The sequence below is a fragment of the Streptomyces colwelliae genome (assembly GCF_048158785.1).
In the GTDB taxonomy this organism is placed as follows: Bacteria; Actinomycetota; Actinomycetes; order Streptomycetales; family Streptomycetaceae; genus Streptomyces.
The window spans coordinates 1-47,225 of the sequence record NZ_JBLTJC010000035.1; the positions used below are offsets into that span (position 1 = coordinate 1).

The 47,225-nt window shown below is 70.1% G+C and carries 41 protein-coding genes and 1 pseudogene; 24 read left to right on the forward strand and 18 right to left on the reverse strand.

Features of this window, described 5'->3' with window-relative positions; all coding sequences use genetic code 11:
* Positions 1-427 precede the first annotated feature (427 nt).
* The gene (locus ACNFOC_RS10375; RefSeq protein WP_416958830.1) at positions 428-1,654 is read left to right on the forward strand and encodes a cysteine desulfurase-like protein; all 1,227 of its coding nucleotides are present in this window, start codon (positions 428-430) and stop codon (positions 1,652-1,654) included.
* 57 nt (positions 1,655-1,711) lie between these two features.
* Here ACNFOC_RS10375 and ACNFOC_RS10380 read toward each other — a convergent pair whose 3' ends face one another.
* Entirely contained in the window at positions 1,712-2,278 is a 567-nt protein-coding gene (locus ACNFOC_RS10380) for an O-methyltransferase (protein WP_416958791.1), read from the reverse strand.
* Positions 2,279-2,703: 425 nt separating this feature from the next.
* On the opposite strand from ACNFOC_RS10380, the gene ACNFOC_RS10385 reads away from it, so the two are divergent.
* From ACNFOC_RS10385 to ACNFOC_RS10405, 5 genes are all read left to right on the forward strand, one after another.
* Positions 2,704-3,591 carry a sugar phosphate isomerase/epimerase family protein gene (locus ACNFOC_RS10385; RefSeq protein WP_416958792.1) on the forward strand — a complete coding sequence of 296 codons (888 nt, stop codon included), beginning with the start codon at positions 2,704-2,706 and terminating at the stop codon, positions 3,589-3,591.
* A 139-nt stretch (positions 3,592-3,730) separates the two neighbouring features.
* Positions 3,731-4,579, forward strand: coding sequence for a sugar phosphate isomerase/epimerase family protein (locus ACNFOC_RS10390; RefSeq protein ID WP_416958793.1), 849 nt, complete (start codon positions 3,731-3,733; stop codon positions 4,577-4,579).
* A gap of 307 nt (positions 4,580-4,886) precedes the next feature.
* Positions 4,887-5,906 carry a sugar ABC transporter substrate-binding protein gene (locus tag ACNFOC_RS10395; RefSeq protein ID WP_416958794.1) on the forward strand — a complete coding sequence of 340 codons (1,020 nt, stop codon included), beginning with the start codon at positions 4,887-4,889 and terminating at the stop codon, positions 5,904-5,906.
* A 5-nt stretch (positions 5,907-5,911) separates the two neighbouring features.
* Positions 5,912-6,985: an ABC transporter permease gene (locus tag ACNFOC_RS10400; protein WP_416958795.1), complete on the forward strand. Its 1,074-nt coding sequence runs from the start codon at positions 5,912-5,914 to the stop codon at positions 6,983-6,985.
* Between the two features lie 5 nt (positions 6,986-6,990).
* Positions 6,991-7,878 (forward strand): ATP-binding cassette domain-containing protein, encoded by an 888-nt coding sequence (locus tag ACNFOC_RS10405; protein WP_416958796.1) that lies wholly within the window; start codon positions 6,991-6,993, stop codon positions 7,876-7,878.
* A gap of 66 nt (positions 7,879-7,944) precedes the next feature.
* Here ACNFOC_RS10405 and ACNFOC_RS10410 read toward each other — a convergent pair whose 3' ends face one another.
* Genes ACNFOC_RS10410 through ACNFOC_RS10425 form a run of 4 tightly spaced genes read right to left on the reverse strand, consistent with a single transcriptional unit; the run spans position 7,945 to position 11,952 of the window.
* On the reverse strand, positions 7,945-8,964 hold the full coding sequence (locus ACNFOC_RS10410; RefSeq protein ID WP_416958797.1) for a Gfo/Idh/MocA family protein: 1,020 nt from the start codon (positions 8,962-8,964) through the stop codon (positions 7,945-7,947).
* Positions 8,961-9,962, reverse strand: coding sequence for a Gfo/Idh/MocA family protein (locus ACNFOC_RS10415; protein ID WP_416958798.1), 1,002 nt, complete (start codon positions 9,960-9,962; stop codon positions 8,961-8,963). Before ACNFOC_RS10415 ends, ACNFOC_RS10410 begins: the two co-directional genes overlap by 4 nt.
* 31 nt (positions 9,963-9,993) lie before the next feature.
* Positions 9,994-10,755 (reverse strand): SDR family oxidoreductase, encoded by a 762-nt coding sequence (locus tag ACNFOC_RS10420; RefSeq protein ID WP_416958799.1) that lies wholly within the window; start codon positions 10,753-10,755, stop codon positions 9,994-9,996.
* An 18-nt stretch (positions 10,756-10,773) separates the two neighbouring features.
* Entirely contained in the window at positions 10,774-11,952 is a 1,179-nt protein-coding gene (locus tag ACNFOC_RS10425; RefSeq protein ID WP_416958800.1) for a phytanoyl-CoA dioxygenase family protein, read from the reverse strand.
* 109 nt (positions 11,953-12,061) lie between these two features.
* Here ACNFOC_RS10425 and ACNFOC_RS10430 point away from each other — a divergent pair, with 109 nt between their 5' ends.
* A complete protein-coding gene (locus ACNFOC_RS10430) occupies positions 12,062-13,108 on the forward strand; it encodes a LacI family DNA-binding transcriptional regulator (protein WP_416958801.1) in 1,047 nt (348 codons plus the stop codon).
* Between the two features lie 28 nt (positions 13,109-13,136).
* Here the strand turns inward: ACNFOC_RS10430 and ACNFOC_RS10435 are convergent, their stop codons facing one another.
* From ACNFOC_RS10435 to ACNFOC_RS10450, 4 genes are all read right to left on the reverse strand, one after another.
* The gene (locus tag ACNFOC_RS10435; RefSeq protein ID WP_416958802.1) at positions 13,137-13,709 is read right to left on the reverse strand and encodes a YbhB/YbcL family Raf kinase inhibitor-like protein; all 573 of its coding nucleotides are present in this window, start codon (positions 13,707-13,709) and stop codon (positions 13,137-13,139) included.
* Complete coding sequence (locus ACNFOC_RS10440; protein ID WP_416958803.1) at positions 13,706-14,314, reverse strand: cysteine hydrolase family protein; 609 nt, start codon at positions 14,312-14,314, stop codon at positions 13,706-13,708. Before ACNFOC_RS10440 ends, ACNFOC_RS10435 begins: the two co-directional genes overlap by 4 nt.
* Before the next feature lie 73 nt (positions 14,315-14,387).
* The gene (locus tag ACNFOC_RS10445; protein ID WP_416958804.1) at positions 14,388-16,145 is read right to left on the reverse strand and encodes an MFS transporter; all 1,758 of its coding nucleotides are present in this window, start codon (positions 16,143-16,145) and stop codon (positions 14,388-14,390) included.
* Between the two features lie 29 nt (positions 16,146-16,174).
* Complete coding sequence (locus ACNFOC_RS10450) at positions 16,175-16,615, reverse strand: MarR family winged helix-turn-helix transcriptional regulator (RefSeq protein WP_416958805.1); 441 nt, start codon at positions 16,613-16,615, stop codon at positions 16,175-16,177.
* 399 nt (positions 16,616-17,014) lie between these two features.
* On the opposite strand from ACNFOC_RS10450, the gene ACNFOC_RS10455 reads away from it, so the two are divergent.
* Together ACNFOC_RS10455 and ACNFOC_RS10460 are read left to right on the forward strand one after the other, a co-directional pair.
* The gene (locus tag ACNFOC_RS10455) at positions 17,015-18,274 is read left to right on the forward strand and encodes an MFS transporter (RefSeq protein WP_416958806.1); all 1,260 of its coding nucleotides are present in this window, start codon (positions 17,015-17,017) and stop codon (positions 18,272-18,274) included.
* A gap of 9 nt (positions 18,275-18,283) precedes the next feature.
* A complete protein-coding gene (locus tag ACNFOC_RS10460; RefSeq protein ID WP_416958807.1) occupies positions 18,284-21,457 on the forward strand; it encodes an ATP-binding protein in 3,174 nt (1,057 codons plus the stop codon).
* Here the strand turns inward: ACNFOC_RS10460 and ACNFOC_RS10465 are convergent.
* The 3 genes from ACNFOC_RS10465 to ACNFOC_RS10475 all read right to left on the reverse strand — a co-directional run bounded on the left by ACNFOC_RS10465 (position 21,438) and on the right by ACNFOC_RS10475 (position 24,147).
* A complete protein-coding gene (locus tag ACNFOC_RS10465; protein WP_416958808.1) occupies positions 21,438-22,223 on the reverse strand; it encodes an ABC transporter permease in 786 nt (261 codons plus the stop codon). The two genes, ACNFOC_RS10460 and ACNFOC_RS10465, sit on opposite strands and share 20 nt — an antisense overlap.
* Positions 22,220-23,206 carry an ATP-binding cassette domain-containing protein gene (locus ACNFOC_RS10470; RefSeq protein WP_416958809.1) on the reverse strand — a complete coding sequence of 329 codons (987 nt, stop codon included), beginning with the start codon at positions 23,204-23,206 and terminating at the stop codon, positions 22,220-22,222. Before ACNFOC_RS10470 ends, ACNFOC_RS10465 begins: the two co-directional genes overlap by 4 nt.
* Before the next feature lie 95 nt (positions 23,207-23,301).
* On the reverse strand, positions 23,302-24,147 hold the full coding sequence (locus ACNFOC_RS10475) for a helix-turn-helix transcriptional regulator (protein ID WP_416958810.1): 846 nt from the start codon (positions 24,145-24,147) through the stop codon (positions 23,302-23,304).
* 196 nt (positions 24,148-24,343) lie between these two features.
* Between ACNFOC_RS10475 and ACNFOC_RS10480 the strand changes: the two genes are divergently transcribed.
* Positions 24,344-25,354 carry a CE1 family esterase gene (locus tag ACNFOC_RS10480; protein WP_416958811.1) on the forward strand — a complete coding sequence of 337 codons (1,011 nt, stop codon included), beginning with the start codon at positions 24,344-24,346 and terminating at the stop codon, positions 25,352-25,354.
* Positions 25,355-25,434: 80 nt separating this feature from the next.
* Here the strand turns inward: ACNFOC_RS10480 and ACNFOC_RS10485 are convergent, their stop codons facing one another.
* On the reverse strand, positions 25,435-26,310 hold the full coding sequence (locus ACNFOC_RS10485; protein ID WP_416958812.1) for a Rossmann-fold NAD(P)-binding domain-containing protein: 876 nt from the start codon (positions 26,308-26,310) through the stop codon (positions 25,435-25,437).
* 205 nt (positions 26,311-26,515) lie between these two features.
* Between ACNFOC_RS10485 and ACNFOC_RS10490 the strand changes: the two genes are divergently transcribed.
* The 3 genes from ACNFOC_RS10490 to ACNFOC_RS10500 all read left to right on the forward strand — a co-directional run bounded on the left by ACNFOC_RS10490 (position 26,516) and on the right by ACNFOC_RS10500 (position 28,466).
* Positions 26,516-27,130 (forward strand): TetR/AcrR family transcriptional regulator, encoded by a 615-nt coding sequence (locus tag ACNFOC_RS10490; protein ID WP_416958813.1) that lies wholly within the window; start codon positions 26,516-26,518, stop codon positions 27,128-27,130.
* 112 nt (positions 27,131-27,242) lie between these two features.
* A complete protein-coding gene (locus tag ACNFOC_RS10495) occupies positions 27,243-27,689 on the forward strand; it encodes an SRPBCC family protein (RefSeq protein WP_416958814.1) in 447 nt (148 codons plus the stop codon).
* A 33-nt stretch (positions 27,690-27,722) separates the two neighbouring features.
* Complete coding sequence (locus tag ACNFOC_RS10500; RefSeq protein ID WP_416958815.1) at positions 27,723-28,466, forward strand: MBL fold metallo-hydrolase; 744 nt, start codon at positions 27,723-27,725, stop codon at positions 28,464-28,466.
* On the opposite strand, the gene ACNFOC_RS10505 is transcribed toward ACNFOC_RS10500, so the two are convergent.
* Positions 28,450-32,511 carry a discoidin domain-containing protein gene (locus ACNFOC_RS10505; RefSeq protein WP_416958816.1) on the reverse strand — a complete coding sequence of 1,354 codons (4,062 nt, stop codon included), beginning with the start codon at positions 32,509-32,511 and terminating at the stop codon, positions 28,450-28,452. The genes ACNFOC_RS10500 and ACNFOC_RS10505 overlap by 17 nt on opposite strands.
* Positions 32,512-32,735: 224 nt before the next feature.
* Here ACNFOC_RS10505 and ACNFOC_RS10510 point away from each other — a divergent pair, with 224 nt between their 5' ends.
* The 11 genes from ACNFOC_RS10510 (at position 32,736) to ACNFOC_RS10560 (ending at position 45,415) form a co-directional block, all read left to right on the forward strand.
* Positions 32,736-34,865 carry a DUF8189 domain-containing protein gene (locus ACNFOC_RS10510; protein WP_416958817.1) on the forward strand — a complete coding sequence of 710 codons (2,130 nt, stop codon included), beginning with the start codon at positions 32,736-32,738 and terminating at the stop codon, positions 34,863-34,865.
* Positions 34,866-34,971: 106 nt separating this feature from the next.
* Positions 34,972-36,264 (forward strand): ABC transporter substrate-binding protein, encoded by a 1,293-nt coding sequence (locus ACNFOC_RS10515; protein WP_416958818.1) that lies wholly within the window; start codon positions 34,972-34,974, stop codon positions 36,262-36,264.
* 1 nt (position 36,265) lies between these two features.
* Positions 36,266-37,201, forward strand: coding sequence for a carbohydrate ABC transporter permease (locus ACNFOC_RS10520; RefSeq protein ID WP_416958819.1), 936 nt, complete (start codon positions 36,266-36,268; stop codon positions 37,199-37,201).
* Positions 37,201-38,049 carry a carbohydrate ABC transporter permease gene (locus tag ACNFOC_RS10525; RefSeq protein WP_416958820.1) on the forward strand — a complete coding sequence of 283 codons (849 nt, stop codon included), beginning with the start codon at positions 37,201-37,203 and terminating at the stop codon, positions 38,047-38,049. The genes ACNFOC_RS10520 and ACNFOC_RS10525 overlap by 1 nt, the downstream gene beginning before the upstream one ends.
* A complete protein-coding gene (locus ACNFOC_RS10530; protein WP_416958821.1) occupies positions 38,049-40,109 on the forward strand; it encodes an alpha-galactosidase in 2,061 nt (686 codons plus the stop codon). Before ACNFOC_RS10525 ends, ACNFOC_RS10530 begins: the two co-directional genes overlap by 1 nt.
* 88 nt (positions 40,110-40,197) lie before the next feature.
* Positions 40,198-40,971 carry an SDR family NAD(P)-dependent oxidoreductase gene (locus ACNFOC_RS10535; protein WP_416958822.1) on the forward strand — a complete coding sequence of 258 codons (774 nt, stop codon included), beginning with the start codon at positions 40,198-40,200 and terminating at the stop codon, positions 40,969-40,971.
* A gap of 34 nt (positions 40,972-41,005) precedes the next feature.
* Entirely contained in the window at positions 41,006-41,785 is a 780-nt protein-coding gene (locus ACNFOC_RS10540) for a FadR/GntR family transcriptional regulator (protein ID WP_416958823.1), read from the forward strand.
* Positions 41,782-42,927, forward strand: coding sequence for a galactonate dehydratase (gene dgoD, locus ACNFOC_RS10545; RefSeq protein WP_416958824.1), 1,146 nt, complete (start codon positions 41,782-41,784; stop codon positions 42,925-42,927). Before ACNFOC_RS10540 ends, dgoD begins: the two co-directional genes overlap by 4 nt.
* Positions 42,924-43,745 (forward strand): hypothetical protein, encoded by an 822-nt coding sequence (locus tag ACNFOC_RS10550; RefSeq protein ID WP_416958825.1) that lies wholly within the window; start codon positions 42,924-42,926, stop codon positions 43,743-43,745. The genes dgoD and ACNFOC_RS10550 overlap by 4 nt, the downstream gene beginning before the upstream one ends.
* 30 nt (positions 43,746-43,775) lie before the next feature.
* Complete coding sequence (locus ACNFOC_RS10555) at positions 43,776-44,423, forward strand: bifunctional 4-hydroxy-2-oxoglutarate aldolase/2-dehydro-3-deoxy-phosphogluconate aldolase (RefSeq protein WP_416958826.1); 648 nt, start codon at positions 43,776-43,778, stop codon at positions 44,421-44,423.
* On the forward strand, positions 44,420-45,415 hold the full coding sequence (locus tag ACNFOC_RS10560) for a sugar kinase (protein ID WP_416958827.1): 996 nt from the start codon (positions 44,420-44,422) through the stop codon (positions 45,413-45,415). Before ACNFOC_RS10555 ends, ACNFOC_RS10560 begins: the two co-directional genes overlap by 4 nt.
* A gap of 32 nt (positions 45,416-45,447) precedes the next feature.
* Here ACNFOC_RS10560 and ACNFOC_RS10565 read toward each other — a convergent pair whose 3' ends face one another.
* From ACNFOC_RS10565 to pspAB, 4 genes and pseudogenes are all read right to left on the reverse strand, one after another.
* Positions 45,448-45,807, reverse strand: a complete 360-nt coding sequence (locus tag ACNFOC_RS10565; RefSeq protein WP_416958828.1) for a hypothetical protein — start codon at positions 45,805-45,807, stop codon at positions 45,448-45,450.
* 28 nt (positions 45,808-45,835) lie between these two features.
* Complete coding sequence (locus ACNFOC_RS10570) at positions 45,836-46,507, reverse strand: SigE family RNA polymerase sigma factor (RefSeq protein ID WP_416958829.1); 672 nt, start codon at positions 46,505-46,507, stop codon at positions 45,836-45,838.
* Between the two features lie 154 nt (positions 46,508-46,661).
* The gene (locus ACNFOC_RS10575) at positions 46,662-47,054 is read right to left on the reverse strand and encodes a hypothetical protein (RefSeq protein ID WP_416958831.1); all 393 of its coding nucleotides are present in this window, start codon (positions 47,052-47,054) and stop codon (positions 46,662-46,664) included.
* Between the two features lie 43 nt (positions 47,055-47,097).
* A pseudogene (pspAB, locus tag ACNFOC_RS10580) lies at positions 47,098-47,225 on the reverse strand (PspA-associated protein PspAB); the annotation flags it as partial.

A 47,225-nucleotide genomic window follows, 5' to 3' on the forward strand; every position in this document is an offset into this window, starting at 1 on the left:
GGCTTTGGGTCGTCTAGTGGGTGCGGGTCGGTGGGGGCTGGTCGCGCAGTTCCCCGCGCCCCTGAAAGACCGGGCTTCGCCGGTCTTCGAGGGGGCGCTCGCGCGGGGGAGCCGGACCTGGCTGCGCCGGTCCCCGTGGGGGAACCGCATGTTGGCACAGCCCCGCGCCTCTGTGGGAGCCGGCCGTGCCGGTCCCTGTGAGGTGCGCTCGCGCGGCGGGGCCGTAAGGTGACGCAGCTCCGCCCCCCTGCGGAGTGCTGGGACGTGTTGTGGGACACCGATCCTGACGTGTGCGGCCCGTCGGTATCCGTGCTGAGCGGGGCACCGAGCCCTCGCCCACTGCCCCGAACCGCCTCGATGTCCGATGATCGTCGTGGACACCCGGGGCCCCGAGGCCCGCACACGGTATCGACAGGAGCTCACCTCCGTGGTCTACGACATCACCGCCCTGCGCGCGCTGTTTCCCGCCCTGAGGGGTGGGCCCGCCCACTTCGACGGTCCCGGTGGTACACAGACGCCCCGACCGGTCATCGAGGCCATCACGCAGGTGTTGGCGAACCCCCTCTCGAACCGCGGGCAGGTGACCGCGGGGGAGCGCAACGCCGACGCCATCGTCATCGGGGCCCGCTCGGCCATGGCCGATCTCCTCGGGGCGCAGGCCTCGGGGATCGTCTTCGGTCGTAGCGCCACCCAGCTCACCTACGACTTCTCCCGCACCCTCGCCGCGACCTGGTCGCCCGGCGACGAGGTCGTGGTCACCCGGCTCGACCACGACGCCAACGTCCGCCCCTGGATCCAGGCCGCCGAGCGGGCCGGGGCCACCATCCGCTGGGCGGACTTCGACCCCGCGACCGGCGAACTCACCCTCGACCACCTCCGCGCCGCCCTGTCCGACCGCACCCGGCTGGTCGCCGTCACCGCCGCCTCCAACCTGATCGGCACCCGACCCGCGGTTGCCGACATCTCCCGGCTGGCTCATGAGGCGGGTGCCCTGGTCTATGTCGACGGCGTCCACTACACCGCGCACGCCCTGGTCGACATCGGCGGACTCGGCGCGGACTTCTTCGTGTGCTCGCCGTACAAGTTCCTCGGCCCGCACCACGGCGTCCTCGCCGCCCGGCCCGAGCTGCTGGAGACCCTGCGGCCGGACAAGCTCCTGCCGTCCTCCGACGCGGTTCCGGAACGGTTCGAACTCGGCACCCTGCCCTACGAGTTGCTCGCCGGGACGAGTACCGCCGTCGACGTCCTCGCGGGCCTCGACACGGACGCCGGCGGCAGTCGCCGCGAGCGCCTGACCGCGAGTCTCGCCGCGCTTCACCAGCACGAGGAAACCCTGCGTACGCGCATCGACCAGGGACTCGCCACTCTGGACGGGATCACCGTCCACTCGAAGGCGGCCGACCGGACGCCCACTGTGCTCCTGACGCTGGACGAAGCCTTCGGCGCACTGGGCACGCAGGACGCCTCCCGCTTCCTGGCGGAACGCGACGTGTACGCGCCCTCCGGTTCCTTCTACGCCATCGAGGCCTCCCGCCGGCTCGGCCTGGGCGACTCCGGCGGTCTGCGTATCGGGCTCGCGCCCTATACCAGCACCGACGACGTGGAACGGCTCCTGACCGGACTGGAGCTGTTCCTGAAGCGCGCGCCTCACTGAGACTGCCCCGGTCGCCCGCCGGCCGGTACGACAACGCCAACTGCGACCGGACCGGGCTCAGGGGCGGCGTGCGGCGATCACCGCTGAGGTGGACGGTGTGGTGAGTACTTCGGTCGCGTCGAGGGCCGGGTGCGTGAGGTAGAACAGGCGCAGTTCGTCGACCTCGGCGCCGTGACGTGGTGGCCAGTGGGGTGACGGGGTGAAGTCGTCCAGGACGAGGAGGCCACCGGGGGCGAGGAGACCGACGACCCGCTCGGGGTCCTCACGTTTTCCGCCGCCGTCGCAGAAGAAGACGTCGAAGGGGGCGTGCCGCTCCAGCAGCCGCCAGTCCCCGGTGAGGACGGTGACACGGTCGTCGTCCGCGAAGACGGCGGCCGCCCGCCGGGCCAGCTCCTCGTCACGCTCCACGGTGACCAGCCGGGCTCCGGCGCCGAGCCCGCTGTGCAGCCAGGCGGCGCCCACTCCCGTGCCGGTGCCGCTCTCCGCGACGACTCCGTGCGGTTTCGAGGCGGCGGCCAGCTTGAGCAGCCTGCCCACCTCGGGGATACAGCTCAACGTGAAGCCCAGCTCGGAGGCGACACGCTCCGCGACCACCACACGAGACGGAACGGCGCGCTCTGCCATGGGCACGGACTCCCCTCAGTACGGACTCGCCTCACCGTGCACGTGAAGCTATCCGCCGACAGCTGCCGCCCGTCAAGTACGGATGAGGGAAAAAGACGTGCCCAATGAAGGATTAATGATGGTTTTGACCCCTTCAACAATGCCCTGCGCCGCACCTACCGTTACGCCCATGTGAACGGCCCGGGCGACAGACTGATCAGCGCGCTCGTGGTCGGGCATGACGGTTTCTGGAGGGAGAGGGCGATGGAGCCTGCGGCGGACCCGGCGGTGGTCGGCCTCGCCATGACCCCACCCCTCGCCACCGCCTTCGGGATGTTGACGCGCGCGTGCGACCCGTTCGGCCTGCCACCAGCCGCTGTCCGCTCATCCCGACGTGGTTCCCGCCCCTGGTCCCACCCCGACCGGAATCTCAGAAAGGCCACAGCATGACCACCTCCCCCCAAAACAGGATCGCCGGTGCTCCCATCTCCTGGGGTGTGTGCGAAGTCCCCGGCTGGGGCTACCAGTTGACGCCCGAGCGGGTGCTGAACGAGATGCGCGAGGTCGGCCTGGCCGCGACCGAGTTCGGCCCCGAGGGCTTCCTGCCCAGCGCGCCCGACGCCATGGCCCGCACGCTCGCCGACCACGACCTGCACGCCGTCGGCGGCTTCACCCCGCTGCTGCTGCACGTGCCCGGCCACGACCCGCTGCCCGAGGCCGAACAGCTCCTGGCGGGCTACGACGCCTCGAAGGCGGAGGTGCTCGTCCTGTCCGCCATCACCGGCCAGGACGGCTACGACTCCCGCCCCGAACTCGACGCCGACGGCTGGAAGTTGCTGCTGTCCAACCTCGACCGGCTCGCCTCGCTGGCCGCCGAGCGCGGTGTCCGCGCCGTTCTGCACCCGCACGTCGGCACGATGATCGAGAACGGCGACGAGGTCCGGCGCGTCCTGGAGCACTCGGCGATCTCGCTCTGCCTCGACACCGGCCACCTCCTCATCGGCGGCACCGACCCGGCCGAGCTCACCCGGCAGGCCCCCGAGCGCATCGCCCACACCCACATGAAGGACGTGGACGCCTCCCTCGCCGCCAAGGTCCAGGACGGCCAGCTCAGCTACACCGACGCCGTGCGCAAGGGCATGTACCGCCCGCTGGGCGCCGGAGACGTGGACGTCCAGGCCATCGTCACCCACCTCAGCGCCCGCGGCTACGACGGCTGGTACGTCCTCGAACAGGACACCATCCTCACCGAGGAGCCCAAGGCGAAGGGCCCGGTCGAGGACGTGTGGGCCAGCGCCGAGCACCTGCGCACGGTGCTGCGCGGCGTCGCGTAGCACCGTACGGTCCTGATGTGCTTTTGATGTGTTCTGAGGGATTGACCGACGTGTGAGGGCGCCTCAGAATGCCGGAGTCATCGGGTGCCGCGTCTTGTGAACTTGAGGAATCCGAACATGAGGAACCCAGGAAGCAGAAATGACCGCTGACGAATTTCTGGCCACGTGCTGGACCACGGCGGGCGATGCCGCTCCCGATGAGGCGGACCAGCGCAGCCCGCTGAATCTGCGGGACCGCGTGGAAGCGGCGCGCGACGCCGGATTCACCGCCTTCGGGCTGCTGTACGCGGACCTGGTGGAGGCCGAGCGCGAGTACGGAATGGCCGGCATCCGGTCGCTCTTCGCGGACAACGGGATCAGTCATGTCGAGTTGGAGCTGCTGACTGACTGGTGGGCCGACGGACCCCGGCGGGCCGCGTCGGACACGGTCCGGGTCGGCATGCTGAGAGCCATCGAGGCGCTCGGCGCACGCACCTTCAAGATCGGCCCCGACGTCTCGGACGAACCCTGGGAACTCGACGTCTGGGCCAAGGAGTTCGCCGTGCTGGCCGCGCAGGCCGACGGGGTGGGCGCCCGACTCGGGGTCGAACCGCTGCCCTGGTCCAACCTGAGGACCGTGCACGACGGACTGCGGCTCGTCGAGGCCGCCGGTCACCCGGCGGGCGGCCTCATCATCGACGTCTGGCACGTCGAGCGCGCCCATACGCCGCCCGCCGACCTGGCGGACGTGCCCGGGTCGCGGATCGTCGGCGTGGAACTCAACGACGCGGACAGTGACGTCGTCGGCACACTCTTCGAGGACACCGTCCACCGCCGGCGCCTGTGCGGAGAGGGCTCGTTCGACCTGCCGGGGATCATCGCCGCGCTCCGGACGGCCGGCTTCCGCGGCCCCTGGGGTGTGGAGATCCTCTCCGACGCGCACCGCGCGCTGCCGGTGCGGGAGGCCGCCGCCGCGGCATACCGGAGTGCTGCCGCGCTCGTGAAGTAAAAGCCACAGAGATGGCGGGGACGAAACCACGGTCGTCCCCGCCATCTTTGTTTTTCCTGTGCTTCGAGGAATGAGTCGCCGAGGGCCGCCCAATTCGGTGTAATGGCCATTCTTTAGCTGACGTCAGGGAAATGTTCAGACATCTTGTCGTGATGGATAAATGATGTCATTACAAGCGTTGACCTGGGGGTGGCATGACGGTTCTATCTCGTCATAAGCAACAGCCGTGTTAACGGCATGTGATACGCAGCCTTCGCTCGGCCAGCCGCTTCTCCTTTCCCCTGCAGCACAGTGAGGTGCCGGAAAGATGGACCGTACATCCCACCCCCGCTCCCGTAGAATCGTCCCCGTCGTCGCGGCGGCGGCAGCCGCCGCACTGCTTGTGGCCGGCTGCTCCAGCAGTTCCGGAGGCAAGAAGTCCACGGAGGACACCTCCGGCGCTTCCGCGGGCAAGGCCACCACGCCCCGCATGACGGTCGCGATGATCACGCACGCGGCCCCCGGCGACACCTTCTGGGACACGATCCGCAAGGGCGCGCAGGCCGCCGCCGCCAAGGACAACATCAAGCTCGTCTACTCGTCCGACCCCAACGGCCCCAACCAGTCGAACCTGGTGCAGAACGCGATCGACCAGAAGGTCGACGGCATCGCGGTCACCCTCGCCAAGCCCGACGCCATGAAGTCCGTGATGGCCACCGCCGAGAAGGCCGGCATCCCCGTGGTCGGCTTCAACACCGGCGTGCAGGACTGGAAGAAGCAGGGTCTGCTGGAGTACTTCGGCCAGGACGAGAGCATCGCCGGCGAGGCATTCGGCCGCAAACTCAACGCGGCCGGCGCCAAGCACACCATCTGCGTGATCATGGAACAGGGTCAGGTGGCCCTGGAGGCGCGCTGCGCCGGCGTGAAGAAGACGTTCACCGGCAAGACCGAGATCCTCAACGTCAACGGCACGGACATGCCGTCGGTGAAGTCGACGATCACGGCCAAGCTCCAGCAGGACAAGACCATCGACTACGTGACGACGCTCGGCGCCCCGTTCGCGATGACCGCCATCCAGGCCATCTCCGACGCCGGCAGCAAGGCCAAGCTCGCCACGTTCGACCTCAACAAGGACGCGGTCGGCGCCATCAAGTCCGGCAAGATCCAGTGGGCCATCGACCAGCAGCCGTATCTCCAGGGCTACTTGGCGGTCGACTCGCTGTGGCTCTACAAGACGAACGGCAACTACAGCGGCGGCGGCGAGGCCCCCGTGCTGACCGGCCCGGCCTTCGTCGACAAGACGAACGTCGCCAAGGTCGCCGAGTTCGCCGCCAAGGGAACGCGGTGACGCCCATGACCCAGCTCACGGCTCCGGCGACGGGTTCCTCGTCGCCGGCTCCGCCGGTCCCCGAGTCGGACGGGCGGACCTCTGAACGGCCATTGCCCATACGGTTGTTGGCGCGTCCTGAGGTGGGTGTGTTCCTCGGTGCGGCCGCGGTGTATGTGTTCTTCCTGATCGCTGCTCCGCCGGTGCGGGACGGCGCCTCGATGGCGAACATCCTCTACAGCTCGTCCACGATCGGCATCATGGCGCTGCCGGTCGCGCTGTTGATGATCGGTGGGGAGTTCGACCTCTCCGCCGGTGTCGCCGTCATCACCTCCGCGCTGACGGCGAGCATGCTCAGTTACCAGCTGACCATGAACGTGTGGGTGGGGGTGATCGTCGCGCTGCTGGTGTCGTTGGGGGTGGGGTTCCTCAACGGGTGGATGGTCGTCAAGACCGGCCTGCCCAGCTTCCTGGTCACCCTGGGCACCTTCCTGATCCTCCAGGGCGTCAACCTCGCCGTCACCAAGCTGGTCACCGGGAATGTCGCGACCGACGACATCAGCAACATGGACGGCTTCGACCAGGCCAGGAAGGTCTTCGCGACGTCCTTCGACATCGGCGGCGTCGATGTGAAGATCACGATCTTCTACTGGCTGGTGTTCGCGGCGGTCGCGACGTGGGTGCTGCTGCGCACGAAGTACGGCAACTGGATCTTCGCGGTCGGCGGCAACAAGGACTCCGCGCGGGCGGTCGGTGTGCCGGTGGCGTTCACGAAGATCTCGCTGTTCATGCTGGTCGGTTTCGGTGCCTGGTTCATCGGCATGCACCAGCTGTTCACTTTCAACACGGTGCAGTCCGGCGAGGGTGTGGGCCAGGAGCTGATCTACATCTCCGCGGCGGTGATCGGTGGTTGTCTGCTGACCGGTGGTGCCGGTTCGGCGATCGGCCCGGTCTTCGGGGCGTTCATGTTCGGCATGGTGCAGCAGGGCATCGTCTACGCCGGCTGGAACCCCGACTGGTTCAAGGCGTTCCTCGGCGTGATGCTCCTGGGCGCCGTCCTCATCAATCTGTGGGTCCAGCGCACCGCGACCCGGAGGTGACCTTCATGGCAAGCAACGAATCCGGCACCCACGGCGCCATTCTCACCGACAGCGTGCCGGCCGGCGCGGACGCGCCGATCGTCCAACTGCGCAACGCGGGCAAGGCGTACGGCAATGTCCGTGCCCTGCACGGTGTGGACCTTGCGGTCCGCCCGGGTCAGGTCACCTGTGTGCTGGGCGACAACGGCGCGGGCAAGTCGACCCTGATCAAGATCATCTCCGGGCTGCACCAGCACACGGAGGGCGAGTTCCTCGTGGACGGCGGGCCGGTGCATTTCACCACCCCGCGTCAGGCGCTGGACCGCGGTATCGCGACGGTCTACCAGGACCTGGCCGTCGTGCCGTTGATGCCGGTGTGGCGCAACTTCTTCCTCGGCTCGGAGATGACCAGGGGTCCCTGGCCGTTGCGTCGTCTCGACATCGAGAAGATGAAGAAGACCGCGGATACGGAACTGCGCAACATGGGCATCGTCCTGGACAACCTGGAACAGCCCATCGGCACCCTCTCGGGCGGCCAGCGCCAGTGTGTGGCGATCGCCCGCGCCGTCTACTTCGGCGCCCGCGTCCTGATCCTGGACGAGCCGACCGCCGCCCTGGGTGTCAAGCAGTCCGGTGTCGTGCTCAAGTACGTGGCCGCGGCCCGCGAACGCGGTCTCGGGGTCATCTTCATCACCCACAACCCGCACCACGCCTACATGGTCGGCGACCACTTCAGCGTGCTGCGCCTGGGCACGATGGAACTCTCTGCGGAGCGCAGCGAGATCACGCTGGAAGAGCTCACCAACCACATGGCGGGCGGGACCGAACTCGCCGCGCTGAAGCACGAGTTGTCCCAGGTCCGCGGCCTCGACGTCGACGAACTCCCCGAGGAGGACGCGCTCAAAGTCGGCTGACGTGCGACGCGCACAGCGGTTGGGGGGCGGTACCGGTCCGGTACCGCCCCCCACCGCTGTCTCTTCTCAGGCCTGGGGAAGCACCGTACTCGGCCGGACCGGGAACCCCGCCGCCCGATAGCAGTCGTCGATGAGCCCCATCGTGGTCAGCGCGTCGTCCGCGTCGAGCACCAGCGGCTCACCGCCCCTCAAGTGGGCGGCGAAGGCCTCCAGTTGGTAGGTGTACGACGACCGGCGGCCGAGTTCCTCGGTGCGCTCACCGGCCGCCGTACGCACGACGACACGGTCGTCCAGGTGGGGCTGCACGAAGTTCATCACCGTGGCCTCGCCGCGTGAGCCCACCATGCGGCAGCTCATCTGCCAGGTGTCGTGGGCCATGTGGCAGCGGGCGCTGCCGGTGGCGCCGCTGGGGAACTCCAGGTCCGCGTCCAGCCATTCGTCGATCCCCGGTGCCCCGGCCTTCTCGCCGCCGCGTGCGGCGACCAGCCGGGGTGCCCCGCCCGCCCAGGGGGCGAGCATGCGCTGTGCGTGCAGGCTGTAGCACCCGAGGTCCATCAGCGCGCCGCCCGCCAGCGGGAGCGACCACCGTACGTCGCTGTCCGGGGGAGCGGGCATCGCGACCATGGTGTCGACGTGCCGGAGTTCGCCCAACTCCCCGCTGTCCAGCAGCTCGTGGAGACGCAGGACGACCGGGTGGAACAGATAGTGGAAGCCCTCCATGAACACCGTGCCGGCCTCGGCCACGGCCTTGTGGACCTCGGCCGCCTCCGTCGCGTTGCTCGCGGACGGCTTCTCGGTGAGGACGTGCTTTCCGGCCCGGAGCGCGGCCAGGTTCCACGGCCCGTGCAGGCTGTTGGCCAGCGGGTTGTATACGACCTCGACCTCAGGGTCGGCGATGAGGTCGGCGTAGGAACCGACCACCCGCTCCACACCATGTCCGGCGGCGAAGGCCTCGGCGCGGGAGCGGTCGCGGGCGGCCACCGCGACGAGGCGGTGGCCGGTCGCCCGGGCGGGTCCCACGATCGACAGCTCGGCGATCCGCGCGGCGCCCAGGACGCCGATCCGCAGGGGTTCGTCCGTCGTCACTTGCGCACCTCTTCGAGTCGTACGGGACGGTGTTCGTGCAGGGACAGGGTGCACGCGTCGGCGATCCGGCTCGCCTCGACGGCGTCGGCGACCGTGCAGGGGGAGGTGCGGGTGCCGGCCACCACCTCGGTGAACGCGGTGAGTTCGGCGCGGTAGGCGGCGGCGAACCGGTCCATGAAGAAGGTGTGCGGAGTGCCGGCCGGGAAGGTCGCCCCCGGCTCCACGGACCGTAGCGGCAACTTGTCCTCCATACCGACCGCGACGCTGTCCTTCGTGCCGTGCAGTTCGAGGCGCACGTCGTGACCGCGGGCGTTGTGGCGGGAGTTGGAGACGACGGCGATGGTGCCGTCGTCGAGGGTGAGGAGGCTGGACGCGGTGTCGACGTCACCGGCCGCACGGATGTACTCCGCGCCGCGGTTGCCGCCCGTCGCGTAGACTTCGACCACCTCGCGGCCGGTCACCCAGCGCACGATGTCGAAGTCGTGCACGGCGCAGTCGCGGAAGATGCCGCCGGAGACGGCCACATAGGCGGCCGGCGGCGGGGCGGGGTCGAGCGTGGTGGACCGTACGGTGTGCAGGTCGCCGAGTTCACCGCTCACCACGGCCCGGCGCGCGGCGACGCAGCCCGCGTCGAAGCGCCGGTTGTAGCCGATGTGCACCTCGACACCGCTGCCCTCCACCGCGCGCAGCACCGCCAGGCTCTCCTCGACACCGCGGGCCACGGGTTTCTCGCAGAACACGGGGATGCCCGCCTTCACGGCGGCGAGGATCAGTTCGGGGTGCGCGTCGGTCGCGGCGGCGATCACCACACCGTCGACTCCCGCCGAGAGCAGCGCCTCGGGGGAGTCGGCGGGGACGGCACCGAAGCGTTCGGTGACGGTGGCGACGGCGGTGGCCACCGGATCGGTGACCACCAAGGAGTCCACGGCGTCGAGCCCGGCGAGGGTTTCGGCATGGAAGGCGCCGATGCGGCCCAGTCCCATGATGCCTATGCGCATGAGAGACGTGCTCCTTCTGCCGGCGCGCGGCTCAGTCCTGGCCGCCGAAGACGTTCTGGTCCCAGTCGACGACCGAGCCGGTCACCACGCCGCTGCGGTCGGAGAGCAGGAACACCACGAACTCGGCGATCTCGTCGACCTGCCCGAGCTTGCCCATCGGCTGCGACTTGGCAGCCTGCTCGCGCCAGTCGTCGCCCGCGCCGTGGAAGGCGCGCTGGACGGCGTCCTCGCCCTCGGTGTCCGTCCAGCCGATGTTGACGGTGTTGATCCGGATCCGGTCGAAGCGGTGCGCGTGCGCGGCGTTGCGGGTCAGACCCGCGAGGCCCGCCTTGGCCGTCGAGTACGGAGCGAGGTAAGGCGGGCCGCCGTGGGCGCAGTTGGAGCCGATGTTGACGATCGTCCCGGGTGCTGAGCGGGAGATCATGTCGGCCACGGCTGCCTGCATGGCGAAGAACGGTGCCTTCAAGTTGATTGCCATGTGCTGGTCGAACAGTTCCGGCGTGGTGTCCAGCAACGAGCCGCGTGACGTCAGCCCCGCCGCGTTGACGAGGCAGTCGATGCGTCCGTAGGCCCCGGCGGTCTGTACGACGCTGTCGCGCGCCTGGACCGGATCGGAGAGGTCCGCCCGCAGGAAGCGGGCGCCGGTGTCCGCGGCGAGCTTCTCGCCCACCTCCGCGCGGCGGCCGGTGAAGACGACGGTCGCGCCTTCCCCAGCCGCGGCCCGTACGACACCGGCGCCGACGCCCTGGCTGCCGCCGTTGACGAGGACGACCCTGTCCTCAAGCAGTCCCATGAGAGTGATGTGTCCTTTTCAGCTCTGGCGGCGCTTGGCGGCGGCCTGCAGTTCGTGGCGCAGCCGCTCCGGGTCCCACTCCTCCGCGACGGCCTGGTGGAGGGTGTCCGCCTGCGAGGGCGGGGCGAGACCCTCGACCGGCGGGTCGAGGTCGAGGTTGGTGGGGAAGGGGTAGCCCTCGGCGGTGGCGGCGATCACACGGCGCAGCCAGTCGTCGGAGACGCCCTCGGCCTTGCGGCTCAGCAGCACCGGGAACAGGGCGTTCGCCATCGCCTCGCGGTCCACCGTCTCCATGGCACGCCCGAAGGCGGAGGAGACCTGCAACAGATTGGCCATGCGCTTGATGTCGGCCGAGCGGTTGTGCCCGGCGGCGTGGAAGAGCGCCGGGTTGAAGAAGACCGCGTCGCCCTTCTCCAGGGGGAGCTGGACGTGGTTCGCGCCGAAGTACTCGACGAACTGCGGGAGCCGCCAGGCGAGATAGCCGGGCTCGAACTTCTGCGAGTGCGGCAGATAGAGCGTCGGGCCGGACTCGACGGGCATGTCGACGTGGGCCACCGCGCCCTGGAGAGTCAGCACCGGAGAGAGCTGGTGGACGTGCGCCGGATAGGCCGCTGCCCGCTCCTGGGTGAGGAAACCGAGGTGGTAGTCACGGTGCACGCTCTGCGCAGCGCCGCCCGGGTTGACCACGTTGAGCTGCGAGGTGACCTGGTAGGCGGGGCCGAGCCAGGCCTCCGAGATCAGCTCCAGGATGTCGTTGGCGTAGTAATCGGCGAACGCCTCGGGTGCCCGTACGGCCACCTTGTCCAGGGCGTTCCAGACGCGGTCGTTCGCGCCGGGCTTGGCGAAGTGGTCACCCCGGCCCGCACCGCTCGCGCGCTCCTCCTCGATCAGCGCGCGGAAGGCGTCGGAGGCCCGGTCCACGACGGCCTCGTCCGGGAAGGCGCCCTTGAGGACCACGATGCCGGGCCCGTCGAGCAGCGCCTGCACCAGCTCGCTCTGCAGGTCCCGGCGGCCCTCGGCGGTGGCCGCGAGAGCACGGAGCCGGGCACTGTCGTAGAGCGGGACGTTCTGCTCGATCCGTTCGGCCGAGGGATGGTCGGCGATGTCGGTGCGCTGCTCCACGAGTGAGCGGAACGCGTCAAGATCGCAGTCCGCTTCGGTCAGCCAAGTCCGCGTCCTTGCGGTGATGGGAGACATCCGGGTCCCTTTCGCTGTCAGTGCGTTTCTGCCAGTCTTGATAAAACAAACCCATCATTCAATGCCTCTCGCAACATCAAAAGTGCATCATCGGTCTGAGGGATCACTCATGCGACACCGGTACCCGATCAGGGAAATCGCCCGCCAGGCCGGGCTGAGTACGGCCACCGTCGACCGCGTCCTCAATCAGCGGGGCAATGTCACGGAGAGCACCATCAGGGAGGTCCAGGAAGCCATCAAGGACCTGGACCGCCAGCAGAGCCAGGTCCGGCTCGGCGGCCGCACCTTCATGATCGACATCGTGATGCAGACGCCGGAGCGGTTCTCCACCGCCGTACGGGAGGCACTCGAAGCCGAACTCCCTTCCCTGCATCCCGCGTTGGTGCGTTCGCGCTTCCACTTCCGCGAGACCTGCCCGCCCGCCGAACTGACCACGACGCTGGACGGGATCGCGAGGCGCGGCACACAGGGCGTGATTCTGAAGGCCCCCGACGAGCCGGAGATCGCCGCCGCCGTCGGGCGGCTGGTCGTGGCCGGTATCCCCGTCGTCACCCTGGTGACGGATCTGCCCCACAGCGCACGCCAGGCCTATGTCGGCATCGACAACCGCGCGGCCGGCGCCACCGCCGCCTACCTCCTCGGACAGTGGCTGGGCAAGCGGCCCGGCAACGTGCTCACCACCATCAGCCGGGGCTCGTTCCGGGGCGAGGAGGAGCGCGAGATGGGCTTCCGCAGCGCGATGCGCCTCGCCGACCCCAGGCGGTCCCTGGTGGAGGTCACCGACAGCGACGGCCTGGACGCCACCCAGCACGAACTGGTCCTGGAGGCGCTGAAACGGGACGAGGAGATCATCGCCGTGTACTCGGCGGGCGGCGGCAACCTCGCCACCCTCGACGCCTTCGACGCGCTCGGCCGGGAGTGCGCGGTGTTCATCGCCCACGACCTGGACCACGACAACACCCGGCTGCTGCGCGAGCGCCGCCTGTCCGCGGTCCTCCACCACGACCTGCGCCAGGACATGCGCCGCGCCTGCCAGATCGTCATGCGCGCCCACAAGGCCCTTCCCGACGACGGCCCGACACTGCCCTCGGTGATCCAGGTGGTGACCCCGTTCAACATGCCGCCGGGGGCACCGTCCGTACCGGTCGTCGACTGAACCGGTCGCACGCTGAGGGGCGTTGGGGTCAGCGCTCGTAGACGCCGGTCAGCCGGCCCCGGCCGAGGACGGGTGCGGTGATCGTGGGCAGGAGGGCGCGGGGACGTGCCCGGTCCACCGGCGTCGTGCCGGGGGCGCTGTCGACGGCGGCCGAGAGGGCGAACAGCTGGAAGACGTAGCGGTGCGGGCCGTGGCCCTTGACGGGCGCGGGACCGTGGTAGCCGCGTCCGATGGTGGAGCGGAGCACCCGCACGCCGGGGCCGGGCTGTCGGTACGACAGGGCACCGGGCTCCAGGTGTCCGGCCGCCGGGTCGATCAACGCGAGGCAGTGCACCGCAGGCTTGGCGATCGGGACGTCGATGTCCTCGACGACCAGGAGGAGTTGCGCGGTACCGGGCGGAAGCGGGGTCCAGGCAAGCTGGGGCGACAGGTCGGCGCCGCCGACGGTCTTCGCGCACTGCTTCAGCGGCATGACCTGGCCGTCGCCGAAGTCCGTGCTGGTGAGCGTCAGTTGATCGGGTCCTTGGAGGTTGGGCAGGTTCCACGCCGTGTGCGTCTCGCCTGCTCTGCGGTTCTTCAGGAGTCGGCCGAGCACGCTCATCGGGTCGCCTCCACCAGGTCGACGACCTCGGCGGTGGTCGCGGTCTCGCCCAGCTTGGGGAAGACGCGCTCGACGCTGTGGCGATGGGCCTCGGGGTCGGGGTCGCCCATGGCGTCGGTGGCCAGGACGACGTGGTAGCCGTGGTCGGAGGCCGAGCGTGCCGTCGATTCGACGCCCGAACTGGTCGCGATGCCGGACAGCACGACCTGCGTGACGCCCAAGTCCCGTAGGAGCGTGTCGAGTCCGGTGTCGTGGAACGCGCTGCGCCGTCGCTTGGTGATCAGGTGATCGGTCGGCTGGACGTCGAGTTCGTCGATGAGGTCTGCCCAACCGGCGGGCGGGGCGGTGGTGTTGGCGGACTGCCTGGCGCCAACACGTCCCGGTGCGGTGCTGTTCGAGGGCCGTCCGTTGTCGGTACGTCCCGGCGCGCGTCCGGTGACGTTGACCAGGATCACGGGGAGACCGTGGCGCCGGAATTCGGTGGCCAGGTGGGTCGCCTGCTTGATGGCGGCCGTGACCGGGGCGTCGGTGAGGGCCGAGACGATGCCCTTTTGGAGGTCGACCACGACGAGCGCGGACGCGGGGTCGATTGTTGTCAGTGGCATGGGAGTTGCTTCTCCTGTGGGTGTCGTCCGGTCGCCGGGTGAGGGAAATCGGGGGAGGGGTCAGGCCGTCGGTTCACCTGTCCGGTCGTGCGAGGGCGTCGCCCGTGGACGCCCCGCGCGGTCCCGGCGTCCTGGCCGTGGGGCCGGTGCCGGCGCCGCGCAGCAGGGAGGCGATCGCGGCGAGGAAGGCGAGGGTGGCGCCGAAGGCGAACACGATGACCAGGCCGGAGTGGAAGGGCCCGGATATCAGCGTGGGGAAGAACTCGCTGCCGGTCAGGGTGTGTTGCTGCGCCGCCGTCAGATGGGTCAGGACGCCGCTGGGCTGGAGCAGATGCTGGATCGGGTTGACGCCCAACTGCGCGGCGAACAGGGACGAGACCGGGGGCAGGCCACCGACCTGGGCGGCCAAGTGGGCCGGTACGCCCTGCTGTTGCAGTCCGGCGGTGAGCGTGTGCGGGAGGCTCCTGGCCAGCCCGGCGATCATCAGGGAGAAGAACACGCCGATGGAGACGGCGGTGCCGGAGTTCTGGAAGGTGGCGCGCATCCCGGAGGCGACACCGCGCAGCCGGGCGGGCACACTGCCCATGATCGAGGAGGAGTTGGGGGAGCCGAACATCCCGCTGGCGATCCCGTTGAGCGCGATCAGCACCGCGAAGATCCAGTAACTGAAGTCGATCGGCAGGCACATCAGGCCCAGGAAGGTGGCGCCGAACAGCGCCGCGCCACCGGTGGCCAGCCCCCGGGAACCGAGCCGGTCCGACAGGTAGCCGGAGACGGGGCCCGCGGCGAGGAAGCCCGCGGTCAGCGGCAGCATGAAGATGCCGGCCCACAGCGGGGTGTCGCCGTAGTCGTATCCGTGCAGCGGGAGCCAGATGCCCTGGAGCCAGATGATCAGCACGAACTGCATTCCGCCCCGGCCGATCGAGATGGCCAGGCCCGCCAAGTTGCCGAAGGTGAAGGCCCGTTGGTGGAAGAGGCTCAGCTGGATCATGGGTGCGGAGGCGCGGTTCTCGATGACGACGAACGCCGCCAGGAGGAGCAGGCCGCCGGCTATCAGCACGTCGACCAGCGGGTTGGTCCAGCCCATGGTGTGGCCGCCGTAGGGCTGGAGGCCGAAGGTGATCGCGATCAGGGTCGAGCTGAGGCCCACCGCGAAGGTGATGTTGCCCCACCAGTCGATACGGCCGCCGTCGCGCCTGGCGGTCTCGCGCAGCGTGCGGTAGGCCCACACCGTGAAGAACACGCCGATGGGCACGTTCACCCAGAACACCGCCCGCCAGTCCCAGGCCGACAGCAGGCCGCCGGCGACCAGACCGATGAACATCCCGCCCAGGGCGGCGACTTGGTTGATGCCCAGGGCGAAACCGCGCTGTTCCTCGGGGAAGGCGTCGGTCAGGATCGCGGCCGAGTTCGCGGTCAGCATCGAGCCGCCCACGGCCTGTAGCACCCGCCAGGCGATCAGCCACATCGCTCCGTGGCCGCCGTCGAAGGGGTCGAATGAGAGCAGGACGGAGGCGAAGGTGAAGACCGCGAACCCGGAGTTGTAGATCCGGACCCGGCCGTACATGTCGCCGAGCCGCCCCACCGTGACCACCAGCACGGCCTGGACCAGCCGGTATCCCATGATCATCCACAGCAGGTAGGCGATGTTGCCCGGCGCGAGTGGATCGAGGTGGATGCCCCGGAAGATCGTCGGCAGGGCGATCAGCACGATGGAGCCGTCCAGCGCGGACATGAAGACCGCGGCGGTCGTGTTCGTCAGCGCCGTCCACTTGTACCGGTCGCCGGCGGTCGGGCGGCGCGGGGCGCGCGTCTTGGAGGGATCCGTCATCGGCCTGCTTCCTCGTGACTCCGTCGACGTCAGATGTGCTGGGCCAGGCGCTCCAACAGCGGTCCCGCCGCCGCGAGTTGCTCCAGCTCCGTAGAGGTGAACGCACCGCTGGTCAAAGCGCGGGCGAGGAGTTCGGCCCGCGCGTTGCGCTTGTCCCGCAGCGCCTGCCGGCCCGCGTCGGTCACCGTCAGCACCACGCGCCGTCCGTCGTCCGGGTCCGGGCGACGTTCGACCAGACCGCGGGTCCGCAGCGCGTTGAGCGTCGCCCCCATGGCCTGCGCGGTGATCTGCGCCTCCCGGGCCAGCGCCGAGGAGGTCGTGGGGCCCGTGCGCTCCAGCCGCGACAGGGCGGTCCGCTCGGGCATCGTCAGCCCACCCTCGACCGGCACTTGGCGGGCCCGTCGCACCAGCATGCCGATGCTCGTGAGCAGGGCAGAGGCGACCGAGTTCGGGTCCAGGTCTTCGTTCACATACTAAGGCTACTTTATAAAGCTGCCTTAGTACATGCGCCTCGTGTGCGCGCTCTGAGCTAGGGCAACGACGGAGGCGGCGCGCGCAGGGCGTGTCATGCCACCGCACCGCGGTTCCTGAGCGCCGGGCGAGTGAGGGCTCCGGGGAGAGAAGTAATCGCTTTTCGTATCGAGCCACCGCGAGCTACTGTCCGGACGACGAGTGACCGCCGAGAAGTTGGAGCCCAGAGATGCCCGGTCGTCCGGGCGCGCGTTGACGGCATAGGCCGAGATCGGTCCGTCATCGCGTGCCGCCCTTGATGTTGCTGCGGCACAGCGAGCCTTCTCCCACCCGTACCGTCGGTGCGCCTTTCGTGCGCCGGGTCGCGGGTCTCGTTGTCGGCAACTCAGAGGGTTTCCATGCCTGTATCCGATTCCCGTCGGCCTGTTCCGTCGAGCCTGTGGCGGGACCGCGACTTCCGCAGACTCTGGCTGGGTCAGACAGCCTCTCAACTCGGCGAACAGTCAAGCCTGGTGGTCCTCCCGCTCTTCGCCGTCCTGACGCTCGACGTCGGCGCCGGACAGTTGGGTGCCCTGCGTGCGGTGGAGCAGGCGCCGATCCTGGTGCTCTCGCTCCTCGTCGGCGCCTGGGTGGACGGCTGGCGGACCCGCACGGTGATGGTGGTGGCCGACGTCGGCCGAACCCTGGTGCTGGGCGCCGCCGCCGTGGCCGGACTGCTCAACTGGCTCGGTCTGCCCGCGCTGTTCGTGCTGGTCTTCGTCGCCGGGGTCCTGTCCGTGTACTTCGACGTGGCCTACCAGGCCTCTCTCGTACGGCTGGTGACACAGGATCAACTAGTGCGGGGCAACAGTGTGTTGGAGGGCAGCCGGTCCGCCGCTCAGATCGGTGGGCCCGCTCTCGGCGGCGCGTTGGTGACCCTGCTGTCGGCGCCGGTCGCTGTCGCCTCCAGCGCGTTGTTCTTCGCCCTGTCGTTCCTGTCGGTCCGACGGATCCGCCGTACCGAGTCCGTCCCGGAGCATTTGGAACGTTCCCCTCGCGTATGGCGGCAGGTCCATGAGGGACTGCGTTTCGTCGCCGGCGATTCCTCGCTGCGGGCCGTGTGCTTCGCCGCGGCCGCCTTCCAGTTCTTCTTCGCTGCCACGATGACCGTCTATCTGCTCTTCCTCCCACGCGAACTGCACCTGTCGGGCACCGCCGTAGGACTGGCGCTCGCGGCTACCGGTCCGGGCGCGCTCGTCGGCGCGCTGCTGGCCGCCCGGCTGCCGGGCCGGTTCGGATACGGCCGGGTGATCGTGCTGACGGCGGCACTCGGCGACGGCGTGTTCGTGTGTGTGCCCGCGCTGCACGGTTCGTCCGCGACGACGATCGCCGTACTCCTCGCGGTCAACTTCGTGTTCGGGATCGCCGGGCAGCTGGTGAGCGTCACGGTCATGGCCGTCCGGCAGGCCGTGACTCCGCACGGGTTGCAGGGGCGGGTGGCCGCGACGATCACATTCGCCGGCATGGGACTGGCGCCGCTGGGCTCACTGTTCGGCGGGTTCCTCGGGCAGGAGTGGGGGCTGCGGACCGGCTTGCTGGTCATGGCCGTTGGCATGTTGCTGTCCCCGGCGCTGATGGCGCTGTCTCCACTCGCGCGCCTGGGGCGGGACCTTGGTTAACCTGCACGGGTGACCATCGACCTGACCCTGCTGCCGCGTGTCGCCCATCGAAGACAGGAGGTCACCGCGCCCCGTCTCCGCGGTCTCCTCGCGTTGCTCGCGGGCGACCTGCGCACCGGTTGCAGCACCGAGCGGCTGGTGGAGGGACTGTGGCCGGACGAGTTGCCGGAGCGACCGGGGAAGGCGCTTCAGGTTCTCGTGTCCCGGGCGCGGTCACAGCTGGGCGCGGACCTCATCGTCAGCACGCCGACCGGATACCGGCTCGCCCTCGCCGAGGACCAGGTCGACAGCTCCGCCCTGCTGCTGCACGCGGCCGTCTGCGCGGACCGGGCCAGGGCCGGGGACCACGCGGGATCACTGGCCGCGGCCGAGGCCGGACTCGCGCTGTGGGAAGGCACCCCCGACCAGGGCGGTGACACCGACGACCCGGTGGCCGCGCTGCGCGCCGAACGTGCCCCCGTCCACGACATACTCGTCCGCGCACAGGCGCTCGCGCTCGCCCGCCTCGGACGGCACGCGGAGGCCGCCGGACCGCTCGCCGCGGCAGCCGTGGCGCATCCGCGCGACGAGGAGGTGCTCGGCGAGTTGCTGCGCGGCGAGGCGGCGACGGCCGGCCCGTCCGCCGCGCTGACCCGGTACGAGGCGTACCGCCGTGAGCTGCGTGACGAACTCGGAACCGACCCGGGCGCCGGACTCAAGGCCGTACAACAGGAGTTGCTGCGCGGTGAGGCTCCGGTGGCCAGGCACGGTGTGCCGCACGAGCCGAACCCGTTGCTCGGCCGGGACGAGGACATCGCAGCGGTGGAAGGGCTGCTCCGGTCCTCGCGCGCCGTCACCGTCGTAGGCCCTGGAGGCCTCGGCAAGACCCGGCTCGCGCACGCCGTCAGCCGCCGGGCCGAGCAGCGCGTGGTGTACTTCGTGCCGCTCGCCGGCGTCACCGAGGACGCGGACGTGGCCGCGGAGGTCGCCTCCGCGCTCGGCGCCGGCGCCATGAACGGGCCTGCCTCGGGCGACCCGGTGTCCGGCATCCTCGGCGTGCTCGGCTCCGGGCCCGCGTTGTTGGTTCTCGACAACTGCGAGCAGGTCATCCGGGGCGCCGCCGACCTCGTTCAGGCGCTGGTCTCCTCCTCCAAGGACCTACGGGTGCTCGCCACCAGCCGGTCCCCGCTCGGCCTCACCTCGGAAGCGCTGTACGCGCTGCCGGAGCTCGGTCTCGGCATCTCGGCCGAGCTGTTCACGCAGCGGGCCCGCGCCGCCCGGAGCGGTGTCGAGCTGCCGCCGGACGCGGTGGCCGAGCTGTGCCGCCACCTCGACGGGCTGCCGCTCGCCGTGGAGCTGGCGGCGGCACGGGTGCGGGTTCTGTCGGTTCCGGACATCGCGCGCCGCCTCGGTGACCGGTTCGCGCTGCTGCGCGGCGGGGCACGGGACGTACCGGAGCGCCACCGCACCCTGCATGCGGTCGTGGAGTGGAGCTGGAACCTGCTCGCCGAGGACGCCAGAGCGGCGCTGCGCACGCTGTCCGTCTTCCCCGGCGGCTTCTCCGGCGAGGCGGCCGAACAGGTCCTCGGGGAGGACGCGTTGCTCCTGCTGGAGCAGTTGGCCGACCAGTCGCTGCTCACCGTCGCCGACACCCCGGCCGGGGTGCGGTTCCGCATGCTGGAGACCGTACGGGAGTTCAGCGCGGCCCGGCGTACCGAGGCGGGCGAGGACGAGGCGGCCGTAGACCAATTCCTGCTCTGGGCGCGGGACTTCGGGGTCGCGCACCACGACGTGCTCTTCGGTTCGGACTCGCAGGCCGCGTGGGAGCGGATCAAGGCCGAGCAGGACAACCTCGTGGCGGCCCTGCGGCACGCCCTCGCCCGTACGGACAACCCGGCGACCGCCGCCCTCACCGCCGTCCTCGCCAGTCTGTGGTCCACCGCCACCAACTACCCCCGCCTCATCGCCCTCGCCGCGGACACCGGACCGGCGCTGTCCCGCTACCGCCCCGAGCCCGCATACGTCGAAGTCGCCCGCACGGCCGCCGTGTTGGCCACGGTGATCGTCTTCATGGGCCCGGGCCCGCGCGCCGTACGCCAGCTCGTCACCCTCCGGCGGCTGCCGTCGGCCCCGCCGGACACGTTGATGCGCGCCACCGGGATCGTGCTGAGCGCGATTCCCGAGATACGGCCGCCCGACTACGACGTGCTGCGCAGACTGTGCGAAGGCGAGGGTGAAGGTGGGGGCGGCGCGCAGCCCTTGCTCTCCGGTATCGCCGAGTGTGTCGCCTGCTACGTCTGGGAGTTCGAGCACGACATCGAGCGCGCGCTGGTTTCCGCCCGCCGAACGGTCGTCGGGCTGGCCCGAGTTGACAATCCCTCCGTGCAGCTCATGGTGCACTCCCGGCTGAGCGAGCTGTGCCTGCGGACGGGGCGGGGCGAGGAGGCGTACGAGCATCTCAAGGCGTCGCTCGCGGTGTTGCCGCGGCTCGGTGACGGGCAGGACTACATCGGCATCCGTTCGCTTCTCGTCCTCGCGTGTCTGCAACGTGGTGACGCGGACGAGGCGGAGTACTGGCTGCGGCAGGCGGAGAGCGACAACACCCCGCCGGAGGACGACTTCTACCGGCCCGACCTCGGCGGGCGCGCCGAGATCGCGCTCGCTCGTGGGCTGACGGAGGTCGGACTCGGGCTGTGGCGCGGCGCAGTGGAGCGCATGCTCGCGGCCGGCGCGCTGCGCGACGACGATGCCTGGCTCGACCCGTGGGCGTTCATGGTCCAGTCGGTGGCGGTGACGGCGCACGCTCGTGCCGGACGGCTGGCGCTGGTGGCGGAGTTGGTCGACGGGCTGCGCCGGCGGCTGCGCACGCTGCTCGCCGAACCGGTCGGCTCGCCCTCCGAACTCCCCTTGTTCGGAACGATGTTGCACGCCCTCGGCATGGTGGGGCTCGCGTCCGGCGAAGCGGGCGCGGGTGCCCATACCCATGCCGATACCGATGCCGTACGGATGATCGCGCTGGCCGAACGGCTGGGCGTGCTGCGGGAGTTCCAGCCGACGATGTCGGCGGACCTCGCCCGGCGGGCGGCCGAGGACGCCGACAGGGCGGCGTACGCCGACGCGGTGTCGGAGTACGCCGCCCTGGGGCGGGACGAGTTGCGGGACGTCGCCCGCGCTGTCATGGCGACTACTTCGGGTCGCGGTTGAACGAAGCCGTGGACCAGCGGTAGCCGAGCACGGTGAGGCCGACGCACCAGGCGATGGCGATCCACCAGTTGTTGCCGATCTCGGTGCCGAGGAGCAGGCCGCGCAGCGTCTCGATGGCCGGGGTGAAGGGCTGGTACTCGGCGATCGGCTGGAACCAGCCCGGCATCGTGTCGGCCGGGATGAAGGCGCTGGAGATGAGCGGGAGGAGGATCAACGGCTGCGCGCTGTTGGCGGCCGCCTCGGCGCTCGGGCTGGCCATGCCCATCCCGACCGCGATCCAGGTGAACGCCAGGGAGAACAGCGCCAGCAGCCCGAACGCCGCCAGCCACTCCAGAGGTGTCGCGTCCGTGGACCGGAAGCCGATGGCCACGGCGACGGCCCCGACGAGGACCACGCTGGCAACGCACTGGATCACGCTGCCGACGACGTGCCCGACGAGCACGGACCCGCGGTGGATCGCCATGGTCCGGAAGCGGGCGATGATGCCCTCGTTCATGTCGGTGGCGACGGACACCGCGGCCCCGATCACGGTGCCGCCGATGGTCATCATCAGGATGCCCGGGACGAGGTAGGCGATGTAGTCGGAGCGGTCCGCGCCACCGATGCCCGTGCTCATCACATCGCCGAAGATGTAGACGAAGAGCAGCAACAGCATGATCGGCGTGAGCAGCAGGTTCAGGGTGAGGGACGGGTAGCGGCGCGCGTGCAGCAGGTTGCGGCGCAGCATCGTGGACGAGTCACGGACGGCGAGGGAGAGGCTGCTCATCGGACGTTCTCCTTGGGCTGGTCGGTCTCGCTGGGCTGGTGGGGGACCTTGGCGCCGCCGGTCAGGGCGAAGAACACGTCGTCGAGGTCGGGGGTGTGCACGGTCAGCTCGTCCGCCTCGATGTCGGCGGCGTCCAACCAGTCGAGGATGGAACGCAGTTCGCGCTGACTGCCGCCGCTGGGGATCTGGAGCGAGAGCGCCTCGTCGAACCGGGTGACCTCGCGCAGGGCCGTGGCGGCGGACCGGTAGGTGTCCGGGTCGGTGAAGCGGAGCCGTACATGTCCGCCCGGGACGAGCCGCTTCAACTCCTCGGCGCTGCCCTCGGCGACGAGCTTGCCGTCGTTCAACACCGCGATGTGGTCGGCGAGTTCGTCGGCCTCGTCGAGATACTGGGTGGTGAGGAAGACGGTCGTACCGCCGGAGACCAACTCCCGGATGATTCCCCACATGTTGTGCCGGCTGCGGGGGTCGAGGCCGGTCGTCGGTTCGTCGAGGAAGATGATCCGCGGGTCGCCGACCAGGGTCATGGCGAGGTCGAGGCGGCGCTTCATACCGCCGGAGTAGGTGGAGGCGGGCTTCTTCGCGGCCTCGGTGAGGTCGAAACGCTCCAGCAGCTCGGCGGCGACCCGTCGGCCCTCCTGCCTGGACAGGTGATGCAGGTCCGCCATCAGGAGCATGTTCTCCTCGCCGGTGATCAGCCCGTCGACGGCGGAGAACTGCCCGGTGACACCGATCGCTGCCCGCACGGCCTGCGCGTCGACGGCCAGGTCGTGACCGCCGACCCGCAGCACGCCGGCGTCGGCGGTCACGAGAGTGGAGAGGATCTTGACGGCGGTGGTCTTGCCGGCGCCGTTCGGACCGAGCAGGGAGAAGACGGTGCCGGCCGGCACGGCCAGGTCGATGCCGTCGAGGACCGTCTTGTCCCCGTAGGCCTTGCGCAGCCCGGTGGCTGAGATCGCGAGTTCATGGGTCGTTGTCGTCATGCCGCAGAGCTTGCGGCAGGGCGCATTCAGCTCGGTTTCACGGTGGTTTCAGTGCCCTGGAACCGGGCGGTGCCGCAGGTCGCACGGCATGTGGATCAGGTCGCGACGTCCATGCGTTGCGTACCGATGACCTTGAGCAGCTGCAAGGTCCGGTAGGCGCGGGAGTCGGGTTCGGCGGTGAAGATGATCAGCTGCTGGTCCTGGCCGGGCACGGTCAGGACGTCGAAGTCCAGGTCGATCGGCCCGACTTGGGGGTGCTGGATCTCCTGGTGGTTGTGGTGCTCGATGCGCAGCTCGTGCGAGTTCCACAGCCGGGCGAAGTCCTCGCTCCCGGCGAGCAACTCGTCGACGAGGGCGCGGAGTTCGGCGTTGTCCGGGTAGCGGGCGGTGGCGACACGCAGATAGCTGACGGCGGCGGTCACGAACCGGTGGGGCTCGGTCATGCCGTAGGTGTGGTGCCCGGGGTGCAGGAAATAGCGCCGGATGACGTTGCGGTCCGAGCCGGTCAGCGTGGAGAAGTCCTCGAACAGGGCTGCCGCCAGCGGATTCCAGGCCAGTACCCGGCAGGTGTTGTCGAGCACGAGGGCGCCGGCGTCGGTGAGGCGCGCCAGCAGGTTCAGGGTGCCGGGATCCACGTCACGGGAGGGCCCCTGGGCATGCTCGGGTGCCGTCTCTCCGGCGAGGCGGAAGAGATGGGTGCGTTCCTGGTCGGACAGGCGCAGCGCGCGGGCGATACCGGTCAGCACGGCGTGCGAGGGATGCCGTCCCCGGGCCTGTTCCAGGCGGCTGTAGTGGTCCACGGAGATGTGCGCGAGCTGCGCGACCTCCTCGCGGCGCAGGCCGGGGGTACGACGCCTGGGCCCGTGCGGCAGACCGACGTCCTCGGGCCGTACGCGTTCCCGCTTACCGCGCAAGAACTCCGCGAGCGCCTGCTTGTCCATGGTCACCACGGTACGGCGGGGCGCACCGGCCAGCCACGGACTCTCGGTCCCTGGATGCCGCCCGGGCCACGACCGCAGGGTGAAAGCGCAGGCAGAACGTCCCGGAGTACCGGACGTACGGGGAACGACGTGAGGACAAGGCCATGCGGGTACGGCGGGTATGCACGACAACCACGAATGACCAGGGAGCACACCGATGAGCGCCTCGGTGACGGCACTGGCCGCGATCGGTGTGGTGGTGCCGGCAGGTGCCGCCGCGTACGGGTATTTCCTGCACGGCGCCAAGCCCGCCGAGCCGCGGCTGAGCGCCCCGGTGACGGTCGACACGATCACCGTGGCCGACCGGACACGCTCGTACCGCGCCTTCGTGCCCGCGGATCTGCCGCCCGGCGCGCCCCTGTTGTTCGTCCTGCACGGCTCACAGCAGGACGGGAAGAGCATTCGTAGGGCCACCGGATACGGCTTCGACAGGTTGGCCGAACGCCACAAGTTCGCGGTGATCTATCCGGACGGCTACAAGCGCGGCTGGAACGACGGCCGCACCGCCGCCGTCACCCCCGCCCGCAAGGAGGACATCGACGACGAGGGCCTGATCGCCGCGCTCGTCGAACGGTTCCGCCAGGGGCACGGCATCGATCCCGCCCGGGTGTTCGTCACCGGCTTCTCCAACGGCGGGCAGCTGGCCTTCCGGCTCGCCGCCCGGACGCCGGAGCGGCTCGCCGGCATCGCGGTGATCGGGGCGGGCCTGCCCACACCGGACCAGTGGGCCGTCACGGCGCCGAAGTCCCCGTTGCCCGTGCTGCTCATCGCCGGCACGCGCGACCCGATCATGCCGTACGGGGGCGGCGAGGCGAGCATCTTCGGCTTCCAGAAGCGCGGCACCGTACTGTCCGCCGAGGCCACCGCCCGTGCCTTCGCCGAGGTCAACGGCATCACCCGGCCCCCGACCAGCTGGCCACCCACCGGATCGCCCCTCGACGGATCAGATGCCCCGTCGGTGATCGAGACCCGCTACACCGAGCCCGGCAAGCCCCCCGTCGTGGCGTTCACGGTCACCGGCGGCGGGCACACGATCCCCAATCCCGACTACCGCTTCCCCCGGCTCATGGGCAGGACCGACGACAGCCTCGATGCCCCGGCCGCGATCTGGGCGTTCTTCGGCGAGGTCATGCAGGAAGGTCGGAACGGGCGGTCGCAAGGCCGGTGACGGCGCGGTCGGTGCCGGTCCGAGCGCCGGTGCGCTCGCTCACCCGGCGGACTACGACCTCGCGATCCTGGGAATGGCTGTCACGTCGCTGTCGTGGTGAGTGCGCGCCGCAGGAGTGCTTCGGAGGCCGACAGATAGCGGTCGACGTAGGCTCCGTCGAAGCCTCGGGTCGGCAGGATCGGCTGGGACTTGTGGCCGAACATGAGGCCCGTCCGGCCTTCGAGTTCCGGTGCGAAGAGCAGCGGCACCATCCGCCGCGCATACGTCTCGGGCGACTGCATGAAGACGCCGATGGCGGACTCGACCAGCCGGTGCGCGAGGCTTCCGTCGCCCAAGAGGTTGCTGCGGATACCGGTTTTGACGAGGTAGGGCGCCAGGCCGAAGAACGCGGGCCCCGGGAACCGGTCCTTCGCGCCGAGTACGAGGGCCTCGTTTCCGGCGACGGTGTTGCCGTGCGCCACCATGGATTTGTAGTCCTTCTCGGAGTTGAGGTCGTCGGGGTCTCCGGTCGTTCCGGTGCCGGGGGATCCCATGACGAAGACGCGCGGCCTGGGGGAACCGTCCGCTCGCGCCGATCCGAGCCTGGGGCTGAGGCCTTGCAGGACGGCGAGCCGGCTCAGATAGCTGATCGCCACGTCCCGCTCGACATGTTCGGGTGTCTCCTCCCGGGTCTTGGCCGCGATGATTCCCGTGGTGAAGAGCACGACGTCGGAGGATTCGACCGGGAGCTCGACGCCCAGGCGGAGAGCCTCGCTCATCGATGACAGATCAGCCGCGACGAACGTGAGTCGGGCAGCCGGTGCATCGCGCAAGGTCCGCCCCACCACCGTGACGTCCGCACCTCGCCCGAGGGCTTGCTGGGCGATCGCTCGGCCGAGGCCGTTGGTCCCACCGATGACGGTCAGTTTCTTGGACGAGAGGTCGAGCTGCTCGAACGGAATCGGGCGAATGGTCACATTCGGGTCCGGGATTCCTTTGAGGGAGGTCTTCTGCTTCACGGGCGCCTTGGCGTCACTCGGCGCTGAGTTCCTTGATGCGTTCACGGACATCGCCTTTCCTGCTGGGTGGTTCATGGGTGGCGTTCGCGATCGGCGGTGGCGCCGCACGGAAGCATAAGCGGACTTTACCCCGCTTAGCATTCCCGCCGGTAGGGTGAGCCCTGTGGATCGACCTGTCCTGCCCTTGGGAACGCCGCGTGTCGAGCGCGCCGATGCCGCGCGCAACCGGCTGCATCTCCTGGCCTCCGCCCGCGAGATGCTCGCCGAACAGGGCGCGGACAAACTGACCATGGACGGGCTGGCGGAGCGGGCGGGCCTGGGCAAAGGGACGGTGTTCCGCCGCTTTCGCACCCGGGCCGGGATCTTCCAGGCGCTGTTGGAGGACGCCGAACTGGTCTTCCAGGAACAGGTGATGTCCGGGCCGCCCCCACTGGGTCCGGGCGCCGCGCCACTGGACCGCCTCATCGCGTACGGCCGGGCCCGCGTCCACTTCATGATGGAGCACCGTGAGATCGCCCGCGCCGCCCTGGACGGCAGCCAGTCCGTACCGGCCGGAGCCGAGACGCCCCTCTCCCGGATGCACATCCGAATGCTGCTGGAACAGATTCCCCTCGGCCCCGCCGATCTCGACGTCCTGGCCGTCCAGCTCACCGCCGCCCTGGACGGCCCTCTCCTGCTCTACCTGTCGACGACCGACCTCACCGAAGCCGCCCGTCGGATCGAGGAACGGGTCGGCCAGGGCTGGCAGGACCTCGTGCACCGCGTCTGCCGACCTTGACGGAGCCGTAGTGCGCATGAGGAGCACGGGTCGACCCACGCCGATAGGCTGAGAACGCTCGGCACAACGGCGCGCACCCAGCCGGAACTCCAACCGCAGCACAGGAGGAATCGTGGCCGGTCAGTTTGAGGCGACAGCCGAGGTCAACCGCCCTGTCGAGGAAGTCTTCGCCTTCCTTTCCGACGGCACGAACGACCCCAAGTTCAGCCCGAGGGTCCAGGAGATCACCAAGACTCCGGAGGGGCCGACGGCCGTGGGCACGATCTTCACGAGCACGGTCAAGGACGCCGGCATGAAGACGGGCCGGAAGTTCCGGATCACCGAATTCGAGGCCCCCAACCGAATCCGCTGGACGGAGACGTCGAAGAACGTGGTGACGGCGGACGAGGGTGGCTACGACCTCGAAGCCACCGGCCCGGGCACGACCAGGGTGCGGATCTTCAACGTCCTCGAAGGCCACGGCATCGGAAAGCTGCTGGTGGGCTTCGCGCTGGGTGCGGCACGCAAGGACGCGCCCGCGTTCGGGCAGCGGATCAAGGCGGCGGTGGAGGCGTCCTGAGACGCTGCTCCCCGGTGCGGTCAAGGAGAGATCATGCGGATCACCGTACTGGGGGGCTGTGGTGCATGGCCGTCGGCCGGTCTGGCGTGCAGTGGTTTCCTGGTGGAGCACGAGGGCTTTCGGCTCGTCATCGACCTCGGATACGCCGCCCTTCCCCGACTGCTGGAGCACACGCCCGCGCACGGCGTCGATGCGGTGCTGATCAGTCATGGACACCCCGACCACTGCGCCGACCTGAACCCGCTGCTGCGGGCCAGGGCGCTGGACGACGACCCGCCGTCCGCGCTACCGGTCTTCGCCCCGCCCCGGGCTCTCGACGCGGTCCTCGCACTGGACCGGCCGGGAATGCTGGACGCCTCCTACCTGCTGCACGAGTTCACACCGGGCGCGGAGTTCGAGATCGGTCCGTTCGCCGTAGCCACCCGGTTGTTGCCGCACTGGGTGCCCAACGCGGGCATGCGGCTGACAGCCGGTGGGCGGCGGCTGGCGTACACCGGCGACACCGGGCCGTGCCCCGACATCACGGACCTGGCGCGGGACGCCGATGTACTCATTGCCGAGGCCACCTACGCCGAGGAAGTGCCCGAGCACTCCGCGGAGTACCTCTCCAGCGCGCGGCAGGCCGGCCAGCACGCCGCTCAAGCGCATGTGGGTCGTCTCGTACTCACCCATCTGTGGCCCGGATCGGACCCGCACGACTTCGTGGACGCCGCCCGCCGGGCCTACGACGGCGAAATCACGGTCGCGGACAGCGGTCTCGTCATCGACCTCCGCTGAAGGCCGTCGAGGGGCGGCTGTTGTAGGCCTCCACCTCCAGGAGCGGATGCCCCGAGGTCAGGGCCAGGGTCGGCCAGGACAGGGTGACGGACTGGGACTCGTCGGGCAGCAGCCACAGGTAATTGTGGCTGTACAGCGTCGGCAGGACGCGATGGCCGGTCGCGCCGTTCTTCAGGGAGAGGCGGACCATCGCGGCGACGGCCGGACCGTGATTGCGGACGGTGGCGGTCAGTTCGGTACGGGCTCCGGAGCGGGACAGTCGCCCGGCCGTCGCGGAGACCTTCGTCCGCGGCGCCTTGCCCAGTGCTTGCATGGCGGCCGGTGTGCGATAGCGCCAGTAGGTGTTGCGCGACAGGACCCGGCCGTCGCCGCCGGTCAGCGTCAGGCGCAGGAGATGCAGGTCCGGCAGGTCGTCGGTCCAGGCCGCGGTGAACGCCTTCGCGGTCGCGGCCGGCGCCACGTCCAGCCGGGCGCTCTTGTCCCCGCCGAGCCGACGCCCCGTCAGATCGACCAACCGCGCTGAGACTACGGTGTTCTTCAGGCCGTCGCGTGTGTGGTTGACCGCGATGACCTGCCCCTCGGGATCGGCCTGGACGTGCAGGGGCTCGCAGGCCGAACGGGCGCCGTAGTAGGTGCCGTTGACGTCGAAGTCGTAGTCGTAGGTCTGCCAGACCGTGCTGTGCCACGCGGGGTGGGACATCCACAGCATCAGACCACTGGCGTTGTCCCAGAGGTTCGCGTTCCACGCCTCGAACATGGCGCGCGTGTTCTCGTAGTTGACGAACTGGGCCTTGCGCGCGAAGTCGTCCAGGCCGGTGGTCGCCCCGAGGCGCGCTTCCACGGCCGCCTTGTACGTCTGCGGTGCCTGGTTTCCGCGCTCGCTCCAGTCGTGGTAGTACCACGCGCCGCGGATCGGCCACTCGGGCTCGTCGCCCGTCATGTTCCGCATGCTGGCGGCGGTGGAGACGACGGGCATACCGATCTCGGTGTGGAAGCCGAAGTCCTTGCTCCCGTAGGTCGTCGGGTCGAAGTACTTCTCCGGCTCGACCCAGCCGTACGGTCCGCCGCCGGTGATGATGCCGCCGGCCGAGTTGTTCTGGTAGAGGATGCCGGGGGCCTGTCCCTCCACGGCCTCGCGCATGCCCTGGTCGATGGCGGCGGGAGGGTTGCCCTCGTTGGCTCCGCACCAGATGACGACGCTGGGGTGGATGCGGTAGCGCAGGACGGTGTCCCGGGCGATCGAGTTGAAGGCGTCGTGGTCCGGCGGGTCCATGCCCCAGGCGTTGGGGAAGTCGTTCCACACGAGGATTCCGTGCTCGTCGCAGGCGGCGAAGAACTCCTCCCGGTCGGACGTGCCCACCCAGTTGCGGATCATGGTGAAGTTCATGTCGCGGTGCATGCGCACGGCCGCGTCCATCCGCTCCGGCGGCATCCGGCGCAGCAACTCGTCCCAGCCCCAGTTGCCGCCCCGGGCGAGGACCCGCACCCCGTTCACGCTGATCTTCAACGGGTCCGGGGTGTTGGAGACCGACTTCACGTCGGTCCAGGTGTCCGCGTCGTCCGACACCTGGATCACATAGGTCTTCGGGTAGGCCGACTCCCACAGGATCGCCACCCGGTCGAAGCTCTTCGAGGCTCCGAGGTCGACCTGGATCCACTGGTGGTCCGCGTACTCCGAGGACCAACGGGTGCTCGTGTCACCGTCGGTGGCGTGCGCGGCCGGGTGGTCCGGATCCTCGGTGGACGCGGTCGTCCTCTGGCGCAGGGCCAGGTCGGTTCCGGGCGCGCTGCCGTCGATGACGCCGAGGGACCACAGGGAGTTGCCCCAACTGGTGTTGCGCAGCCCGCAGTTGATACGGACGTACCGGGCGGTCCGAGCGGCGAAGTCCTCCACCTGGAGGCTCGCGTTGCCGTTGCCGAACGGCAGCGGAACCGCGCTGTTGTCCACCGACGCGGCATCGGTCCAGGTGGCGTCGTCGGAGGAGACCTGCACCAAGTAGGTCTTCGCGTACGCCTGTTCCCAGACCAGGTCGACCCCGTCGAAGGACTGTACGGACCCCAGGTCGACCCGGATCCACTGATCGTCCTCGTAGGCCGAGGACCAGCGTGTGTCGGGATCACCGTCGGTCACATTGCCCGCGGCGTGGCCGTCCCCGTCCGTGCTCGAAGCGTCGGCCTGCGCGTGCAGGGCCAGGTCGGTGGCGGGCCGAGCGCTGTCGCGTACGGCCAGCGTCCACAGGGAGTAGCCCCAACCGGACGCCCTGGTCAGGCACTTGACGCGCACGTACCGGGCCTGTTGCCGGGCGAAGGGCACGGACTGGGTATACGCGTCACCGGAGTTGGCGAACGGCAGCGGTACCTCGTACTCATAGCCGAACTGGCGGATGCCGAAGCGGGTGGTGCGGCGATCGCTCTCGGAACCGTCGAGCGTCGCGGTGATGGTGAGCTTGTGGAGGGCGGGGTCACCCAAGCCGTTGGGCCACCACAACTCCGGGTTGCGCAGCCGTAGTTGAGCAAAGGTGCCGGAGGCGAACGTGACGTCGATGCTCTCGCCCGCCGGCACGGTGACGACCTTGCTGACCAGTACGCCGTCGAAGGCCGCCGAGACCGTTGTCCTGTGGTCGGCGGAGTCGGCGTTGCGGACCGGGACGACGATCGTCAGTTCGGCGACCGACACCTGGGGCAGGTCCGGCAGCACGGTGTCGACCCGTGGATCGCCGATCACGACATGGCCGGTCGATCTCAGCCGGACGTGGTTCCAGATGCCGGCGGCCCGGTCGCGTACCGCCGGCATCCAGTCCCAGCCCGAAGAGGCCAGGTAGGTGGGGGAGTTGAGGTTCATCTGGTTGGCGCCCGCGTCCACCCAGGACTCACCGGCCGGGCCCTTGTCGCCGGGGCTGCCGGGTATCGGCATGGGCGTGATCTTCACCGCGAGCGCGTTCGCCCCGCCCGTCGAGAGCAGCTCGGTCACGTCGTGGGACGAGCGCGCGAAGGGGTACGTCAGAGCGCCCACCTGGTGGCCGTTGAGCCAGATGTCGGCCGTGTGGTTGATGCCGTCGAACTCCAGCCAGGTCCGGCGCCCGGTCCCGGTGCGCAGACCGCGCGGCAGCTCGAACTCCCGCCTGTACCACCACGAATGACGTGATAGGGCCTCGGGGATGTGGAGGTTGTTCAGTCCGGCCACGGGGTCGGGCAGCTTGCCCTGGTCCACGAGTGAGCCGAGCACCGTGCCGGGAACGGTGGCCGGCAGCCAACCGCTGGTGTCGACGGACGCCGTCGACAACTTCGTTCCGTCGGCGCCGGCCCAGTCGTCGAGTGTCAGTCGCCAGCCGGACTCCACCGGGACCGTGCCGTCGTCGGCCACCGCCAACCTGGGTGCCGGGCCGGAGTTGGTGCCCCAGTCCGTCCAACCCGTGGCCGAAGGACGGTGGCCAGCGACGGTGCCGTAGACCTCGAAGCCGTTCAGGCCAAGGGGGTTGGGGTTGGAGCGTCGGGTCGAGGTCAGCCGTACCCAGCGTGCGGTGACCGGGCGCGGGGGCTGGATGTCCACCACTCCGCCCGTGCCCGCCGTGGTGCGGTACACGCTGGTCCAGGACGTGTGGTCGGTCGACGTCTCGACGACGTACTCGACCGAGTAACTGGACTGGATCTCCTTGCCTGTTGTGCCGTCGGCCGGGTTGCCCGAGGTGGGAGGGGTGAACACCGGGTCGCTCGCGTCGGCCTCGAAGGTGAGGCGGACCGAGGTGACGGTGCAGACGGCCTGGAGATCGATCGCGATCCACTGCGGGTCGCCCGCCGCCGCCCGCCATCCGCTGCCGCGCACACCCGGCGAGGCGAGCCGGTCCACCACGAACGAACCCGGGGTGGGCGCGTAGGCCGTCGAGGAGACGGACACGGGGCGGTGGAGGGCGAGTTCACCGGGGGAGGAGGCTGCGGCGGCCGACGTGGGCGACCGGAAACCGAGTCCGAACCCCGCGAGCAGGGTGGAACCCGTGGTGACGAACGAACGGCGCGACAGGCGTGGTGAACTCGGCTGATCCGTCATGAGCGTGATGTCCCATCAAAAACAGGCGGCCACTGACAACGTTGCCAAAGGCTGGGACGCGGAGGAAGCTGTGTCAACCCCTGATGCAGCCTTCTAATAAATTAGGAATTAATATTGACAGGGTTTCGGTCGCGCGCCACAGTCGTCGCCGTGACGCCGGAAGCCCCCTGTCGCAGTGCGGCCCGGGTCACGTCCTCCTGCTTCCCAACCCTCGGGAGAGGCAAGTGACTTCACATCCGCAGGTCCGCACACCCGCGGCTTCGAGACGGACCCGCCGCGCCACCGTCGTCGCCATCGCGACCGTACTGGCGGCCACCGCCGCCCCGGTGGCCACGGCGCAGACCGGCGTCGACCAGGGCGCACCCGACTACTACGACAGCGGTCTCGCGCCGACGCCGTACATGGGCTGGAACACCTACTACGGTCTGGGCGCGCCCACCGAACAGCAAGTGCGCAGTGTCGCGGACAAGCTGGTCGACAGCGGTCTGCGGGACGCCGGTTACGACATCGTGTGGCTCGACGGCGGCTGGCAGGCCGACAACCCGCGTGACGCGCAAGGGCGGTTGGTCGCGAATCCCGACCGATTCCCCTCCGGGATACCCGCGTTGGTCTCCTACCTGCACAAGCGCGGCCTGAAGGCGGGCATCTACACCGACGCCGGCACCTACGACGGCGGCAAGAGCTGCGGGCTCGGCAGCAGGGGCCACTACGACGCGGACGCACGGCAGTTCGCGGGCTGGAAGATCGACGCGGTCAAGGTCGACTTCCTGTGCGGGATCGGCGCCAAGCTCGATCCTGGCCCGGCGTTCAAGGAGTTCAGCGACGCGGTGGCCAAGTCCGGCCGCAGGATGCTGCTGAACCTGTGCAACCCGCTCACCGACGACTGGGGTCTGCCGCACACACCCGAGCAGGACGCGCACAACACGTACGTCTACGCCCCGACGATCGCCGACTCCTGGCGCACCGGCACGGACATCGCCTGGGGCACCCCGAGCCCGGGTCAGTGGCCCAACATCCTGCGCAACATGGACGCGAACGCCTGGCACCCCGAGGCACAGGGACCCGGGCACTACAACGACCCGGACTACCTCATCCCGATGCGCCAAATGACGGACGGATCCCTGGAGTTGACCCAGGAGGAGTCCACCACGCAGTACGTGATGTGGGCCGAGATGGGCTCGCCGCTCGTCCTCGGCTCCGACCCGCGCACCCTGTCCGACTCGATGCTCGCCACCCTGCGCAACCCGGAGATCATCGCCGTCGACCAGGACCCGCTTGCCGTCCAGGGCGTGCGGGTGGCCTCGGACTCGGTCGGCGACGTGTACAGCAAGGTGCTGGAAGGACACGGGCAGCGCGCGGTCGTCCTGCTCAACAGGTCCGACCAACCCGCCCTGCGTACCGTGCAGTTCGCGGATACCGCACTCGGTGGACCGGTCCAGGTGCGTGACCTGCGGGCACGTGTCGACCGGGGCACGTACACGGGGTCGTACACCGTCGAGGTCCCCGCGCACGGCACCGCGCTTCTGAAGCTGACCGGGGCGGACGCCCTGCCCGGTACGAACCTGGGCACGAAGGCCACGGCGAGCCCGGCCGTCGTCCGCGACGGCGACACGCTCACCACCTTCCTGCGCGGACCGCACGGCTCGCTCGTCCAGCAGGCCGACGGCGGGACGCGCGACCTCGGCGGTCCCACGAAGGGGGAGATTCTCGGCCAGCCCGCCGCCTACGCCTCGGCCGGCGGCCGGATCGACGTCTTCGTACGCGGCGCCGACTCCCGGGTGTACCGGCGGGTCTACGCCGGCGGACGCTGGGGTGCCTGGCAGAGCCTCGGCGGCCGGGTGGCCGACGCGCCGTCGGTGGCGTTCACCGACCCGGCGCACTGGACGCTGTTCGCCACGGGCACCGACGGGCAGGTCGTGCAGCGCGGACCGTCGACCGGCTGGACCTCGCTCGGCGCACCCGGTGGCCGCTCGGTGTACGGGCGGCCGTCCGCCGTCGTGGACGCGCAGGGACGAGTGCAGGTTGCCGTGCGCGGCGCGGCCGACGACGTGTGGACGCGGTCCCGGGACGTGTCGGGGGAGTGGTCGCCGTGGGCATCGGCCGGCGGGACGGTCAGCGGGAGCCCGACGCTGGTCGCCGTAGGGGATGCCGTGGTGCTGTACGCGCGGGCCGCCGACTACACGCTCTGGCAGCAGCGGTACGAGAACGGTGCGTGGCAGGGCTGGACCAAGCAACTCGCGTTCCCCAGCGCCGCGTTCGACGGTGCGCTCGGGGGGGTGGCCGGACCGGGCGGGACGGTCGACGCGGTGTTCCGCGGCGTCGACGGCTACGTGCACCTGACCCAGTTCAACTAAATTAGTAATTATTCTTGACGTGGTGGGGACGCCACGTGAATCTGGAACCGCGTGCATCCGGATCTGCGTGCATCCGGATCCGCGCGGGATCCACAAGGAGCCATCCATGACGAACCATCAGCCAGACCGACGCCGGTTCCTCGCCGGACTCGGTGCCGCGGGGACGGCGGCGCTGCTCAGCGGCTGTGTCACCTCCACCTCCTCCAGCAAGAGCTCCTCGAAGGGCGCGGTGACCCTCCAGTCCAATCTCTCCGCCCCGCAGGCGAAGGCCGCGATGGAGGATCTCGTCGCCGCCTACGCCAAGAAGGGCTCCGACCGCGCGAGCCTCAACACGGTCGCCGCGGAGACCTTCCGCACCCAACTGCCGACGTACCTCACCTCGGCCAACCCGCCGGACGTGTACACCTGGTACCCCGGCTCGGTCGCGGAGGCCTACGCAAAGAAGAAGCTGCTGCTCGACCTCGACGAGGCGTGGACCTCGTCGCCCGACCTCAAGCGCTACTCCAAGGCGCTCAACTCGCTGTGCACCTCGACGAGTTCCGGCAAGAAGGTCTTCGTGCCCACCACCTACTACTGGTGGGGCATGTTCTACCGGAAGTCGAACTTCGCCAAGTGGGGGGTGAGCGAGCCCAAGAGCTGGGACGACTTCCTCGACCTCTGCGACAAGCTCAAGAGCAAGGGCGTCACCCCGATCGGACTGGGAGCCGGCGGCGGCACCGCCTGGGTGGCCTCGGCCTGGTTCGACTACCTCGACATCCGGATCAACGGCGCCGAGTACCACCGCCAACTCCTCGCGGGGAAGCACCGGTTCGACGACCCCGAGGTGCGCAAGGTGTTCGACCGCTGGCAGGAGGTGCTGCCGTACTTCGACCCGAACGGCGCCGCCGTCGCCTTCCAGGACGCGTCGACCTCCCTGCTCAACGGCCGCAGCGGCATGATGCTCATCGGCACCTTCTTCGCCGACGCGGCACCGAAGAACGCCCTCGACGACGTCGACTTCTTCCGCTTCCCGGTCATCGACGCGAAGGTCCCGCTCGCCGAAGAGGCGCCCACGGACGGCTACTTCGCCAGCGCCCGCACCGGACGGCACGACCAGGTGATCGACCTGATGAAGTACCTCGCGACCGCCGAGGCGCAGGAGATCTACATCAAGGGCTCCTCCGGCACCGTGCTGCCCTGCAACCCCGCCGCGAAGGACGCCGGAACCGCCCTCGTCACCAAGGGCCGCAAGCACATCGAGGCGGCGACCGAGATCACGCAGTTCTTCAACCGGGACTCCAGCGACGCCCTCCAGCCCACCGCGGACAACGCGTTGACCAAGTTCCTGGCCAAGCCCAAGTCGATCGGGAGCATCCTCACCGACTGGCAGCGCGACGCCGAGAAGATCTGGAACGCGTGACATGGCCGTCCTGACCGCGCCCGACCGGAAGTCCCCGGCCCGCACGCCCGCCACGGGCAAGCGGGTCCGGGGCCCCCGGCGCACACCCCCGCTGGTGCTCGCCTTCGTCCTCGTCCCGCTTCTCGTCGAGGCCGTGTGGGTGTTCTGGCCCGCCGTCCAGGGCTTCTACCTCGCCCTGACCAAGTGGGACGGCGTCTCCCCACCGCAGTTCGTCGGCCTGGGCAACTTCCGGGAGATGGCGCACGACGACGTCTTCCGCAGCGCGGCCGGCCACACCGTCCTCTGGCTCGTCCTCTTCGGCGGTCTGTCCGCGCTGCTCGGCCTCGCCGCCGCACTCCTGCTCCAACAGGAGCGCCGAGGCGTCGGCTTCTACCGCGCGGCCCTGTTCCTGCCCGTCGTCTTCTCCCTCGTCGCCACCGCCCTGGTCTGGCAGGCGATCTACCAGCCCGACGGCGTCCTCAACCAACTCCTCCAGTCCGTAGGCCTCGGCAGCCTGCGCCACGCCTGGCTCGCAGACCAGGACACCGCCCTCTACGCGGTGATCGTGCCCGCGCTGTGGCGCCAGATCGGCTACGTCATGGTCCTCTACCTGGCCGGCCTCAAGGGCATCGACCCCGCCCTGTACGAGGCCGCCAAGGTCGATGGCGCCAGCGCCTGGCAGCGCCTGCGGCACGTCACGCTGCCCCAACTGCGCAGTGTCAACGCGGTGGTTCTGTCGGTCATCGTCATCGACTCGCTCCGCTCCTTCGACGTCGTCTGGTCGCTGACCCGCGGCGGCCCCTACCACTCCTCCGAGCTGCTGAGCACCTACATGTACTCAACCGCCTTCCAGTCCCTACGACTTGGCTACGGCTCCGCACTCGCCGTCGTCATCTTCGTGCTGGCCTTCGGCGTCATCTGCTCCTACCTCGTCCGCGCGTTCCGGGAGGCCGACTGATGTCCGCCAACTCCACGGCCCTGCGCCGGAAGCGCGCCGCGACCGCCGGATTCCACCTGGGCGCGGGCGCGTTGGCGATCCTGTGGCTGCTGCCCATCGCCCTGGTCCTGGTGACCAGCCTCCGCTCCTTCGACGACATCGCCGCCAACGGCCTGGGCAGCTGGCCGCATTCCTTCACCCTCGGCAACTTCCACCAGGCCTGGGTCGACGGCGGCCAGCAGCGCGCCCTCATCAACAGCCTGCTCGTCACCATCCCCTGCGTCCTGATCACGCTGGCCCTCGCCGCGATGGCCGCGTTCGCCCTCAGCCGCTACGAACTCCCCTTCCGCCGCTCGCTGTTGCTGCTCATGCTCGGCGGCAACCTCCTCCCGCCGCAGATCCTCCTCATCCCGGTCTCCAAGCTCAGCGAAGTGATGGGCATCTTCGACACCCTGCCCGCACTCGTCGGCGTACAGATCGGCTTCGGCGTCGGCTTCTACGTCTTCGTCCTGCACGGGTTCATGCGGTCGATCCCGGTGGAGATCCAGCAGGCGGCGGTCGTCGACGGCGCCGGCCCCTGGCAGATCTTCTGGCGGATCATCCTCCCGCTGACCCGCCCCGCCCTGGCCGCGCTCAGCGCCCTGTCGTTCACCTGGATCTTCAACGACCTGCTCTGGGCGATCACCGTGCTGCGCAGCGACACCAAGATGCCCATCACCGCCGCGCTCATCGGACTTCAGGGACAGTACGTGTCGATGTGGAACGTCATCGCTGCCGGTTCCGTCATCGCCGCCGCGCCCACGGTCGCCGTGTTCCTGCGCTTCCAGCGGCACTTCGTGGCCGGGCTCAACCTCGGGGCGGTCAAGTGATGCACCAGCGCTGGACCTTGCGCACGGAGAACACCAGCTACACCGTGCGCCTGTCCCCGGACGGCCCCTGGGCCGAACTCGACGCGTGGGGACCGCTCGGCGTCGAGGACGGTCCCTCCGCCCTGGACCGGTCGCGACGCACACACTTCATCACGCCCGCCGACGCGGCGCCCGCCGAGTATCTCCCGTACGGGCTACGGCCGTTCACCGGATCGGAGCTGGTTGCGTCGCGTCCGGACGGCGAAGACCGGGGAGTGTGGTGGGAGTTCGCAGGCGCCGAAGTGGACGAGGGTGCACTACGACTCGCCTTCCACGACGAGCAGTTGGGCCTCCGGACCGTCCTCCACTACGAGACCGTTCCGGGCACGGACGTGCTCCTCCGCTGGACGGAGTTCACTGCCACGGACGAACTCCGCCTGGAGCGACTCGACTCGGCCGCCGTGAACATCCCCGTCACCGGCGTCGCCCGCCTGACGTACCTCACGGGCCAGTGGTCGCAGGAGTTCCAGCGCACCCAACTCGACCTGCCCAGAGGTACGTTCACCATCGGCAGCCTGCAAGGTGTACCGGGACACGCGTACGCACCCTGGCTCGCGGTGCAGGACGGCGAGTCGCCGGCCGCGTACGGCATCGCCCTCGCCTGGTCCGGCAACTGGCACATCACCGCCGAGGCCGAACCCGGCGGTGCCCTGCGCGTGCGGGCGGGCCGAGTGCCGCACGAGGGAGCGGTGCTGCTCGCGCCCGGCAAGACCCTCGCCACGCCCCAACTCGCCTGCGCCTTCAGCCCGGAGGGCCTCGACGGACTCTCCCGCGTCTGGCACCGCTACGAACGACACCTCTCCGGAGAGCGACTGCACCGCCCCCGCAAGGTCCTCTACAACTCCTGGGAAGCGACCGGCTTCGACGTCGAAGCGGCCGGGCAACTGGAGCTGGCGAAGACGGCCGCCGACATCGGGGCCGAACTGTTCGTCGTGGACGACGGCTGGTTCACCGGGCGTGCCGACGACACCGGGGGCCTGGGCGACTGGTGGCCGGACCCGGCGGCCTTCCCGCTGGGCTTCGATCAATTCGTGGCGGACGTGCGGGCGTTGGGCCTGGACTTCGGCCTGTGGATAGAGCCCGAGGCCGTCAGCCCGGGGAGCCGTCTGTACGCCGAACACCCCGAGTGGGTCTACCGGATCGAGGGCAGGCCCGGGCGACTCGTCCGCAACCAACTCCTCCTCGACCTGGGCCGGACCGACGTCCAGGACTTCGTGATCGGGACGCTCGACCGGCTGCTCGGCACCTACGACATCAGCTACCTCAAGTGGGACATGAACCGCCCGCCCACCGAACGCGGCCGTCCCGGTGCCGGCCGAGTGGACCTGGACGCCGAGCATGTCGCCGGGTATCTGCGCGTCCTCGACCACCTCCGTTCCGCCCACCCCGACGTCACCGTCGAGGGCTGCGCGGGCGGCGGCGGGCGGATCGAGCACGCGACCGTCGCGCGTACCGACGTGGTCTGGCCCAGCGACAACACCGCACCGCTGGACCGGCTTTCGGTCCAGTACGGTTTCCTGCACGCGCACGCCCCGCACGTCATGAGCTCCTGGGTCACCGACGCGCCCGGCGTCTTCGACCCGCGTCCGCGCAGCCTCGCCTTCCGCTTCGTCAACGCCATGTGCGGAGTGCTGGGCATCGGCGCCGACCTGCGCGCCTGGACGCCGGAGCAGCGGACCGAGGCCGCCCGGTGGATCGGCCGCTACAAGGAGGTGCGGGACGTGATCCACCAGGGTGAGGCACGGCTGCTCGGTACGCCGCAGGACGCGAGCTGCGGGGTGCAGTACGACGCCGGGGACCGGACTGTCGTCGCCGCGCTGAGCACCGGGCGTCTCGACGGGGCGCCGCTCGTGCCGGGGCGGGCCGGCCGGCTCCGGCTGCGGGGACTCGAACCGGCGGCGGGCTACCGGGACACGGCGACGGGGACGACGTACAGCGGAGCCCATCTGCTGCACTACGGGCTGCCGTTCGCGTGGAGTGGCGATCATGATGCCGACCTGGTCGTGCTCGTGCGCGAGTGAGCCCCTTATGTTTCCAGCAGGCCTTTCCAGCAAGCCCTTGCTCGTGAAAGACGCGAAGGACCCGAGAACGCGAAGGAGTCGAACCCCGATGGACCAGTCCGTACGACGGCACGGCGCCCGGTTCACCGGACGCACGGCCGTGGTCACCGGAGCGGCCTCCGGCATCGGAGCCGCCACGGCCGTACGCCTCGCCGAGGAGGGAGCCGCCGTCGTGCTCGCCGACATAGCAGAGGAACGGGGCGAGTCGGTGGCGGAGCGGATCGGCAAGGACGGCGGGCGGGCCCGGTTCGTGGCCGCCGATGTCGCGGCCGAGGACGACTGGGCGCGGATCGTCGGCGCCGCGCACACCTTCGGGCCCGTCGACGTCCTCGTCAGCAACGCCTTCACCGTCGACGTCACCCCGGCCCACGAGATGACCCTGCCGTCCTGGCAACGGCAGCTCGACGTCAATCTGACCGGCAGTTTCCTCGGCTTCCGGGCGGTGCTGCCCGATCTGGCGGAGCGGCGGGGCGCGGTGGTGCTGACCTCGTCCGTACACGCGCACAAGGGCATCCCCGGGCACCCCGCCTACGCCGCCGCCAAGGGCGCGTTGCTCTCCCTGTGCAGTCAACTCGCCGTCGAATACGGGCCTGTTGTGCGCGTCAACGCCGTCCTGCCGGGACCGATACTGACCGCCGCCTGGGACAGAGTGCCGCCAGAGGAACGGGAACGCAGCATCGCCGAGACGGCCGTACGCCGCTTCGGAACGCCCGAGGAGGTGGCCGCGGCCATCGCGTTCCTCAGCGCCGACGAAGCCTCCTTCATCACCGGGACGAGTCTCGTGGTGGACGGCGGCTGGAGCGTCGTCAAGGCCTCCGCATGACCACGCTCCCCAACAAGCAGAAAGGCTGTACGACATGACGCCCTATGCCCGTCGAGGCGTCCACGGCCAGACCGTGGAACTCCTCGCCCGCCGCATCCTGGGCGGTGAGATCCCCGAGGGGGCCACGCTGGATCTCGTGGCGCTACAGAGCGAGTTGGACGTGAGCCTGACCGCGCTGCGCGAGTCGCTGAAGGTGCTCGCCGCCAAGGGGATGGTCGACGCCCGGCAACGCCGGGGCACCTTCGTACGCCCCCGCGCCGAGTGGAACCTGCTCGACGCGGACGTGCTGCGCTGGCAGTTCGAGGGCGCCTCCACTTCGGAGTCCGATCAGGCGCTGCTGCACAACCTCGCCGAAGTCCGCTCCATCATCGAGCCCGCCGCCGTACGCCTGGCCGCCCAGCGCCGTACCGACGCGGACCTGGCCGCCCTGGACGGCGCCCTCGACGCGATGGGGGAGCAGGGCAACGGCGCCGCCCACGCGGTCGAGGCCGACCTCGCCTTCCACCGCGCCCTGCTCGCCGCCACCCACAACGAACTCCTCGAACGCATGGAGATGGTGATCGAGTCCGGCCTGGCACACCGCGACCGCATCGTGCACAGCGCCCCCCACAGCGAGGACCCGGTCCCCGCCCACCGCGCCGTCCTGGACGCCGTACGCGACCAGGACCCGCAGGCCGCCGAGGCCGCGATGCGCGCCCTGCTCGACCAGGCCGGCCGCGACCTGGACCGCCTCGGCGACGCGGAAGAGGACGCGGGTTCCCCGGCGGACTCCGTACAGGACTCCGAAGAAACGGAAGGCTCCCGGTCTCAGTGAAGATCACCCGTGTCGAGACCTTCCTGGTCCCGCCCCGCTGGCTGTTCTGCCGCGTCGAGACCGACGAGGGCGTGGTCGGCTGGGGCGAACCGGTCGTCGAAGGGCGTGCCGAGGTCGTGCGCGCCGCCGTCGACGTCCTGGCCGAACACCTCGTCGGCCAGGACCCGTTGCGCATCCAGGACCACTGGCAGGTCATGTCCAAGGGCGGCTTCTACCGGGGCGGCCCGATCCTCTCCAGCGCCGTCGCCGGCCTCGACCAGGCCCTGTGGGACATCGCCGGTAAGACGTACGGCGCTCCCGTGCACGCGCTGCTCGGCGGTCCCGTGCGCGACCGCGTCCGGGTCTACGCCTGGGTCGGCGGCGACGAACCCGCCCAGCTGAGCGAGCAGATCACCGCCCAGGTCGAGGCCGGTTTCACCGCGGTGAAGATGAACGCCGCCGGAGCCACCTCACCGATCCCCACCCCCGCCGAGACCGCCGCGATCGTCGCCCGCGTGGCCGCCGCCCGCGAGGCACTCGGCCCCGACCGTGATGTCGCCGTCGACTTCCACGGCCGCTTCACCGCCGCCGGCGCCCGTCGCGTCCTCGCCGAACTCGCCCCGCTGCACCCGCTGTTCGTCGAGGAACCCGTCCTGCCCGAGCACGGCCGTCAACTGGCCGGCCTGGTCGCGTCGAGCCCGGTACCGCTCGCCACCGGTGAACGCCTCTACGGCCGCGCCGAGTTCCTGCCCGTGCTGGCCGCGGGCATCGCCGTCGCCCAGCCCGACCTCTCCCACGCCGGCGGCATCTCGGAGGTCCACCGCATCGCCTCCCTCGCGGAGGCCTACGGCGCCCAACTCGCCCCGCACTGTCCGCTCGGCCCGATCGCGCTGGCGGCCAGTCTCCAGGTCGCCTTCGCCACGCCCAACTTCCTCATCCAGGAGCAGAGCCGGGGCATCCACTACAACAAGGACGCCGACCTGCTCTCCTACCTCATCGACCCGGCGCCGTTCCGGTTCGTCGACGGCCACGCCCTGCGCGGCGACGCCCCCGGCCTCGGCATCACGATCGACGAGGCCGCCGTACGCGCCGCCGACCGCACCGGTCACGCCTGGCGCAACCCCGTGTGGCGGCACCCCGACGGTTCCTTCGCGGAGTGGTGACCGTGCCGTTGGACATCGTTATCGACCGTACGCACGGCGGGCGTTGGACCTCACTGCGCACAACGGCGGGGCGCGAGTGGTTGTGGCGGCGTGAGGCTCCGGAGCGGGAGAAGGCTGCACCGGGGGACGCCTTCGTGGACGCGGGTGGACTGGAGGAGTGCATACCGACGGTCCGGGGCGCTCCCGACCACGGGGACGCCTGGTCACGGCCCTGGACGCGGGAGGGAGGAGCGGATGTCGTTCGCTGCGAGCGCTTCACCCTGGCGCGCACGGTGCGTGCCACCATCGACGGGGCCGTGGCCGACTACGTCCTGACGGCCGACGCGGGCTTCCGCTTCGTATGGGCCGCCCATGCTCTGCTCGACCTCTCCGACCGTGCGCGTCCGCACATCCGCGAGGGAGCGCGGACCCGGCTCTTTCCCGAGGCCGCGCGGCTGTTGGACCGGGCGTGGCCGGACGGAGCCTCATGGGTGGAGGGTGACTGGCCCGAACCGTGCGGACTGCGCCTGGACCGGTTCGGGCCGGATGACGGCACCGCCGTAGGGGCTGTCGTGGACGCTTCCGACTGCTGCGTCCACGACCGGGCCGACACTCTGTCGCTCGGTCTCGAATCCGACGGACAGCCCGTGTCCATCGCCCTGTGGCGCAACCTGGGCGGCTTTCCCGACCGACACCCCTACCGCAGCACCGGCGTCGAACCGATGCTCGGCCGCGTCTTCGACCTCGCCGAGGCGGGCCCCGGAGACGCCGCCCGGGTACCCGCCTCGGGCGAAGCGCGGTGGCGGCTGACGCTGACCACGAACTGCCGTTGTGCCTGAACCGACCCGCACAGGAAGGGAATTCGTCACATGGATCTCCGAGCGGCCCTGGCCGCACACCGCCTGGTCGCGATCGTCCGCGGCACCGATCCCGAAGCCGCGGTACGCACCGTACTGACCCTCGCCGAGGAGGGCGTCGAACTGATCGAGGTGTCCCTCACCGGCACGGACGCCCTGTCCGTCATCGAGCGAGCACGCAAGGAACTCGGCCCCGACCGCCCCCTCGGTGCCGGTACGGTCCTGACCGCCGACGACGCCCGCGCCGCCCACCGGGCCGGCGCGAACTTCGCCGTCACCCCCGCGCTCGGGGACGGCATCCGCGAGGCCCACCGGCTCGAACTGCCGGTCATAGCAGGGGTGTTGACCCCCACCGAGATCCTCGCCGCCCGTCCCCTCGGTGTCGCCGCGCTGAAGATCTTCCCGGCCGCGGAGGCCGGCGGTCCCGCCTATCTGAGGGCATTGCGGGGCCCGTTCCCGCACGAGGTGTTCGTACCGGTGGGCGGTGTCGACGAGTTGGCCGCCCGGGAGTATCTGAACGCCGGAGCGACCGCCGTCGGCGTCGGCTCACCCCTGGTCGGCGACGCGGCCGACGGCGGCAGCCTGACCGCGCTGCGCGCCCGAACTAGCGCCCTGCTCACCGTCGTTGAGGAAACTACGTTCGCGCGGGAGGCGTCATGAAGAGCGGCTGGCGGTCGACCGAAGGTGCGGTCGTCTGCATCGGGGAGACCATGGCGGCCCTTGCCCCCGCGCCGTCCTCCTCGCTCGAGCGCGCCGACGATCTGCGGGTGTCGGTGGCCGGGGCGGAGTCCAATGTGGCCATGTATCTGGCCGACTTGGGGATTCCCGTCTCCTGGCTCTCGGCGGTGGGGGACGACGCGCTGGGGCGGCGGGTGCGCGCCGAGGTGGGCGCGGCGGGTGTCGATGTGAGTGGTGTGCGCTGCGATCCGGAGCGGCCCACGGGACTGCTCGTGAAGGAGCCGACCGGTTCGCGGACCCGGGTCCACTACTACCGCGGCAACTCGGCGGCCTCGGCGATGGGCCCCGACGTCCTCGACGACGACAGGCTGAGATCGGCCTCGATCGTCCATCTCACCGGCGTGACACCGGCGTTGTCCCCGTCCTGCCGGAGCCTGGTGGCCACCGCGCTCACCGTGCCGGCCGGTGAACGTCCGTACGTCATCAGCTTCGACGTCAACCACCGTCCCGCGCTGTGGCCCCCCGGCACGGCCGCCACCGTGCTGCGCGATCTGGCCGACCGGGCCGACATCACCTTCGTCGGCCTCGACGAGGCGCGGGAATTGTGGGACGCGGACCTCCAACCGGCCGACGTACGGGCGCTGTTGCCGCACCCACGGCTTCTCGTGGTGAAGGACGGCGGCCATTCCGCCATCGCCTTCAGCGACGAAGGCATCCGGACCGTGCCCGCGCTGGACACCGACGTGGTGGAGCCCGTGGGCGCGGGCGACGCGTTCGCCGCCGGAGTCCTGACCGGCCTGCTGCGCGGCGGGGGCATGGAGCGTGCGCTGCGACTGGGACACATCACGGCCGCATCGGCCCTCAAGGTGACGGCCGATCACGGCCCCCTGCCGGACAGCGCCCGGATCGAGCGGCTGCTCGAACTTCCGACGAACGAGTGGGCGGCAGCGGGCGCGAGCAGTTTCTGCGCGTGACCGGGTGCAGCGCGCTCGGTCAGGGAAGTGCGTCAGGGAAGTGGCGACGCGTCGATCCCGCCCGACCCAGGAGGATCGGGTACGGCGTCGGTGGCGTTGGGGGTGGGTGACACCGAGGGGCGGTTCGCGGGCCTGACCGGTGTCTCCCGGACCTCGTGCACCGCCACGAACAGGACGCCGATCACCGCGGCGGCCACGACCAGCAACGCCAGCGCGGTACGGCGGACGGGGTGGAGAGCCGGGAGCCGGAACAGCCGGGGCCGACTGGTCGGTGGAATCGCCGGTCGCAGCGCGTGCAGGTCGACCGAGTCGGCCCGGGACCGCAGGGCGTTGCGCAGCCGCTCTTCGAGGGAATCCGGAGGAAGACCGGAACCGAGGTCCTGCTCGATCATCGGGACGCCTCCGGGATTACGCGTGTCGTCATGAGGACGCCTCCAACTGTCGGCGCAGGGCGGCCAGTGCCCGGCTCGCGGTGGATTTGACCGCGCCGCGGGACAGGTTCAGGGTGTCGGCGATCTGGGCCTCGCTGAGATGGGACCAGTACCGCAGGACCAGCACTTCCCGTTGCCGCCGGGTCAACCGGTGCAGGGCGGCGATCACTTCACCGTGCTCCTCGCGCAACAGCACAGGCTCTTCGGCCGAGGGCGCGTGCCCTTCGCGCTCGGGCACGTGGGCCCGTACCGTACGGCGGCGGCGCAGGACCGAGCGCGAGGTGTTGACCACGCTGGTGCGCAGATAGGCGTCGGGGTTGTCGAGGCCGGTCAGCCGCTCGCCGTGGCGGCGGTAGAGCGCCGCGAAGACGTCCTGCACCACGTCTTCCGCCGTGGGGAGGTCGTCCACCAGCAGCAGGGCCAGGCGGACGAGATCCAGGCGGCGGTGGGCGTACAACTCGTCGATGCCGGGTGCCCCGAGGCCGGTGTGGACGGCCGGCGAATCCGGCGCCGCCGGGATGTCCTCGCGCTGGTGCGACACACCGCGCACCAGGTGCCGTAGCGCCCGTCGCAGCGCGTCCGGCCAGGGGCGAGCCGGGAAACGTAGGGGTGTGTACCGGCCCGTCGGCACACCGTAGGCCGGGGTCGTCGCCGCGTTCATGGATCTCCAGGACAGCAAGGTCTTCGTACGAGCGCCCGGAATCACCGGACGGACGGTGGGGCCGCCGGGCAGGTACCCGGCGGCTCCACCTCGGCGCGGGCCGCCGAACGGCCCGTGGCCGATCAGCGGCGCTCGGCCGCGTGTGCCTGCTCCGTCACCGCTTGGCGACCCGGGCGGAGTGGTCCGGGGCGCTGTCGTTCCCGCCGGGCACGGCGTCAACCGGGGTGCCCTTGCTCGGGTCCGGGTCCGTGCAGTCGCCACCGGGCACCGCGTCGACCGGGTCCCCGTCGCCGAACTCGTAGGAGACCTGGTTCTCCTCGGGGGTGGTGTCGTACCCGCTCGGCACCGCGTCGACCGGCTCCGGCTCCGGGCACTGGTCGACGGGCGTCCCCTGGACGGGCACCGGCTTGGGGTCGGGTGCGGAGTTGTCGGCGTGGGCGGTGAACGAGCCACCGAGGGCGAGCGCGGCGGCGGCGCCGGTGACGCCCAGGGCGATCCGCACCCGGCCCGCGCGGAGGCTGCGGCGGACGGTGTGACCTGCAGACATGTGATTCCTCGAATCGTCGATGCTGACGTGACTGTCGGGCCGCCGGGGCGCCCCACACCGGGAACCACCGGCTCAGATCCTGCTCGATCCGCAGATCGTCGCCGAGCATCGACTTGACCTGGAGTTCCAGCGCGCTGTCGCGCCGCTGACCGTCACCGGCCAGCGGCGCGA

Excerpts from the sequence above, each read along its gene's own strand:
- ACNFOC_RS10565 (WP_416958828.1), bottom strand. The coding sequence starts at position 45,807 with ATGATCGAGCAGGACCTCGGTTCCGGTCTTCCTCCGGATTCCCTCGAA.
- ACNFOC_RS10575 (WP_416958831.1), bottom strand. The coding sequence starts at position 47,054 with ATGTCTGCAGGTCACACCGTCCGCCGCAGCCTCCGCGCGGGCCGGGTG.
- ACNFOC_RS10570 (WP_416958829.1), bottom strand. The coding sequence starts at position 46,507 with ATGAACGCGGCGACGACCCCGGCCTACGGTGTGCCGACGGGCCGGTAC.
- ACNFOC_RS10500 (WP_416958815.1), top strand. The coding sequence starts at position 27,723 with ATGCGGATCACCGTACTGGGGGGCTGTGGTGCATGGCCGTCGGCCGGT.
- ACNFOC_RS10520 (WP_416958819.1), top strand. The coding sequence starts at position 36,266 with ATGGCCGTCCTGACCGCGCCCGACCGGAAGTCCCCGGCCCGCACGCCC.
- ACNFOC_RS10470 (WP_416958809.1), bottom strand. The coding sequence starts at position 23,206 with ATGACGACAACGACCCATGAACTCGCGATCTCAGCCACCGGGCTGCGC.
- ACNFOC_RS10455 (WP_416958806.1), top strand. The coding sequence starts at position 17,015 with ATGCCTGTATCCGATTCCCGTCGGCCTGTTCCGTCGAGCCTGTGGCGG.
- ACNFOC_RS10420 (WP_416958799.1), bottom strand. The coding sequence starts at position 10,755 with ATGGGACTGCTTGAGGACAGGGTCGTCCTCGTCAACGGCGGCAGCCAG.
- ACNFOC_RS10480 (WP_416958811.1), top strand. The coding sequence starts at position 24,344 with ATGAGCGCCTCGGTGACGGCACTGGCCGCGATCGGTGTGGTGGTGCCG.
- ACNFOC_RS10475 (WP_416958810.1), bottom strand. The coding sequence starts at position 24,147 with ATGGACAAGCAGGCGCTCGCGGAGTTCTTGCGCGGTAAGCGGGAACGC.
- ACNFOC_RS10430 (WP_416958801.1), top strand. The coding sequence starts at position 12,062 with ATGCGACACCGGTACCCGATCAGGGAAATCGCCCGCCAGGCCGGGCTG.
- ACNFOC_RS10535 (WP_416958822.1), top strand. The coding sequence starts at position 40,198 with ATGGACCAGTCCGTACGACGGCACGGCGCCCGGTTCACCGGACGCACG.
- ACNFOC_RS10560 (WP_416958827.1), top strand. The coding sequence starts at position 44,420 with ATGAAGAGCGGCTGGCGGTCGACCGAAGGTGCGGTCGTCTGCATCGGG.
- ACNFOC_RS10540 (WP_416958823.1), top strand. The coding sequence starts at position 41,006 with ATGACGCCCTATGCCCGTCGAGGCGTCCACGGCCAGACCGTGGAACTC.
- ACNFOC_RS10385 (WP_416958792.1), top strand. The coding sequence starts at position 2,704 with ATGACCACCTCCCCCCAAAACAGGATCGCCGGTGCTCCCATCTCCTGG.
- ACNFOC_RS10505 (WP_416958816.1), bottom strand. The coding sequence starts at position 32,511 with ATGACGGATCAGCCGAGTTCACCACGCCTGTCGCGCCGTTCGTTCGTC.
- ACNFOC_RS10425 (WP_416958800.1), bottom strand. The coding sequence starts at position 11,952 with ATGTCTCCCATCACCGCAAGGACGCGGACTTGGCTGACCGAAGCGGAC.
- ACNFOC_RS10525 (WP_416958820.1), top strand. The coding sequence starts at position 37,201 with ATGTCCGCCAACTCCACGGCCCTGCGCCGGAAGCGCGCCGCGACCGCC.
- ACNFOC_RS10390 (WP_416958793.1), top strand. The coding sequence starts at position 3,731 with ATGACCGCTGACGAATTTCTGGCCACGTGCTGGACCACGGCGGGCGAT.
- ACNFOC_RS10440 (WP_416958803.1), bottom strand. The coding sequence starts at position 14,314 with ATGCCACTGACAACAATCGACCCCGCGTCCGCGCTCGTCGTGGTCGAC.
- ACNFOC_RS10415 (WP_416958798.1), bottom strand. The coding sequence starts at position 9,962 with ATGCGCATAGGCATCATGGGACTGGGCCGCATCGGCGCCTTCCATGCC.
- ACNFOC_RS10395 (WP_416958794.1), top strand. The coding sequence starts at position 4,887 with ATGGACCGTACATCCCACCCCCGCTCCCGTAGAATCGTCCCCGTCGTC.
- ACNFOC_RS10445 (WP_416958804.1), bottom strand. The coding sequence starts at position 16,145 with ATGACGGATCCCTCCAAGACGCGCGCCCCGCGCCGCCCGACCGCCGGC.
- ACNFOC_RS10555 (WP_416958826.1), top strand. The coding sequence starts at position 43,776 with ATGGATCTCCGAGCGGCCCTGGCCGCACACCGCCTGGTCGCGATCGTC.
- ACNFOC_RS10515 (WP_416958818.1), top strand. The coding sequence starts at position 34,972 with ATGACGAACCATCAGCCAGACCGACGCCGGTTCCTCGCCGGACTCGGT.
- ACNFOC_RS10465 (WP_416958808.1), bottom strand. The coding sequence starts at position 22,223 with ATGAGCAGCCTCTCCCTCGCCGTCCGTGACTCGTCCACGATGCTGCGC.
- ACNFOC_RS10400 (WP_416958795.1), top strand. The coding sequence starts at position 5,912 with ATGACCCAGCTCACGGCTCCGGCGACGGGTTCCTCGTCGCCGGCTCCG.
- ACNFOC_RS10405 (WP_416958796.1), top strand. The coding sequence starts at position 6,991 with ATGGCAAGCAACGAATCCGGCACCCACGGCGCCATTCTCACCGACAGC.
- ACNFOC_RS10435 (WP_416958802.1), bottom strand. The coding sequence starts at position 13,709 with ATGAGCGTGCTCGGCCGACTCCTGAAGAACCGCAGAGCAGGCGAGACG.
- ACNFOC_RS10380 (WP_416958791.1), bottom strand. The coding sequence starts at position 2,278 with ATGGCAGAGCGCGCCGTTCCGTCTCGTGTGGTGGTCGCGGAGCGTGTC.
- ACNFOC_RS10530 (WP_416958821.1), top strand. The coding sequence starts at position 38,049 with ATGCACCAGCGCTGGACCTTGCGCACGGAGAACACCAGCTACACCGTG.